The following is a 56,115-nucleotide window of genomic DNA, read 5'->3' as shown; positions in this document are numbered from 1 at the left end:
CACCGGGTGTGAAAAGCCCGGCGCGGGCGCTGCAAGCCTGTCACCATGTGTTTGTCGCCCATGCCAAAGCGGTGGCAGCATTCCGCACCAGCGGTATCGATGGCAAGATCGGCTTTGTGAACGTGCTGCAAACCCATACCCCGCTCAGCCAATCGGCGGACGATCTGGCCGCCTATCAGTTGGCAGAAGGCATTTTCACTCATTGGCTGTACGATCCGGTGCTGAAAGGGGAATACCCGGCGGAACTGCTGGCGCAAGCGCAGGCGGTGTGGGGCGTGCCACAGTTTGCCCCAGGCGATGAACAACTGCTGCGTGACAATATCTGTGACTTTATCGGCCTGAATTACTATAAGCGTGAAACCATCGCCGCCAATGAGCATGAGTCACACCTGACCATGAATACCTCCGGCGAGAAAGGCAAAGGCCATCAGCAAGGTAACGAGTTCGGTTTCAAAGGGCTGTTCAAATTTGTGCGTAACCCGACCGGGGTTTATACCGACTGGGACTGGGAGATTTACCCGCAGGGCCTGACCGAAGGCATCATGAACATCAAGGCGCGTTACGGCGATATTCCTATGTATATCACCGAGAATGGCCTGGGTGCCAAAGACCCGATTATCGATGGTGAAGTGGTGGATGACGATCGTATCGACTATCTGCGCCAACACATTGGGGCGATTGAAGATGCCATCAACCAAGGCGCGGACGTGCGCGGCTATTATCCATGGTCATTTATCGATTTACTGAGCTGGCTCAATGGCTTCCAGAAGCAGTACGGCTTTGTGTACGTTGATCACAACAAGGGTCTGGCGCGCCAACGCAAGAAGAGTTTCTTCTGGTATCAGAAACTGATCGGTAGCAATGGGGCGGAGCGGTAATTTCCCCAATGGGCGCAAGCTATTGCGCCCATTATCCATCTGATTGATATTGATGACGCACCAGCTATTACCCGTTAAGCTATGCGGCTTATTTATCATGTCTCTCAGGATACCGTTATGACTCAAGCTGAATACTCCCGCATCGGCGGTTGGCTGCTGGCCCCCATGGCCTATCTGATCGTCACTCTGCTTAGCGCCAGCCTGATGTTGATGCTGTACGGTATGGCAATCTTTATGCCGGAATCACGCGAATATCTGATCACCAACGCCCAGGCGTTTACCCTGCAGTGGTATTTCTCGGTGCTCACCGCGCTGGTGATGTGGTGCTTTACCCTGTATCTGCTGTGGCTGTTCTGCCAGCGCTCGCAGCGCTTCCCGAAACTGTTTCTGCTATGGTTGCTGATCACCGTACTGTTGGCGATCAAAGCCTTCGCTTTCTCCCCGGTATCGGATGAAATGGCGGTGCGCAGCCTCATGTGGCCGCTGCTGATGGCCGCGTTGCTGGTGCCCTATATCAAGCGTTCCAAACGCGTAAAAGGCACATTCACCGAGCAGTAAGTGCGAATTTTCATCAAAAGACACAAAAAAGCGCGATACCCCTGCGATTCATCGGTTGTCGTTAGGCCGCCAATTCCCGATAATAGGCGGCTTTTATTTTTTTAGGCATCGCAATGACCGAATACCTGCTTCTGTTTGTCGGCACCGTGCTGGTGAATAACTTTGTCCTGGTGAAGTTTCTGGGCCTATGCCCATTTATGGGCGTTTCCAAAAAACTGGAAAGCGCCATCGGCATGGGCATGGCCACCACTTTCGTGATGACCATGGCCTCTGTCTGCGCCTGGCTCATCAACAGCTTTATCCTGATCCCGTTGGATCTGGTGTATCTGCGCACGCTGTCTTTCATTCTGGTGATCGCCGTTGTGGTGCAATTTACAGAAATGGTGGTGCGCAAAACCAGCCCGGCGCTGTATCGCCTGTTGGGGATCTTCCTGCCGTTGATCACCACCAACTGCGCCGTGCTGGGTGTTGCGCTGCTTAACGTCAATCTGGGCTATAACTTTCTGCAGTCTGCGGTTTATGGCTTCAGCGCCGCCGCAGGCTTCTCGCTGGTGATGGTGCTGTTTGCCGCCATTCGTGAACGTTTGGCAGTCGCCGATGTACCGGCCCCCTTCCGTGGTTCTTCAATCGCGCTGATCACCGCCGGGTTGATGTCGCTGGCCTTTATGGGCTTTACCGGGTTGGTGAAATTCTAATGACCGCGTTGTGGATAGCGATTGCCGCATTAAGTGCATTAGGCCTGCTGTTCGGCGTGGTGCTGGGCTTTGCCGCGCGCCGTTTTGAAGTGGAAGAAGATCCGGTGGCCGAGCAGGTGGATGAGATCCTGCCGCAGAGCCAGTGTGGTCAATGTGGTTATCCCGGCTGCCGCCCGTATGCCGAAGCCGTCGCCAACGGCGAGATGATCAACAAATGTGCCCCCGGTGGCGAACAGGTAATGCTGAAGCTGGCCGAGTTGCTCAACGTTGAACCGCAACCACTGGATGGCGGCGCAGCGGTGGCCGAACCGGTGCGCAAAGTAGCGTTTATCGACGAAGCCAACTGCATCGGCTGCACCAAATGCATTCAAGCTTGCCCGGTTGACGCCATTGTTGGCGCGACGCGCGCCATGCATACGGTGATTACCGATCTCTGTACCGGCTGCGATCTGTGCGTCGCGCCCTGCCCAACCGATTGTATTGAAATGAAACCGGTCGCCACCACTACCGCCAGTTGGAAGTGGGATATGCAAACCATTCCGGTGCAAGTGATTCACGTGGAGCCACATGTTTAATCTGTTCACCGCCTTCAAAAAAGACCGGATTTGGGATTTCGACGGTGGAATTCATCCACCAGAAATGAAAACCCGATCCAGCGGTGTGCCGCTGCGCGTGGTTCCCCTGCCTGCCGTATTTATCATCCCGCTGCAACAGCATTTGGGGCCGGAAGGCGAGCTGTGCGTTAAGGCTGGTGATCGGGTTTTGAAAGGCCAAGCGCTGACCTTTGGCCGTGGCCGCACCTTGCCGGTGCACGCACCGACGTCGGGCACCATCCGCGCCATTGAACCCCACGTCACTGCCCACCCTTCAGGATTGGCAGAGCTGTGCGTGATCATCGAGCCGGACGGCGAAGACCGCTGGTGTGAACTGGCACCGGTGGCGGATTACCACCAATTGGATGCTGAAGAGCTGATCCAGCGTATCCACCAGGCCGGGATTGCGGGCTTGGGCGGCGCGGGCTTCCCCACCGCCAGTAAGTTACAGGGCGGCAGCCACCAGGTGGAAACGCTGATCCTGAATGCTGCCGAATGTGAACCCTACATTACCGCCGACGATCGTTTGATGCAGGAACATGCCGATCAGATCCTTGAAGGCACCCAGATCCTGCGCCATTTGCTGCAACCCAAGTTGACGCTGATCGGCATTGAAGACAACAAACCGCAGGCCATTGCCGCTCTAAAAACCGCATTACGCGCTCATCCCGACATCCAATTACGGGTGATCCCGACCAAATACCCTTCCGGCGGGGCCAAACAGTTAACCAAGATCCTGACCGGCAAAGAAGTGCCGCACGGTAAGCATTCATCCTCCATCGGCGTGCTGATGCAAAACGTCGGCACTGCGTTCGCCATCAAACGCGCGATTATCGATGGTGAACCACTGATTGAACGTGTGGTGACCCTGACGGGCGATGCGATGAGCCAACCCGGTAACGTCTGGGCGCGCCTCGGTACGCCGGTGCAACATCTGTTGGCGTTTGGCGGTTTCCAGCCACAACCACAGCAGATGGTGATTATGGGTGGTCCGTTGATGGGCTTTACCCTGCCTTCGTTAAACGTACCGGTGGTCAAAATCAGCAACTGCCTGCTGGCACCGGCGATCAACGAAATGGCCCCGCAGGAACAGGAGCAATCCTGCATCCGTTGCGGGCTGTGCGTCGATGCCTGCCCAGCCGGGCTGTTGCCGCAGCAGCTTTACTGGTTCAGCAAAGGTGACGAACACGAGAAAGCGCGCAACCATAATCTGTTCGACTGCATTGAATGCGGCGCATGTGCTTATGTTTGCCCGAGCAATATTCCACTGGTGCAGTATTACCGCCAGGAAAAGGCCGAGATCAAAGCGCTGGATCAGGAAGCGGCACGCGCCACAGAAGCCAAGGCGCGTTATGAAGCCAAACTGGCCCGATTAGAGCGTGACAAGCTGGCGCGGGAAGAACGCCATAAAAAATCCGCAGTGAAACTGACTGACAGCGATCAGGGTGCCGTAAGTGCCGCATTGGCACGCGTGCGTAGCAAAAACAGTGAAGCGGCGGGCATGATCATTACCGGGCTGGTGCCAGACAACAGTGCCGTCATTGCCGCTCGTGAAGCGCGTAAAGCGCAGGCCAGAGAACGCAAAGCTCAGTTAGCACAACCGGAAACCCCGGCAACTCCGGCGTTAACGGAAGAGATAGATCCACGTAAGGCTGCGGTTGCTGCCGCACTTGCCCGTGTAAAAGCCAAGAAAGCCGCTCAGCAGGAATCACCTACCGCAGCTATTGAACCTGCTGTGTCTGCCGCAGAGGAAGATCCACGCAAGGCCGCAGTGGCTGCCGCCATCGCTCGCGTAAAAGCCAAGAAAGCCGCCCAGCAGGAACCACCTACCGCAGCTATTGAACCTGCTGAGTCTGCCGCAGAGGAAGATCCGCGCAAGGCCGCAGTGGCTGCCGCCATCGCTCGCGTAAAAGCCAAGAAAGCCGCCCAGCAGGAATCACCCGCTGCCGCTATTGAACATGCTGAATCAGTCGCAGAAGAAGATCCGCGCAAGGCCGCAGTGGCTGCCGCCATTGCTCGCGTAAAAGCCAAGAAAGCCGCTCAGCAGGAATCATCTACCGCAGCTATTGAACCTGCTGAGTCTGCCGCAGAGGAAGATCCGCGCAAGGCCGCAGTGGCTGCCGCCATTGCTCGGGTAAAAGCCAAGAAAGCCGCCCAGCAACTCGCCACCGCAGATAAAGAGTCGTGAAAGGTGCCTTGCAGAACGCAAGGCACCGTTTAATCGATGGAAATCAGATAGGTGTAATTGATATCAATCTGGCGCAGTTTGGCATCCGGTTGCCACTCTTTGGCTTCGAGCATTTCCATCTCCACGCTGCCTTTTACCTCATTAAGCAACCCCGGCCTCACGTTGGCGATCAGGTAAGACACAAACTGACCGCACTCTTTCGCCGTTCCCTGATGGGTAATGGAAATATACTCCCGCCCTGGAACATGAATATTATCAATACGATGACCGGAAAGAATATCTTTCTTATGCTCTGGCTCTACCGCCATAACGTGCGTGGATAAACGCTCGTCATCACCAGATTCACGCGAAGAATGGATGCTGAAAACCTTGTGGCATTCCACATTCAAACCTCGGAAAAAATCTTTAAAAATCTCGGTCTTCATCGCTACACAGGAGGAAAACTCCATCTCTTCCGAAACTTCAAACTCCAGTTCACGTGTGAACCCCACCAGATGCATATCCGGCAGCGTCAGCCGTTTCAGTTCTGGGTAAAAATCCGCTTCATAGCATGCATCAAAGTTGAAGCGCGGCATCAGGTTTTTCACATCCCATTTATCCATGGTGCGGTAACGGTTTGGCGTGGTGCCGAATCGCTGTTTGAACATGCGGGTAAAGGTTTGCTGGGAGTCAAAACCCAGCTCATCTGAAATATCAATAATCGAACGGTTGGTGATGCGCAAGGCAACAGCGGCCCTAGTGAGAACGCGTGAGCGAATGTAGGTAGCAAGCTGGATGCCGGTAATACGCTTGAATTTGCGTTGCAGATGCCATTTGGAATAACCGGAAATCCGCGCGACCTCATCAAGATTGGGCCGCGTTTCCAGATGAATTTCTACCCACTCAATCAGTTCTTCAATAAAAAAAATGTCTTCGTTAGTCATTATTATTTGTTCGCCAACTTAATAATACCTGGGATAGTAACCGATCTGGATTATATAAAAGTTGCTATTTTGTGCGGATAATCGCCACTAAAATAACATGTTAGTCGTACCTGCACCGATCGTTATCGAACGTTTTATACGCGAAAACGCTCAATGTCAGATTAACCTAGCGCATGTTTATGGCGAAAAAAAAACCACTGTGCCATTGACGAGCGCTCTTCCTGGCAGCAAAGTCTTAAACCTGAATATCCTTATGATTAGCACGTATTACCCCAGGTATGAATGAGGTAGAATGCAGCGCTGTAATTTCCTCCGGTGCCCATAGCAAAGGGCGCTGTGAACGTGCTGATAACATGGCAAAGAAATGGTAGTGACTCTATGAAGTTCAGGCCGGTACAACAAACAGCCACCAAAGGCTTACACATCGCCAGTTCCCCGTTTACCCATAACCAGCAAAGCACCCGCCGGATCATGCTTTGGGTGATGCTGGCCTGTATTCCCGGTATGGCCGCGCAGGTGTGGTTCTTTGGTTATGGCAATCTGGTGCAAACGGCATTGGCGATGGTGACAGCATTGCTGGCAGAAGCCGCGGTTCTGGCGCTGCGTAAACAGCCGGTGCGCGCCCGGCTGGCGGATAACTCGGCCCTGCTCACCGCGCTGTTGCTGGGGATCAGCCTGCCACCGTTGGCCCCTTGGTGGATGATCGTGATCGGGACCTTGTTTGCGATCGTCATTGCCAAGCAACTCTACGGCGGCCTGGGGCAAAACCCGTTCAATCCGGCCATGGTCGGCTACGTGGTACTTCTGATCTCCTTCCCGGTGCAAATGACCAGTTGGCTGCCGCCGGATGAACTGCGTGCCACCGCGCTGTCGCTGCACGACACCCTGCTGAGTATTTTCACCGGCCACACCGCCCAAGGGGCAACCATCCATCAGCTACAGTTGGGGGTGGACGGTATCAGCCAGGCAACGCCGCTCGACGGGTTTAAAACCGGTCTGCGCAGCGGCCATTCTGTAGAGCAGGTGTTGCAGCAACCGCTGTTCGGCGGTGCGCTTGGCGGTATCGGCTGGCAATGGATTAACTTGGGCTTTCTGACCGGAGGCCTGTTTATGCTGGGCCGCAGGCTGATCCACTGGCAAATCCCCTTCAGTATGCTGGCCGCGATCGCACTGTGTTCGGGCTTGGCGTGGCTGCTGGAGCCCGCGCAACAGGCATCGCCGTTGATCCACCTGTTCTCGGGGGCCACCATGCTGGGTGCGTTCTTTATCGCCACCGATCCGGTCAGCGCGTCCACCACGCCAAAAGGACGGCTGATTTATGGTGCGCTGGTGGGTTTGCTGGTCTGGCTGATTCGCGTTTATGGCGGTTACCCAGACGGTGTGGCCTTCGCCGTGCTGCTGGCCAATATCACCGTGCCGTTAATCGATCACTACACGCAGCCGCGCGTGTATGGCCACCGCTGAGGAATCATCATGCTGAATTCAATGAGAAAGCATGGCATCACCCTGGCGGTGTTTGCTGCGGTGACCACCGGTTTAACCGCGATGGTCTACACCTTGACCAAGACCACCATTGCCCACCAGGCTGCTCTCCAGCAGAAAGCGTTGCTGGATCAGGTGGTGCCACCAGAACATTACGATAACGATATGCAAAGCGAATGCTTGTTGGTTAGCGATCCGGCCTTAGGCAGTGGCGCGCCGCATCGTTTGTATCTGGCGCGTAAAAATGGCCTGCCGGTGGCTGCGGCGCTGGAAACGACGGCTCCGGACGGCTATTCCGGCGCGATTAAATTATTGGTGGGAGCGGATTTCCACGGCACCGTGCTCGGTACCCGCGTGGTGGAACATCACGAAACACCGGGGCTTGGCGATAAAATTGAATTGCGTATCTCCGACTGGATCTCCTTCTTCAGCGGTAAAAAAATTGCAGGCCCCGATGATCAACGCTGGGCAGTGAAGAAAGACGGCGGTATGTTCGATCAGTTCACCGGTGCCACCATCACCCCACGTGCGGTGGTCAATGCCGTGCGCCGTACGGCGTTGTATATGGAAACGCTGCCATCTAAACTGGATACCTTACCCACCTGCGGAGCCAGCGAATGAGTGAAGTCAAAGAGTTAATCGTTCAGGGGTTGTGGAAAAACAACTCTGCGCTGGTGCAATTATTGGGTCTGTGCCCGCTGCTGGCGGTGACTTCAACCGCCACCAACGCGTTAGGGTTGGGGCTAGCCACTACGCTGGTGCTGACCATTACCAACGGCACCATCTCTGCCCTGCGCCGCTGGGTGCCCAGCGAAGTGCGTATTCCGATTTATGTGATGATCATCGCAGCAGCGGTGAGCGTCGTGCAGATGCTGATCAACGCCTACGCGTTCGGTCTTTATCAGTCTTTGGGGATTTTTATCCCGCTGATCGTCACCAACTGCATCGTGGTCGGCCGTGCTGAGGCCATCGCTGCGAGGAAACCGGTCGGTTTGGCCTTAGTCGACGGCATGGCTATTGGCCTGGGAGCCACCGGAGCCATGTTCGTGCTCGGTTCGCTGCGCGAATTGATTGGCAATGGCACCCTGTTCGATGGTGCCGATATGCTGCTGGGCAGTTGGGCCAAGGTGCTGCGTATTGAAGTGGTGCATTTCGACACGCCGTTCCTGCTGGCGATGCTGCCACCGGGGGCGTTTATCGGCCTGGGGCTGATGCTGGCCACCAAATATGTGATTGACGAAAAAATGAAGGCGCGCAAAGCCAAACTTTTGCTGGCTGAAAACCAAATGGAACAGGGACACGCAGAGAAAGCGTCATGAATAAAGAAAAACGCCTGGAAATTCTTACCCGTTTACGCGACAGCAACCCGCATCCGACCACGGAACTGGTTTACAGCACGCCCTTTGAGCTGTTGATTGCCGTGCTGCTTTCTGCACAGGCCACCGACGTCAGCGTCAACAAGGCCACCGCCAAGCTCTACCCGGTCGCCAATACCCCTGCTGCTATGTTGGCTCTGGGTGTCGATGGTGTAAAAGAGTACATCAAGACCATCGGCCTGTTTAACAGCAAGGCTGAGAACGTGATTAAGACCTGCCGTATCCTGCTGGAAAAGCACGATTCTGAAGTGCCGGAAGATCGCGCAGCGCTGGAAGCCCTGCCCGGCGTCGGCCGCAAAACCGCCAATGTGGTGCTCAACACCGCCTTTGGCTGGCCGACGATTGCCGTGGATACGCATATTTTCCGCGTCTGCAATCGCACGCATTTTGCGCCAGGGAAAAACGTCGAACAGGTGGAAGAAAAACTGCTGAAAGTGGTTCCTGCCGCCTTCAAAGTGGACTGCCACCACTGGCTGATCCTGCATGGGCGCTATACCTGCATTGCGCGTAAACCGCGCTGCGGTTCGTGCATGATTGAAGATCTGTGCGAATACGATGGCAAAACAGAGTTGTAATAACCCTCTCAAACATGCCTGAAGCTGGCCGGTCAGTTATGCAACTTTCTGCTTAACTGAACGGCATCATACCGACCCCTATTAGCCACGAATTTTTGCTGAAAAATGCATTGTTGCGTTATTTTTAAGAAAAAATGAGCCGGAAATTGCCAGCAACATCATGTTCTCACGATCACATCCTATTTACATACTTCCCTCAATTTTTCCAACTTTCTATAATTTTACAAAAGATGATTTATGCACAATGATCATTCAGGTTATTTCACTCATCTATTGATATGAACTTCGTAAATCACTAATAGCAGAAGATATCACTTTAAAAATAATCTCAAACCACAAATCAAAACAAAAGTTCGATAAATAGGAACAATGCAAACGTTAATACTGCATAAAATTTGTAACATAGTAGCATAGTGACATGAAGGTTATCTGTAACGGAATATGTCAAAAAGCTTGCCTCGTTGACAAAGATAGTGAACATTACCCGCCGTCATTGACTCCTATAACAAGCAAAGGATGCAGCCCTGCATCACTTTTGCTATTTCCCGTTTAATCATACGGGCAGTGAAAAACCAGAGGTCCTAGTGTCTACTGCAAACAACCAACAACCGGAAAGCATAAGTCTTAACGCTTTCAAACAGCCTAAAGCGTTCTACCTGATCTTTTCGATCGAACTCTGGGAACGTTTTGGTTACTACGGCCTGCAAGGCATCATGGCCGTTTATCTGGTCAAAATGCTGGGTCTGAGCGAAGCCGACTCTATTACCCTATTCTCTTCTTTCAGCGCCCTGGTGTATGGCTTCGTGGCCATCGGTGGCTGGCTGGGGGATAAGGTTCTCGGGTCAAAACGGGTGATCGTTCTGGGGGCGATGGTTCTGGCCGCCGGTTATGCCATGGTGGCGTATTCCGGCCACGATGTGTTCTGGGTTTATCTGGGTATGGCGACCATCGCCGTGGGTAGCGGTCTGTTCAAGGCCAACCCGTCTTCCCTGCTGTCTACCTGCTATGAGAAAGACGATCCGCGTTTGGATGGTGCATTCACCATGTACTATATGTCCGTCAATATCGGTTCGTTCTTCTCCATGCTGGCCACGCCTTGGCTGGCGGCAAAATATGGCTGGAGCGTTGCTTTCTCACTGAGCGTCGTCGGTATGCTGATCACGCTGGTCAACTTTATGCTGTGCCACGGCTGGGTTAAGCAGCACGGCTCAAAACCGGACTTTCAGCCGTTGCAGGTTCATAAACTGCTGATGGTGTTAGTCGGTGTCGTTGCGCTGATCGCGCTCTCCAGTTGGTTGCTGCACAACCAGACCATTGCGCGCTGGGCGCTGGCCATCATTTCTGTGGGGATCGTTATCGTGTTCGCCAAGGAAACCTTTGCGCTGCACGGTGCGGCACGCCGCAAGATGATCGTAGCCTTCCTGCTGATGCTGGAAGCGGTAGTCTTCTTCGTGCTGTACAGCCAGATGCCAACCTCACTGAACTTCTTCGCCATCCACAACGTTGAGCACAACATTCTGGGCATTGCCTTTGAACCCGAACAGTATCAGGCGTTAAATCCGTTCTGGATCATGCTGGCCAGCCCGATCCTGGCGGCGCTGTATAACAAGATGGGCGATCGCCTGCCAATGCCGCACAAGTTTGCCTTCGGCATGATCCTCTGCTCCGGTGCATTCCTGGTGCTGCCATGGGGTGCCAGCTTCGCTAACGATCAGGGCATCGTTTCGGTTAATTGGTTGATCCTGAGCTATGCCTTGCAAAGCATTGGTGAACTGATGATTTCCGGCTTAGGCCTGGCGATGGTGGCGCAGTTGGTACCGCAACGCCTGATGGGCTTTATCATGGGCTCCTGGTTCCTGACCACCGCAGCGGCAGCGCTGATTGCCGGTAAGGTCGCCGGGCTGACCGCGGTGCCTAGCGATATCAACGATGCGCATGCCTCACTGGCGATTTATAGCCACGTGTTTATGCAGATCGGTATCGCTACCGCCGTTATCGCCGTATTGATGATGCTGACGGCACCAAAGCTGTACCGCATGACCTTGGATACCGCAGAAGATACCGAAGCAAAAGCGCAGGCCGCTGCCGCTCACTGATTCCGGTCGCCATTGCAGGAAAAACGCCGGGGCTGATTACCCTAATGCCGGTCAGTTAAGCGCAAAGCTGCATAATTATGCAGCAGGTGCTAAAGGTGTGGCCTCCCTCTCCCCGAGGGAGAGGGAGAGGGAACTGGTTAGCCTTAACTGACAAGCATTAGGGCTGATTACCCTGGCGTTTTTTATGGGAGCTTCACTATTTTTTCTCGCTGCCACGGCACATAACCCCCTGAATCCGCATATAATAGAGCGCCGAATAACCAACCTGGACGATCCGCTATGTCATTCTCTCCCCTACGCCGCAAATTGCTTTTGGCTGCGGCTGCTATTCCTGCCATCAGCGCGCTCAATCCCTTGCTGGCGTATGCCGCCGATAGCGCATTACAACAGCTCGCAGCGCTGGAAAAAGCCTCCGGCGGCCGCTTGGGGGTGGTTGCCATCAATACCGCCGATGGCAAAACGCTGCAACTGAACGGCGAACAGCGCTTTCCGTTCTGTAGCACCTTCAAAGTGATGGCGGCCAGCGCCATTTTGCAGCACAGCCTGAGCAATAGCGGTTTTATGCAGCAGCGTATCCGCTACCAGAAAAGCGATCTGGTGGCCTATTCGCCGATCACTGAAAAACATCTCGATAGCGGTATGACCGTGAACGAACTGTGCGCTGCCGCGCTCCAGTACAGCGATAACACCGCCGCCAATCTGCTGATGAAACAGCTCGGCGGGCCTGCGGCCATTACCGCCTATGCGCGCAGCATTGGTGATACCACCTTCCGGCTGGATCGCTGGGAAACCGAACTCAACAGCGCCATTCCAGGTGATGAACGCGATACCACCACGCCAGTTGCCATGGCGGCCAGCTTGCAGAAGTTAACCTTGGGCAGTGCGTTGCCGCAGGCACAGCGCGAGCAACTGGTAGCCTGGATGAAAGGCAATACCACCGGAGATAAGCGCATCCGTGCGGGCGTGCCAGCCGGTGCGACCGTGGCGGATAAAACCGGGGGTGGCGACTACGGTACCACTAACGATATTGGGATCGTTTGGCGAGAGAAACGTGCTCCGCTGGTGATCGCCCTGTACTTTACTCAGCCACAGCAGGATGCCAAAGCCAACAATGAGGTGATCGCCTCTGCGGCGCGGATTGTCAGCCAGGCGTTTGCTTAAGCCATACCTTTATTCAAAGACGCCCAATCATGGCAGGATAAGCCCCGGATCGCCTTGCGGCAGCGCGATGCCCAACGCACGCGCTGCCAGCTCAGCCACGCGAAAGTCGATATCAGCCTCTTCTCCATCTTCCAGAAACCAGGCGGCGGAAAGCCCGGCCCAGGCCAGGATCCATTGCAACAAGCGGCTGCGTTCCAGCCCGGCCAATGCACAAACCTGCTCAACGCGACGGTGAAAAATATCAGGATCGGTGGCAACACCGTAATTGGGATTGCAGAAGATGTTGGCATAATCAAACCCGCGTTCGCCATACAGGCGTTTAGGATCGATCACCAGCCAGCCGCGCTCGGCAAAATCCAGCACGTTGTCATGATGAATATCGCCGTGCAGCACGCTTTGTTCTCGTGGGCTGGTCAGCAGTTCGGCCGCTGCCGTGGCGCTCAGGCGCAACATGCCTCCGTGGGCCTGTGCTGCGGGCCACAAAGCGTTAAACCATTGGTGCAGCGGGATCAGATCGGGAAAGGGTTCAGCGCGTGGCGCGTGCAACCGGGCGATCGCCTGGCACAGAATTTCGGTGGCCCGCGCATCCTCGCCGCCGCGCACCATCTGCGCCAATGATCCGCCGCCCATCGCCCGCTCCAACAAGATACCGTCATCGTGCCAGGCCAGAACTCGCGCAGCACCTTCGCCTTGCCACCAACACATCAGCAGGCCGCCGAACTTTTCTTCCTGTTCACGAGCAATCTTCAGCATGGCTGGCAAGCCTTGATAACGTACCGGCATCAGCAAGCTGCTGTGCGTTTCGAACGCTGTTCCATCTGGCTCAAGTTGCCAACGTTGCAGATAAGGAATAAATGCCTGGTTCATCCCCTTGGTGCATCCTTATTGCGTGAACGACTTGCTGGGATGATAGTATTGCTTGGCAATAGACTGCAAAACTTTTGTCAGCACGGTATACCCTACAAGCTCTCTGGGTATAGTGCGGTTGTTTTTTGAAAGATCTTGTGGGGTTTATCATGTCGCTAATAAAACGCACCAATTATCCACAATTGCCCAAGCCAGGCGGGCCTTACGTGCATGCAGTCCGGCATGCAGACACGTTATACGTCTCGGGATTAACCGCATTCGCTACCGAAGCTCAGGGGCATAAAGCCTCACACCAGGCGCGCGCCATACTCGAACAGTTGGCTACCATCGCCGCCAGCGAGGGAACTAACCTCAAGTCGCTGGTCAAAATCAGCGTATTTCTGACCGATATCGCCGATCTGGCGGCGATCCGCGAAGTGCTGTTCGATTATCTGGATGGTGCTCTGCCAGCGTGCTCATTGATGGCCGTCAGCGCCCTGTTTTCACCCCAACTTAACGTTGAGATCGAAGCGATCCTCGCCTTATAAATCTGGGGCGCTAGCCTGCGCCCTTAAAGCGCACTGACTTCATCCACCTGATGATGAAAAACGTAAGGATCGGAAATCAGGGCAAAAGCGTCATCATCCGGGTAAGTGACCGCCACGTGATAATCGTCACCAGCGAAGCATTTGATGGCCTGCCATGATTCCCAATAGGTGGCCAGAAAAAAGTGGGCATACTCGCCCTGAACTTCCTGTCTGACAAAAGCACCACAATTACCCGCGACAGATTCAGCATGCTGTACACCGGTGATGGCCAAATGGTCGGCAAACCCTTGCCGATACGCTACAGGCACACAACCGTGCCAGGTTCTGACGATCATAATCCACCTATTGAATAAAAAACCGAGAGTAATGAATAAATAACCTATCATTTTTTTAGCCAATCTCAATGTCTCATTGCGTGGCTTTTGTACCAAGACAGAAAAACTGCTGTACCAGCAAATAACCGCTCTGCCGCCGCCCGAAATATTCTGGTAATTTACGCATGAGATACTGATCACGAGTGGATGACTATGCAGCAAAAACCGATTCTGCACGAAGCCAGACAATTGAAACGCCTTAACGCAGCCACACGGCGACAATCACACGTCTACAAGTGGATTGCCTTGGTCGCTGGATTGGATGCACTGTTGGTGTTCTGGTATGACCGGGATATGCGCAATGTCTCTTTTTCCACCGCGGTGGCGTTAGTCTGCGGTTATTTATGGATCCGCGATCGCAATAAAGCGCGCAGTTACCGGCGTGAGTACGATCGTAAATATGGACAACATCATGACGGTTAGCCCCATGAATAAAGAATTATCCGTGCTTGCATCAGCACTGCCCCTGGAACTGCTGCAACCTTTTCACCCCTACCAAGAATTAGCCCAGAAACTGTTACCACTGACGCTCGATGGCGATGATGGTTCTCACGATGTCGCCCATCTGCATCGCGTGTGGAAAAACGTCCGTCAGCTCAGCCGTGCTGAAGGGGGCGAACTGCGCATTCTTTGTGCTGCGGTTCTGTTACATGACTGTGTTGCGGTAGAAAAAAACTCGCCGCAGCGTCACTTGGCTTCACGTATGGCAGCAGAAAAGGCGGCCACCACGCTGGCTGCGCTCGATTGGTCTGCTACTGACATCGAAAAAGCGGCACATGCGATCGAGGCACACAGTTTTTCTGCTGCCATTCTTCCACAAACGCTAGAGGCAAAAATCCTGCAGGATGCCGACCGGCTCGATGCTATTGGCATGATTGGTGTTGCCCGTTGCTTTTATATCGGTGGCCGCATGCGTAGCGCACTTTACGATGCCGCCGATCCGCTGGCACAGCGACGTCAGTACGATGACAAGCGTTTTACCCTGGATCATTTCGAAACCAAGCTGTTCAAACTGCAAGATGGGTTCCAGACGTCGACTGGCCGGATCATGGCCGAGCAACGGACCGAGCGTATGCGCCATTTCCTCAGCGAACTTCAAGAAGAAGTTTGATAACTGCGCTGCAATATTTATGACGTAAATCCTGTACACTGAAAGTCAACTTCACAAGACAGGTGACGATAATGAAGAAACTGACGCTGAAAGACATGACGGAAAGCGAACAACGTGAAGTAAAAACCGAACTGGACAGAGCACGAAAAAACCACGGTCGTCCGTTGACCAACGCCGAACAGAACAAAGTAAAAGACGAGGCCATTGAACGCATCATGGCCGCACGTGAAAAAATTGCCAAAGCCACCCGGGCAGAGCGCAAAGCCAATCGCGTGCAACCCACGAGCGCGACGTTTAGCTGGACAGCCTCCATCAGCACCCGCCCACATCGTTGAACAAGATCCCCGCTCCGGCGGGGTTTTACTGATTAGCCAAACTCATCAGCACCCTACGATTATGAATAACCATGTTATCAACCTGTTATAAATTGACAGTCTAATGAGAAATACTCATCATCGTCCCACCCCCTATTTTTACGAGATCGCCATGACCCACGTAGCTCAACAGATCGCATCGCAATTCTCAGCGTTGAGCGTTGGCGGGTTCATCGCGGTTAAATCGAAGAAACAGTCGCTCATTTGACCGGGGCGTACTGTCCCGTCAGATGAGCTGACAGGGCGGTGTGCAACGCGTTCCCTCTCTTGTTCCCTCTCATCTGGCTTCTCTGTCGGTCACGCAGAAGGAATGTTATATGGCTTCATTTTCCGGCATTTGGGTTGCGCTGGTGACTCCGTTCAAAGATAACAACGTCGATTTACCCGCGCTGAAAAAACTGGCGCAGCACCTGATCGCCTCTGGCATCTCTGGGTTGGTGGTGTGCGGTTCTACCGGTGAGGCAGCAGCCCTGAGTAAAGAGGAACAACTGGCCGTGCTGGATACCGTATTAGACGTGGTGCCAGCCAACCAGGTAGTGATGGGGCTTTCAGGTAATAATCTGGTCAATACGTTGCAAATGCAGCAGGCTATTCAGCAGCGTGATATTGCTGGTGTGCTGATTCCGGCACCTTATTATATTCGCCCATCACAGGCTGGCCTGGTCGAGTATTTTACTCGTCTTGCCGATGCCTCCTGCGTTCCGGTGATCCTCTACAACGTGCCTTATCGCACCGGCGTTGGATGTGAACTGGAAACCCTGCGCCAGCTTGCCCATCACCCGCAAATCAAGGCTATTAAGGACTGCGGAGGTAATCCTGATGCGACGATGACGCTGATTAACGACGGTGAAATTGACGTGCTGACCGGCGAGGACAATCTGATCCTAACCACGCTGTGCCTGGGTGGCAGTGGAGCCATCTGCGCGTCGGCCCATATTTACCCGGAGCGTTTTGTTGAGTTGGTGAAGCAAGTGGCACAAGGCGATCTGGCAGCAGCACGCAGCAACTTTTATACATTGCTGCCGATGATCCAGCAAATGTTTAGCTTCCCTAGCCCGGCACCGGTGAAGGCCGCGTTGGCCCAGCAGGGTTTCATTCACAACGAATTGCGCTCACCGATGCAAACCGCACCTCAATCCTTGCAACGGCAGATCGCGTGCACGTTGGAACACCTACAGTGGGAATAATCGCCGCAGTAATTAAATTTTCTTGGCAAAAGCGCTGTAATTTTAGTGCCAGAGAACTAGGATGAGAGGTTAGACATGCCTGTCACTCGTCACTATCAAGGAGTTTTCGATGAAATTGTTCTATAAAGCTGGCGCCTGTTCCTTATCACCGCACATCATTCTGCGCGAAGCCGGGTTAGACTTTACGGCAGAAAAAGTCGATTTGGCACAGAAGAAAACGGAAAGCGGTGCCGACTATCTGGCAATCAATCCAAAGGGGCAAGTCCCGGCATTGGTGCTTGACGACGGAAGCCTGCTGACCGAAGGCGTCGCCATTGTGCAATATCTGGCAGATCGTGTACCGGATCGTAATCTGATCCCAGCAGCAGGAACGCTTTCCCGCTACCATGCGATCGAATGGCTGAACTACGTGGCAACCGAGCTGCACAAAGGTTTCAGCCCGCTGTTTAACCCGCAAACACCGGACGAATACAAAGTCATGGTACGGGCAAAGCTGGAGAGTCAGTTCAGCTATCTGGATTCGGTGCTAGAGAAGCAGCATTATCTGCTGGGTAACCGCTTCAGCGTGGCGGATGCTTATCTGTTTACCGTTCTGGGTTGGGCATTCCATATGCAGTTCGACCTGAAAAAGCACCCTCATCTTGCAGCCTATTATGAACGTGTCGCGGCTCGCCCTGCGGTAGAAGCCACGTTACGTGCTGAAGGCCTGAAGTAATCATTCATCCCCCGGCCTTGCCGTAATACTTGTCAGTTAAGGCTAACCAGTTCCCTCTCCCTCGGGGAGAGGGTTAGGGTGAGGGGAAGATCACTGAACTAAAGCCCCTCTCCCACAGGGAGAGGGAGGCCACACCTTTAGCACCTGCTGCATAATTATGCAGCTTTGCGCTTAACTGACCGGCATTACGGCCTTGCCGGGGGATTTTCACTACAGCTTTACCGCCTTAAAGCTGCAATCCGGCGTGACGATACGATCCTGCGCCGCTACGACCTGTAATTCGTACTCACCCATGGCCTGCGTTATCAGCATCACTTCATAGACTGCCGCAGTGACGTGCTCCAGCGCTTTATCCAACGCCACCCCTTGCAGCAGATTCACCAGTAACAAACCGCTGGTCAGATCGCCCACGCCTACCGGCTGACGCGCACCAAAATCCACCAACGGGCGGCTGATATGCCAGGCTTCATCGGCTGTCACCAGTAACATTTCAAAACAGTCGGTGTGGTAACCGGCGCGGCTAAGGTGTTTCACCAACACCACTTTCGGGCCTTTGGCTATCAGTTCACGGGCAGCATTCACCGCCTGCTCCACGCTGCTAATCTCCTGCCCACTCAGCAGTTCCAGCTCCAGCAGGTTTGGTGCCACCATGTCGCTGCACGAAAGCGCCTGTTGGCACAGAAACTCGGCAACGCCCGGGGCCACAATACAGCCCTTTTCCGGGTGCCCCATGACCGGATCGCAAAAATACCAGGCATCGGGATTGGCTTGTTTTACCTGCCGTACAATCTCCAGAATGTGGCTGCCCTGTTCCGGTGAACCGATATAGCCACTCAGCACCGCATCACACTCTTTCAGCTTATCAATGGCAGCAATACCCTGCGCAATTTCGGTCAGATGGCTGGCTGGCATCACACAACCGGTCCACTGGCCGTATTGCGTGTGATTGGAAAACTGCACGGTGTTCAACGGCCAGACGTTGACTCCCATCCGGCGCATAGGAAACTCTGCTGCGCTGTTACCTGCGTGCCCGAACACTACATGCGATTGTATAGAAAGAATATTTTTCATCAAAACGACCTGACCCTAGACACCACCACAGGAGCAACTGCCCCTGAACCCGTCAAAATAAAGGGGCCTTGAAGGCCCCTTGGTACTTATAGCGTATTACTTCCAATCAACCAGGCAGTAGTGTTTTTTACCGCGACGCAGCAGCGTGTAGCGGCCAAACAGGCGATCGGCCTCGGTGAACTGGTATTCTGGATTGGATTGTTTCTCACCGTTGATGGTCACCGCATTGGAGCCGATCATGGTACGAGCCTGCCCGCGCGACGGCACCAGCTCCGCATTCACCAGCGCCTGCTGTAGATCGGCATCGCTTTCCAGTTTGATGGTCGGCATGCCATCCTGTGCCAATTGCGCAAAGTCTGCCTCGGTCATTTCGTGCAGCGCACCGGAGAACAGGCTCTGGGTAATGCGCTTCGCCGCCGCCAGCCCTTCAGCACCATGTACCATTCCGGTCACTTCTTCCGCCAGCACGTACTGGGCGCGCGGTGCCTTGCCGCTGTTCTTGTCTTCTTCTTCCAGTGCGTTGATCTCTTCCAGGCTCAGGAAGGTGAAGAATTTCAGGAAACGATAAACGTCAGCATCCGCAGTGTTGATCCAGAACTGGTAGAACTTGTACGGGCTGGTTTTTTCCGGTGCCAGCCAGATTGCGCCACCTTCGGTTTTACCGAATTTGGTACCATCTGACTTGGTGATCAGAGGAACCGTCAGGCCAAACACCTGTTTCTGATGCATGCGGCGGGTCAGATCGATCCCCGAGGTGATGTTACCCCACTGGTCAGAACCACCAATCTGCAATTCCACCTGATGGCGCTTGTACAGTTCGGCAAAGTCAAAACCCTGTAGCAGGTTATAAGAGAACTCGGTGAAGGAGATACCTGAATCATCGCGGTTCAAGCGCTGTTTCACCGCTTCCTTGTTGATCATCTGGTTAACCGAGAAATGTTTACCGATATCACGCAGGAAGGCCAGCACGTTCATGCCGCCGAACCAGTCATAGTTGTTCGCCGCGATCGCGCTGTTGCTGCCGCAATCAAAATCGAGGAAAGGGGAAACCTGTCTACGGATTTTTTCGACCCATTCGTTGACCGTTTCCGTGGTATTCAGCTTGCGTTCAGCGGCTTTAAAGCTGGGGTCGCCGATCATACCGGTGGCGCCACCGACCAGCGCGACCGGCTTGTGCCCGGCCAGTTGGAAACGCTTCAGGCACAGCAGAGGCACCAGATGGCCCAAATGCAAGCTATCAGCGGTGGGATCAAAGCCGCAATACAGGGCGATTGGCCCTTGCGCCAGCCGCTCTGCTAACGCTTCCTTGTCCGTCACCTGGGCTATCAGGCCCCGCTCTTGCAGTTGTTGAATCAGGTTGATGCTAGCCATCAATTTCTCCATGTATAAACGAATGCACCTTTGCCGGTACACGGCCTTCGCCCGTTGGCGAAAATAGCAAAATTCGGGGTAGCGCATAGAATAAAGCGCCAGCGGCATCAGTGCCAGCGCTTAAGGGGGATTTTCCGTCTGTCAGGGTGCCAGTCGGTCAATTTTCCAGTCATTTCCGTCCCGCTGATACAGAAAGCGGTCATGGAGACGGTGTTCGCCGCCCTGCCAGAATTCGACAGAGTCAAATTTGACGCGAAAACCGCCCCAGAAACTGGGTAATGGCACTTCGCCCTGCTGGAATTTTTGCTTCAACTCGAGGAATTTGCTTTCCAATACGCCACGCGCGGAAATGCGTGATGACTGCTGTGAAACCCAGGCACCAATCTGGCTGTCTTTGGGGCGGCTGCTGAAATATTTCATCACCTCCAGCGTCGACAAACGCTCGGCCTGGCCGAGAAAGATCACTTGCCGATCGAGCATATGCCACGGGAACAGCAGGCTGATGTGCGGGTTTTTCGCCAGTTGCTGCGCCTTGCGGCTCCCCAGGTTGGTATAGAACACCAAGCCTTTATCGTCGACATGTTTGAGCAGCACGATGCGCTGAAAAGGTTGGCCCTGCTCATCCACCGTGGCGACACACATGGCGGTAGGATCGGCCAGACGCGCCTCACAGGCCTGTTTCAACCAGCGTTCGAACAGCTCAAGAGGATCCGCGGTCAGATCGCTACGGCGCAGGCCACCACGCGTGTATTCGCGGCGCAGGTCCGCAACATCAAACTCATTATTATCAGTCATCTGGGATATCAACCCACCGGTGAATTCGTCGTTACATTCTGCGCCTGCGGCACCAGAATCACAATCAGTCTGACGCCAGCACGCAGTCATTCATGATCACTTTACCGTTGCGTTCGACCACGGCATTTGGCCCTTTCGACCAGAAAGTGTATTTGCCGTCGCTGTATTGGGCACCAGATACCCGCTTCAATTTCAACTGTTCGCCATCCAGCAGAAAGCTGGCGGTGCTTTCTTCATCGTTCAGCGCCACGGTCAGCGGTGTGGTGCCGCATTGATAATGCAACGTCTGACTCTTCTTCTGTGGTGCCATATGGCTACAGCCCGCCAACAGCAGAACCACAGCGGCAATAAGGATTTTTTTCACGGTGTTACTCCTTGGGATCTTCAACCTGTGCTCATCCTAACAAAGCTACTGGTGCCCCAATGGCAAAATCGGATAAATCCCACCCAACAGCGTTTCGCAACGGGCTCCGGTCACCGAAGGCAGATTGCCGGGCTGCCCGGAAAGCGTTCTGAAAGCCAGCCAGGCAAAGGCCAGCGCTTCCATCGCGTCGCCGCTGACGCCGAAGCTGTCGGTAGAGGCAACCTCAATACCTGGCAACAGGGCAGACATCCTCGCCATCAGCAATGGATTGCGCGCACCACCGCCACACACCAGTAACCGCTCACAGCCGCCCGCCAGCAACACCTGCTCGCAGATGCTGGTCGCCGTCAGTTCCACCAGCGTTGCCATCACGTCCACCGGGCTGACGCCTGGCATCGTAATCAGTTGCTGCTCCAGCCAGCTGATGTTGAAGTATTCCCGCCCGGTGCTTTTTGGTGCAGGCAAAGCAAAATAAGGATCGGCCAGCATCTGCTGCAACAGTGGCAGGCAAACGTGCCCTTCCAGCGCCCAGAGGCCGCCTTGATCATAAGGTTGCGCACGATGCCGCCATACCCAGGCATCCATCAGCATATTACCCGGCCCGGTATCAAAGCCGCGCACCGGAGCCCCAGGCAACAGCAACGAAAGATTGGCGATGCCACCAATATTCAGCACCATGCGCCGCTCCAGAGGGTGTGCCAGCAGCGCCTGATGAAACGCCGGAACCAATGGCGCACCCTGCCCGCCATAGGCCATATCCCGCCGCCGGAAATCCCCCACGGTAGTGATATTGGTCAGCGCGGCCACGCGGTTGTTGTCACCCAGTTGCATGGAAAAGCGCATTTCGCCTTCCGGCTCATGCCATACCGTCTGCCCATGGCAGCCAATGGCGGTGATTTCCCGCGCCGGTATACCGGCTTGCTTCAGCAGGCCCAGCACCGCTTCGCCAAACAGAGTACCCAGTTGCGCATCCAACCGGCCGACGGCCGAAAGCGTGGTCTGCTGCCCCTGGCACATCCCCAGAATATCTTTCTTCAGTTGAATCGGCATCGGGTGGCTGTAACTGGCCTGCTGAGCCACCATGCGTTCGTCAATGGCGGCAAGAACCACATCAACACCATCCAGACTGGTACCCGACATAACACCGATATAGCGGCCTGACTTCATAGCAATATCCTTTTACCTTTACGAGGCTGAAACCTTCTACCTCATTAAATAAACCAGAGTTACACCATTAACGCCATGAATTATGATGCATTTGCTACACACTGTGAACGACGCGCTGATTTTATCCTGACAACGGACAACATCATAAGCGCAACAAAAAATTACGCTTATTTTTCCCCTGCTCTGTTATAAAGCTAAACCACCGTTTATTATTGGTTGAACAGAGAAAAGTTAAGCTGCATGCAGTGGCGAATCATGGTGATAGCGCGCGCGTTCAGCCATACTTGTTGAAACATTTTCATTAAGCCTGATTTGGGCAGGTTTTCCAGATCGGGGTTACTAACCGCAGGAGTTTTATATGATCAAGCGTTTTCTCGTCGTTGCTCTCGCCGGAATCACGCTGGCGGGATGTGCAGACCCTACAACGTCCGGTGATGTTTATTCAGCCTCTCAGGCCAAGCAAGTACAGACCGTCACCTTCGGTACCTTAGTCTCTGTACGCCCGGTACAAATTCAGGGCAGTGAAAATGCAAACACGTTCGGCGCTATCGGTGGTGCTGTGCTAGGCGGCCTGTTGGGTAATGCCGTTGGCGGAGGTACTGGCCGCACGCTGGCCACAGCAGCAGGCGCGGTAGCCGGTGGCGTGGTAGGTAACAGCGTAGGGAGTGTTGCTGCCCGTAGTAATGGTGTCGAATTGGAAATCAGAACCGATAACAAAGAAAACATCGTTGTGGTCCAGAGAACGGGCTCCACTCAATTCAGCCCAGGCCAACGTGTCCGTATGGCACAAAACGGTAGCACCGTGACCGTTTCCCCACTGTAATTGCGGAATATTTTCCTGAACGTAAAACCGGAGGCACTGGCCCTCCGGTTTTAGTATTGATGCTGTGAAAAACGTTCAAAGAAGTCGCTGAATTTATTATTTTTCTTGCAGCTCAATGATGTTTTGTTCAAGTTTGTCAATCAAGGTTACCAAAAGCTTTACTTCATCTGCCGAGATACCGCTGAGTATTTCACCTCTTGTCAAGGTAATCACACTATCCACTTCCCGGATAATCGGCTCTGCGGCCTCAGTCAGCTTGATACGTTTTGCACGTCGGTCATTTGCACAGGTATGACGGGTAATCAGCCCCTTTTCTTCCAGTTGATCCAGCGTTCGAACCAAAGACGGTTGTTCAATACCGATCGCTTTTGCGAGTTGGATCTGCGATTGCTCAGGCGGTAACCGATTGATATTGTGCAAGGTCACCCAATGTGTTTGAGTCAGTTCCAGCGGCTTGAGCCGATGGTCGATAAGCGCACGCCAGACACGAACCAATCGTGCTAAATCTGAACCTAATGTTGACTCCACTTCCCCCTCCTTATAATTAGCATGCTAATATTACACCCCAGAGTGTAGACTATTTTGGGTAAGTCATATTAAAAACACAAATGTATATAATCGATATTGTAAAAATAGCCACTCAATTTATCAGTTATTGGCTATCCTCTAGGCAAATATTTATCCTATTCACTCATAGGGATTGTTAATGTGAATGCATCCTGGCTCCCTGCTACATCGCCCCTACCCGATTTGGTGCTCGATGCCTCGCTTTATTTCCCCCCGATATTTAAAGCATTTCTGCTCGGGTTGGTATTTTGGCTGCTGGTTCACCACCTGTTGCGGGACTGGCTCTATTCTGGCGAAATCTGGCACCCTATGTTGATGGATCTGTCCATTTTCGTCATTGCCATCAGTGGTTCTCTGTGGATATTAGCGAGTTGGTAACTCATGAAGCATAAGACATTAAAATATTTTTCGACGGTTATTATCTGTGCCATTGCCCTTTGCGCTGGCTGTTGGCTATGGAATTACTACATGCAATCCCCCTGGACGCGTGATGGGAAAGTGCGCGCCGAGCTGGTTAATATCACCCCTGAGGTTTCTGGCCGGTTAGAAAAAATCAATGTTCATGATAATCAGTTCATCGCCGCGGGAAGCCTGATCTTCAGCATCGATCCTGTCCCTTATCAACTCGCCTTGGACAACGCCGAAGCCGCGCTGGCAAAAGCACAGTCGGACCTGGCCAAGGCCGATCACGAGGCCGCGCGTCGCCGTAATCTGCCGCATAACGTTATTTCCTCTGAGGATTTGGATGAATCTAACTTAGCCGCTGAGGCCATGAAAGCCGCGTATAAAGCTGCGCAGGCCAACCTGGAACAGGCCAAATGGAATTTAAGCAAAACCAGAATTTATGCACCGACCGACGGCTATATCACCAATCTACAGGCACGCGTTGGTAACTACGCCACCGCAGGCACTCCGCTGGTGGCGCTAGTGGATATTCACTCATTCTATGTGCTCGGTTATTTTGAAGAAACCAAGCTGCGGCATATCAAAGAAGGCCGCAGGGCGGATATTGTTTTATATAACGGCAATATTCCCCTGCAAGGTAAAGTAGAGAGCATTGGCCGGGCGATTTACGATCAGAATATTGAAAATAACAATAATAACAACAGCTTGTTAGTTGACGTCAAACCCAACGTACCTTGGGTACGTCTGGCTCAACGGGTGCCGGTGCGGATAAAACTGCTCAATGTCCCAGACGATGTCACTTTGGTGGCGGGCACCACCTGTACTATTTCGATCCACACCCGGGATTGATCGGTGAATCTGCCTTTTTTTGTATGGAGCCGCACGCCTTGGGGCAAGGCCACCGGTGGGCAATGGCGTTATGCGTTGCGTAATTCGCTGGCCATGTGTCTGGCGCTGTGGATCGCCTTTGTTTTGCAGCTCGACGAACCTTATTGGGCCCTGACCTCTGCCGCCGTGGTCAGTTTCCCTACGGTGGGTGGCGTCATCAGCAAGAGTATCGGGCGGATTTTTGGCAGCCTGATGGGAGCAATGGCGTCGTTGATGATTGCCGGTCATTGTCTGAACGATCCTTGGCTGTTCACGCTGTCGATTGCCACTTGGCTGGGGTTTTGCACCTACATTTCCAACCACTACCAGAACAACGTTTCCTACGCCTTTGCGCTGGCCGGATATACCGCAGCGATCATCGCCTTCAGCACGGTTGACGTTACCGATACGCTGGAAATTTTTGACATCGCCCAAGCGCGAGTCTGTGAGGTGATCACCGGTATTTTGTGCGGTGGCTTGATGATGATGATCCTGCCCAGCACCTCGGATGGCGAAGCCCTGCTGATCTCGCTGCGGCGGATGCATTTACGGCTGTTGGAACATGCCGCCATGCTGTGGCAACCGGAAATCAGCCTGCGGATGCGCACTTCGCACGAAGGGGTGATTGGCCAGATCCTGACGATGAATGTCTTGCGCATCCAGGCCTTCTGGAGCCATTACCGGCTGCGCAGGCAGAACAATATCCTCAACTATATGCTGCATCAGCAGTTGCGCATTACCAGCGTGATTTCCAGCCTGCGGCGCATGTTGCTGAACTGGCCGGATCAGCCAGCCAATCTGGCAGCGGTGCTGGAGCAACTCCTGAAAGAACTGCACAATCCCGACACCGATAAATACCGTTTGGCGCATATCCTGCAACTTATTGCCCCACAAGATCCGGCCGATTATCGTCACCGTGCATTTTTCCTGCGCTTGCGGCATTTCTGCTGGCTTTATCTGCGTTGCAGCCGCTGGTTACAACGGTTGGAAAGTGCGACACCGGCCAGTGAGATCAAGCCACCGCGCGTCACCGCGCTGGCTCGCCATACCGACAGCTATGAAGCCGCCTATAACGGATTGCGTACCTTTCTGTGTATTCTGATCGGTTGTGCTTTCTGGATCAGCACTCAATGGGACTCTGGCAGTTCGGCTCTGACCATGACCGCTATCAGCTGTGTACTCTACTCATCCACGCCTTCACCGACCAAATCCGTCGCCAATCTGCTGAAAGCCGTTTCCCTGCTTTTCGTTTTTTGCTTTTTGATCAAATTCGGCCTGATGATTCAGATCGACGATTTCTGGCAATTATGCGCCTTCCTGTTCCCGGTGCTGGTGACAATGCAGATGATGAAACTACAGCATCCCCCTTACGCACCGCTGTGGGGCCAGTTGATCGTGTTTATGGGATCGTTTCTCGCCGTCACCAATCCCCCCAGCTACGACTACCAATTGTTTATGAACGATAGCATCAGCAAGATTGTCGGGGTATTGCTGGCCGGGTTGGCATTCCAGATCCTGCGCCCCAGTTCAGACAAACGTAAAAGTCGACGTATTATTCGCGCATTGCGCCGTGATTTTATCGATCAGTTAAGTCGCAAGCCTCAGCAAAACGAGAGTCAGTTTGAGTCCCGAATCTATCACCGTATCAGTCAGTTGAATCAAAGCCAGGATCAAGAAGCCCGCACTTGGCTGCTCCGTTGGGGCGTGGTGCTACTGAACTGTAGCCACATCGTTTGGCAACTGCGCGAATGGCAAACCCGTTCGGACCCGCTTTCTGCCGTACGTGACGTCTGCATTCATTGTTTGAAAGGCATTATGACGGAAAAAGGGGTACACCACAGTTCACTGGACGCTACGCTACAAGAGCTGCAACGCATGAGTAACGTGCTGGCGCATCACCCGGAACAGGCCGCGCGCGATTTGGCAGGGTTGATTTGGCGGTTATATTGCTCGCTGCAACAGCTAAAGCAGGCGATCTCACCGCCAGAGGCAACAATAGTTGCGCCCGCGACATCTTAACGCGGGCGACCTACTTACTTAATTACACCACAGGCAAACCGATCGCCTCCGCCACCCAACGGCTTCGGATGGTCTGAATGGTTATCACCGCCTGCGTGAACCATCAGGGCTTTACCCTCGATTTCACTGATTTTCTTCAGGCGTGGTGCCAAGACCTGATCGCTAGCCATGCCATCATTCGTTACATAGATGGCGGGCAGATCGCCCAGATGCCCATCGGCGTAAGGCCCGAGGTGTTTACCGGTCTTTTGTGGGTCAAAATGGCCCCCCGCCGCCAAAGCAGCCACCGCTTTACCCTCTTTCATCCCCGGTTCACAACTGCCCTTTTCGTGCACATGAAAACCATGTACTCCACCCGGCAACGCCTTAAGCTGCGGCGTAAACAACAGGCCGTAAGGTGTTTCACTGATAGTGACTTTGCCAATGTCCTGACCAATTCCCTGGGCAGTCACCAGATTCATTTCAACATCAACCGTAGCAGCTTGTGCAACACCACAGGCCATCAGGCCCAAGGCCGCATACCAATAACGTTTCATCAATCAACCTCCATGCGATAGTTGTAACAGAGCCCTCAGTATAGAGGGTATATGAAATTATTCAATTTCCTTAAAATTCAAACAACTAAGGATGAGCACTGAAACTTGACCGAGCAACGCTGCATTGCCCGGCTAATAAAAAAGCTTATGGTACGTCGTAACCCAAGGCTGCTTTGCGGATACGGAACCACTGCTGGCGGTTCATTTCCAACTCGCATGCCTTAATGGCTGAACGCACGCGCTCGATTTTGCCAGAGCCGATAATCGGCAATGGCGTAGAGGGTAAGCGCATGATCCAGGCATAAACCACCTGTTCAATGGTTTCAGCGCCAATTTCCTGTGCCACGGATTGCAGTTCATCACGCAGCGGTTGGAATTCTGCATCGCTGAACAGGCGGCCACCGCCCAGGCAAGACCAGGCCATTGGCTTGATGCGCAGTTGCTGGCTCTGATCCAAGGTTCCATCCAGGCTCGCCGGTTGATGAATAGGCGAGATTTCCACCTGATTGGTCACCAGCGAGAACGGCAGGCGCGACTGCAACAGCGTAAACTGCGCCGGGGTAAAGTTGGAAACACCGAAATGGCGCACCTTGCCCGCTTTATGCAGTGCGACAAAGGCTTCAGCCACTTCGTCAGCATTCATCAACGGATCGGGGCGATGGATCAACAGCAAGTCCAGATAGTCGGTATGCAGATGGGTCAACGACTGTTCAGCACTGTGGACAATATGCTCGCGATCGGTAATGTAATGTCCTATCGGGTTACCCGGTTTGGCGGTGGTGGCGATACCGCACTTTGAGACCAGTTCCATTCCTTGGCGCAGCGAAGGTTTCAGCTTCATCGCTTCGCCAAACGCGTGCTCACAGGCATAACCGCCATAAATATCGGCATGATCGGCCGTCGTCACGCCCAACTCAAGATGCTGTTCAATAAACGTCAGCAGTTGCTGAGGGGACATCCCCCATTCCATTAGACGCCAATAGCCACAAATCATCTGTGAAAATTCAGGCCCCTGCGGCGCAAGCGTAATACGATTCATCATCTTTAAAACTCCATAAGATTATTTTGCGCCAGCATACACAAGCGCCCATAAGGTAGGAAGCCGCAAAACGGCGTTAACCTGCGTCAGATCGGGAAATAACTAAAAAAGCGAAGGCTGTTCCGGCGGAATTTCATCAGAGGGTTTACTGACGCGCTGCATACGCAGATAACGTTGGCGGCATAAGCGCAAAACATCACGTTTTTGCGCGTCGTTCATTTGCATCCAGCCAAAACGCTCCTCGCGGCTGCGCAGGCAGCCACGGCAGAAACCGCGCTCATCCGTCTGGCAAATGCCACGGCACGGACTGGGGATGTCAAAAAACTCAAGTTGCTGCGCCACACGACCCTCCTGCGTTTAGGCAGTGTTCCACACGGCCTTACCTAATTGAAGACGTCATCAGCGCCGATGGCAAGTGGCTTTTCACCATGACGACGAAAATAGTCACGCAGATAATGCAGCGCCTGACGGGTTTTCTCCGGCAGCACTCGTTCTAGGGTTAAAGCATGCAGGCGAAATGGCGCAGGTCGCCACTCCGGCAACAGAGCAATCAATTCACCTCGACGCAATTCATCGCCGATCTCGTAGAGCGGCTGACCGGAAATCCCCAACCCTATACGGGTAAAAGCGCGCATCACATTCATGCTGCCGCTGACAATCTGCCCGGTGGCCAACCGTAGCTTGAAATTTTCACCGGACTGATGATGTAAATCGAGCTGAAAACCCTGGCTACTGCCGGTGATCCAGCGGTGCTGAACCAGATCCTGCGGTGTTTCGGGTACGCCATGCTGACTCAGATAACGAGGTGCCGCGCACAGTACCATCGGCCACGCACTCAGGTGATGAGCAATCAAACTGGTATCTGCCAGTTGCAAATTCACCCGCAGCGAGATATCTACGCGTTGCTCAATCATATCCACCACCTGATCGTCCGCCAGAATACGCAGCGTCAGTTTAGGGTGCGCCAGCAACAGCGGCGCCAGCGCTTCTGCCAATGGCCCACCGCCGATACCGACGGTAGTGGCAATGCGCAGTTCCCCCACCAGCGTATCCCGTAGCTCCGCAAGCCGCTGTTCTGCACGCTGCGCCTCCTGCAACATGGCTTCGCAGCCTGGATAGAAGGCCGCTCCGGCCTCCGTCAGCGCCAGACGGCGAGTTGAACGGTGCAGCAAGGGCACGCCAAGCGCCTTTTCCAACGAACGCATATGCTGGCTGATGGCCGAAGGCGTCATCCCCAATCTACGAGCCGCTCCGGCAAAAGAACCCTCTGCCACCACGGTGGCAAATACCGCCATTCGATTGAGTTTATCCATTATTATGAAGTTTTACTTAATCAAGAAAGCACAAATATGACACTAATCAGCTCCATTGTTAAGTATTACAGTATCTCCAACGCGCCGAAGCCGAATGGTTCGGCAAACACACTAAATCGTATTGATAGGAGATATCAGATGAAAGTCGTCATTATTGGAGCAACCGGTTTTGTTGGCCGCCGCGTGGTGGATGAAGCTCTGGCCCGTGGCTTACAGGTTAAGGCTATCGCCCGCCAGAAAAAGGATCTGCCCGATCATGCTAATCTGACCGTCGCCCTGGGCGATGTGGCCGACACCGAATGGCTGACAAAGCAATTAACCGCTCAGGATGCCGCGATCAGCACTTACAACCCCGGTTGGGCAGAAGATAATCTCTATGAGAAAACCGCCAAAGGCGCGCAACAGATCCTGAATGCGCTGCAAAAAGCCGGGGTGAAACGCCTGCTGTTTGTTGGCGGTGCTGGCAGCCTGGAAGTGGCTCCGGGTGTTGAACTGGTTGATACCCCGCAATTCCCAGAAAGCATCCGCCCAGGCGCTCAGGCGGTACGCGATTTGCGCAATAAGTTGAAAAATGAAACCCAACTGGATTGGACCTATCTTTCCCCTGCCGCCTTGCTGGAACCGGGCAAACGCACCGGGCAATTCCGCCTGGGAACCACCCAACTGCTGATGAATGGCCAGGTTCCGGCCAGTATTTCTGTGGAAGATCTGGCCGTCGCCATCCTCGACGAAATTGAAAAACCGCAATTCATCCAGGCACAGTTTACTGCCGCCTATTGATAAGCGAGCGACTGCTGCTTCTGCCCTGTAGCGCGCTGAATCTCTAAGGTTATCTTAAGTTTCATCTGGTAGATTTCAGCGCATTACACAATGGCAGGATTCAGATTTGGCAATGCAGTTACGTCGATTACTACAGTGCAATAGCTTGGGGTTTATCCTTTCCAGCGCACTCTTTTTTACCCTATTTCACAACGCGTTATTTCTCTATACCGCCTGGTCGTATATCAACTTCGATAGCGTCCATAGCGTCATTTTTGCTGCCACTATGCCGGTGGTGATTTTTTGTGCGCTAAATATCATTTTTAGCGTGCTGACAATACCGCTCCTGCGCAAACCACTGATTATCCTTCTGCTGCTCGGCAGTGCGGCTACCAATTACTTTATGTTCAGTTACGGTACCGTGATCGACGGAAATATGATGCAGAGCGCCTTCGAGACCAACTCGCAGGAAGCCGCCGCTTTGTTGACGCCACGTATGGGGCTGTGGGTACTGCTGCTGGGTATTCTTCCTTCGGTGGCGGTCTGTTGGGTGCAAATCCATAAAACTCGCCCCTGGTGGTACATGCTTGGCTTGCGTGCTGCAAACGTCATGCTTTCTGTTGTGGTGATCTTGCTGGTCGCAGCCTTGTTTTACAAGGATTATGCCTCGCTGATCCGCAACAATAAGAGCGTGGTGAAAATGCTCACGCCTTCCAACTTTGTTGCTGGCACGATCAAATTTGCCGAACATCGCTATTTCAGCCGCAATCTGCCGCTAGTCAAGATTGGCGAGGATGCCCAGCTAGGCCCGACCATCCTTAGCCAAGAAAAAAAGACGCTGGTGATCCTGGTGGTGGGCGAAACCGCGCGGGCGGAAAATTTCTCGCTTGGTGGTTACCCACGCGAAACCAATCCGCGCCTGAAACAGGACAACGTGGTGTATTTCAGGAATGCCAGCTCTTGCGGTACCGAAACGGCAATCTCCGTCCCTTGTATGTTCTCCAACATGCCGCGCAGCGATTACGATGCCAAATTAGCCGCTCATCAAGAAGGCCTAATGGATGTTCTGGCTCATGCTGGAGTCAACATGCTGTGGCGTGACAATGATGGCGGCTGCAAAGGTGCCTGCGACCGTATCCCGCATATCGACATGACCAAATTGCAGTTACCGCAGTACTGTGAGGGTGATGTCTGTATGGACAATGTGCTGCTGCACCAACTGGATGACTACATCAACGGTCTGAAAGGCAACGGCGTTATCGTGCTGCACCAGATGGGCAGCCATGGGCCAGCGTACTATCGCCGCAGCACGCCTGAATTCCGCCAATTTACACCGACCTGCGACAGCAACCAGATCCAGGACTGTACGCACGCGCAATTGGTGAACACCTACGACAATTCGTTGCTGTACACCGACGCCATGCTGGATAACACCATCAAGCTGTTGCAGCAACACGGTGACAAATTCAATACGGCAATGGTTTACCTTTCTGACCATGGCGAGTCGCTGGGGGAAAACGGTATTTACCTGCACGGCACGCCTTATCTCTTTGCGCCTTCTCAGCAAACCCACGTGCCTTTCCTGATGTGGATGTCGGCAGAGTATGAACGCAATTTTGCTATCGACCGCCAATGCCTGAATAGCCTGGCTGAAGACAATGAGGTTTCGCAGGACAACCTGTTCCACACCCTGTTGGGTATGCTCAACGTGCAGACACATGAATATCAGCCCCATCAGGATATTCTGCAAAACTGCCGCAGGCACGCCCAAGGCAAGGCTTAACTTTTACGCTCTCCTAAGGCACAATAAGCACAAACTCAAGCCGGTATTACTCACCGGCTTTTTATTTCTCTTGACCTTAGACCAATCGGTCTATTACGCTCAGCCTCATTATGACAATACCTGTGCATTGCAACGTGGATACACGTGAACATCTGCTCGTTACTGGCGAAACCCTCAGCCTGCGCCTCGGCTTTGCCGGTATGGGCCTGAGCCAATTGCTTGCGACGGCTGGCGTGCCTAAAGGCTCGTTCTACCACTATTTTCGCTCGAAGGAAGCTTTTGGCGAAGCGATGCTGCAACGCTATTTTGAACACTATGATGCTGATATGCAGACGTTGTTTGGCGACGTCAAACGCGATGCACGCCATCAGTTATTAAGTTATTACGCACAAGCCATCAGCCATCACTGCCTCAGCGAATGCCATAACGCCTGCTTGGCGGTGAAACTTTCTGCCGAGGTCAGCGATCTGTCGGAACCGATGCGTCATGCGCTGGAAACCGGCACCGCGCGCATTGTTGGTCATCTGCAAGAGGCGCTTGAGCGAGGGATACGTGAAGGTTCGCTGGTCATCGCCATGAGCCCATCGGCAACGGCGGAAACGCTCTACTCGTTATGGCTGGGAGCTTCGCTACGCGCCAAAATCCGCCGTTCGGTGGCACCACTGACCAGCGCGCTGGAAACTATCGAATTACTGTTGCGCCCTGCGCAGCCTTAGTCCCTGTGATTTACCCTGAAAGTGCCATTGCTGAAATACGTTTTAACACCAACTAGTCGACCGGTCTATTAAATAGGATGCATTATGAAGATTGAAAAGTTGTTCTCCCCCCTGAAAGTTGGCTCTGCAACACTGCCCAATCGTGTATTCATGGCCCCGCTGACTCGTTTACGCAGCATTGAACCCGGTGATATTCCAACCCCATTGATGGCGGAACACTATGCACAGCGCGCCAGTTCCGGCCTGATCGTTACCGAAGCGACACAGATTTCTTTCCAGGCGAAGGGTTATGCCGGTGCTCCAGGGTTGCACACCCCAGAGCAGATTGCCGCATGGAAAAAAATCACTCAGGCCGTTCATGAGAAGAAAGGGCATATCGCCGTGCAACTTTGGCACGTTGGCCGCATTTCTCACAACAGCCTGCAACCGGGCCAGCAAGCACCGGTCGCCCCTTCCGCAATCAATGCCGAAACCCGCACCACGGTACGTGATGAAACCGGTGCCTGGGTACGTGTACCAACCTCCACCCCGCGCGCACTGGAAACCGCAGAAATCGCCGGGATCGTCAACGATTTCCGCCAGGCAGCCGCCAATTCACGTGAAGCGGGTTTCGATTACATTGAATTACACGCTGCGCACGGCTACCTGCTGCACCAGTTCATGTCTCCGGCCTCTAACCAGCGTACCGATCGGTATGGTGGCAGTATTGAAAATCGTACCCGCCTGACGTTGGAAGTGGTCGATGCCAGCATCGCCGAAATTGGTGCCGACCGCGTTGGTATCCGTATTTCACCGCTTGGCCCATTCAATGGTCTGGATAACGGTGAAGATCAGGAAGAAGCGGCGCTGTATCTGATCGAAGAACTGAATAAACGTGGCATCGCCTATCTGCACATCTCTGAACCCGACTGGGCCGGTGGCAAGCCTTATTCAGCCGCATTCCGTGATGCCATTCGCGCGCATTTCAGCGGGGTGATTGTGGGTGCGGGTGCCTACACTGCTGAGAAAGCCGAAGAGCTGATCGAGAAGGGCTTCATTGATGCCGTTGCCTTTGGCCGCAGCTATATCGCCAACCCGGATCTGTTGGAACGCTTCAAGCAGAAAGCGCCGCTGAATGAACCTCATGCTGACACCTTCTACGGTGGTGGCGCAGCGGGTTATACCGACTATCCGACCCTGTAAGTGATGTTTATCTGATCCCCAGCCGACCCAAAGTCGGCTGAATTTATTAGTGACAATGTCACGCAAACCCCTTATACACCAGATGCGTTGAATTGCCTTATATGACAAGGCTATACTGACCTCCGCTTCAATCTACCTGCCGCTCACTGCGGCACATCCAATCAGAGGAAATTATGCGCCTACTCCATACCATGATCCGTGTCGGTGATCTGCAACGCTCCATCGATTTCTATACCAAGGTATTAGGCATGCGCCTGCTGCGCACCAGCGAGAACACCGAGTACAAATACTCGCTGGCGTTCGTTGGCTATACCGATGAAAGCGAAGGTTCCGTGATTGAACTCACCTATAACTGGGGCGTTGACAGCTACGAGCTGGGTTCTGCATTTGGCCACCTGGCGCTGGGCGTCGATAATGTGGCGGCCACCTGCGATAACATTCGCCATGCTGGCGGCAACGTGACCCGTGAAGCAGGCCCGGTCAAAGGCGGCACCTCGATTATCGCCTTCGTTGAAGATCCCGATGGTTACAAGATCGAACTGATCGAGAACAAACATGCTGGCCAAGGCCTCGGCAACTGACGTTTCCCCAGGGCGCAGTACAGCGCCCTTCTTTTATCTCCGCTGCATCAAGGCAAGAAATTTGTCATAATGCCCGCTGTATTCGATGAAGATAAGAAACTGATGGCCGAAAAAAGTGATCTTAACGCCCTGAGTGGCCGTTTTCGTGGGTTTTATCCCGTTGTTATTGATGTAGAAACCGCAGGTTTTCATGCCAAGACCGATGCGCTGCTGGAAATTGCCGCCGTCACGCTGAAAATGGATGGCAACGGCTGGTTACAGCAGGATGAAACCCTGCATTTTCACGTAGAACCCTTTGAAGGGGCTAATCTGCAACCCGAAGCGCTGGCCTTCAACGGTATCGATCCGCATAACCCACTGCGCGGTGCGGTGAGTGAGCATGATGCGCTGCACGCCATTTTCAAAGCCGTGCGCAAAGGCATCAAAGATCAGGGGTGTAACCGAGCGATTATCGTGGCGCACAATGCCAACTTTGATCACAGCTTCCTGATGGCGGCCGCTGAGCGAGCCAGCCTGAAACGCAATCCATTTCATCCGTTTGCCACCTTCGATACCGCCGCATTAAGCGGGTTGGTTCTGGGCCAGACCGTGTTGGCCAAAGCCTGCATCGCCGCCGGTATGCCATTCGACAGCAGCCAGGCGCATTCTGCCCTGTACGATACCGAACAAACCGCTCTGCTGTTTTGTGAGTTGGTGAATCGTTGGAAACGTCTTGGCGGTTGGCCGCTCGGCAACAACCACGCTGAGTAAACGCCATAAACAACTCGGGCGGCACCTGTAACAGGTGCCGCCCGAGCTTTTCAGTAAAACCTTTCGCCCTTAAGGCTGCTGATCATCCTGCTGCTTGTATTTCTCGGCCGTCTCTTTGAGTAACGGCTGCAATTCACCACGCTGATACATCTCCATAATGATATCGCAACCACCCACCAGTTCCCCATCAACCCACAGCTGCGGGAAGGTTGGCCAATTGGCGTATTTTGGCAGTTCGGCACGGATATCCGGGTTTTGCAGAATATCAACATAGGCGAAACGCTCACCACAGGCGGAAAGCGCCTGAACGGCTTGCGCAGAGAAACCGCAGTTTGGTAATTTCGGTGAACCTTTCATGTACAGCAAAATAGGGTTAGCAGAAATCTGCTGCTGAATTTTTTCAATCGTCGTCATTATTGCTTCCTCAAGCCACATCTTAGCTACAACATCGCACCGGCTATTGTAGCGGCAGGAACAGTATCAAGAAAACGCCATCTTTTGCAGGGACATTTCCGCTTGCCGGACGAGCTGTGAAAACCGCACCATTCCGGTTAAAACATACTCAAAGAATAACATTTTTAATCCGACTATTTCACTATTATATTTTCGCAATTGGCGCGTGATGAATAATAAGTCACGCCCTGATTTCTGATGTTTTTTTATACATCAACTGACTGATTTTACATCGTAAAAAATGTCATTAACGTTTTCTCACAATATGGATTACTATTTATGAGTTCTACGCTGTTTTATATGGCGAATTTCGGGAATACTGTAGCCCATTAGATATCTTTTTTGAGGCCAAGGTTGGTAACATTGACATGCGTTTAATTATTACGCTTTTCATGCTGTTGTTCTCACAGCTATTCTTCAATCTGGCGCACGCTGCGCCAAAGGCACATGTTTCCGCCGAGCAGCGTAAGGGGCACGTTAATGAGGCCCGGCCTGACGATCGCAAGAAAAAGAAAGCGGATAAGGCCAGCAAGAAAGCGAAAGCCGTCGCCCCTCAGAAAACAGCGAAAAAAATAAAGCCACAGGCAGATAAAAAAACCACTCAGGTTAAAGCAAAGAGTAAATCTACCCACACTGCCAGCATCAAAGTCACTCCGCCGAAAAAGGGTTACAAGAAGGGTTATGGTCGCCATCGTGAGCCGGATATGGCTACCGCGAAACTGGCAAAGCATGAAAAACCGCTGAAACTCAGCCCTGCACACAAGAAACGTTACCAGCATGCCAAGCAAACGGCCATGGCCAAACTCATGAGCCAGATGGGCAAACCTTACCAATGGGGCGGTTCTTCACCACACACCGGGTTTGACTGTAGCGGCCTGATTTATTACGCCTATAAAGACGTGGTGAAAATCAAAATGCCACGTACCGCCAATGAGATGTATCACCTGCGTGATGCTGCGCCGATCAAAAAAAGCGAGTTAGAAACCGGCGATCTGGTGTTCTTCCGCATCAATAACCGTGGTACTGCCGATCACGTTGGCGTTTATCTTGGTAACGGCAAGTTTATCCAGTCCCCGCGTACCGGCGAAGAAATCCGCGTCAGCCAGTTGGATAACGATTACTGGCAAAACCATTACATCGGCGCGCGCCGTGTCGTCACGCCAAAAACTATCCGTTGATTTATTGCGGCTGAGCCAGAGACTCAGCCGCCCTTTCCTGCCGATGCTTTAATCAATCAGCCGCTTAACCTGCTTTAAACCTTTTTTTCACCCGGAAAGTTGCTAAGATTATTGTCCATAAAAAAAACACAACAATTCTGTTTTCCACCTTCAACCAGCGGGTTGGAGGGTACCGGAATAATAGTGCTGTATATAAAAAGGAGAAAGCAATGTCGTTTGAATTACCTGCATTACCGTATGAAAAAAACGCTCTCGAGCCGCACATTTCTGCAGAAACCCTGGAATACCACTATGGTAAGCACCATAACACCTACGTGGTTAACCTGAACAATCTGGTGAAAGGCAGCGAGTTCGAAGGCAAAACCCTGGAAGAGATTGTTAAAACCTCTACCGGTGGCGTGTTCAACAACGCCGCACAGGTGTGGAACCACACCTTCTACTGGCACTGCCTGTCACCACAGGGCGGCAACGAACCAACGGGTGCAGTAGCTGCTGCGATCGCCAAATCCTTCGGTTCTTTTGCTGCTTTTAAAGAGCAGTTCACCGATGCCGCAGTGAAAAACTTCGGCGCGGGTTGGACCTGGCTGGTGAAAAAGGCGGATGGTACGCTGGCGATCGTTAGCACCTCAAATGCGGCAACCCCGCTGACCGGTGAAGACAAACCGCTGCTGACCGTTGACGTGTGGGAACATGCCTATTACATCGACTACCGCAATGCGCGTCCGAAATACCTGGAGAACTTCTGGGCATTGGTGAACTGGGCGTTTGTGGAAAAGAATCTGGCGTAATCGCTGGGCTCTGATAACAAGGCGCAGCATGCTGCGCCTTCAGATTGATGACAAAGTCCTGGCCGTGAGGCCAGGACTTTGATCTAGGCTGTGTCCCTCAATTACATATTCGTCGTAAAAACAGCCGAATACAGCCCAGTTGAACCATCGACAGGTAGTTCCTCGCCGTCTTTTCATAACGTGTCGCTATGCGGCGGTTTTCTTTCAGCAAACCAAAGCTTCTTTCTACAACATTGCGCCTACGATAAATCTCTTTATCAAATCGGGTTCGTCCATCTGTACTGGCCTTCTCATTCGACTTATGCGGAATAACGACCTTGATACCACTCCGCTTTAAGTCACTACGTAATGCCTTGTTTGAATAGGCTTTATCAGCGAGAACGGCCTTGCCTCGACGCTTCATAAAACCATTTTTTCTTAGAACGCCGATGCCATCTAATAACCGTAGCGCAAACTGACTTTCATGAGCTTGACCCGCACTCAGCACGATATTTAAAGGGAGCCCGTTTCCGTCTGTTGCCAGATGGATTTTGGTGCCATAACCGCCTCGTGAGCGACCCAGGCCATGATCACTGGCGATATCGGGATGTTTTTTTGGGCACCGGCAGCACAACGCATTGCACGAATATTGCTACCATCCAGAGAGATAGCCGACCAGTCGAGCAGCTTATGCTCATCAAGAATGGACAGTAACTTATTGAATATAGAGTTAATGATGCCTTTTTTTGCCCACCGGTTGAAACGGTTGTAGACGGTTTTCCATGACCCATAGCGTTCGGGTAAATCACGCCAGGGAGCCCCAGAGCACAGCACCCAAAACATGCCATTGATGACTTTACGGTGTTCACTATAGGGATGCCCAGGGCGCTGAGAGCGTTCTGGAGGTAATAATGGCAGGATGAGTGCCCATGCAGCATCAGGAAGATCGTAGCGAGCCATAGCGATAACTGTTTGAAAATTAGGTGATCAGTATACCATTTTTAATTGAGGGACACAGCCTAATAAGGTCAGTGCAAAAAATGGACTGACTGCCATGCTCAAAACACCCTCTCCCCAGCAATATCAGTTTGAAACCATCACCCTGGATGAGTTGGTCCCCGAAGACCATCTGGTTCGCCAAATCGATGCCGCCATCGATTTTGAATTTATCCGCGACGCCGTTGCTCATCTCTATTGTCCTGATAACGGCAGACCCGCTATTGACCCCGTTCGCCTGATTAAAATGATGCTGCTGGGTTATCTCTTCGGTATCCCCAGTGAGCGCCGTCTGGTCAAGGAAATACAGGTCAATGTCGCTTATCGCTGGTTCCTGCGTATGGCCCTCACCGAAAAAGTCCCTGACGCCTCGACCCTGAGCCAGAACCGCCTCCGCCGCTTCAACCACAGCGACGTCTTCCAGCAGATTTTTGACCACATCGTGGAACAGGCTCTCAGCCGCGGCATGGCCAACGGGCGTGTTCTTTACACCGACAGTACCCACCTGAAAGCTGACGCCAACCCTCGCAAGGCAGTGAATGAAGAACGTCCGGTGGGCGTCAGTGAATATCTGGAGCAGCTTGATGCTGCCGTGGAGGCCGACAGGAGGAAGCACGAAAAAAAGCCGCTGCCCGCCGTAAAAAAGACGCCAGAAAGCGTCGCCGTTAAGAACACCAAAGTCAGCACCACCGACCCGGAAAGCGGCTTTATGCACCGGGATAACAAACCGAAGGGCTTCTTCTATCTGGACCACCGCACGGTGGACGGGAAGCACGGCATCATCCTGGATACGCATGTGACACCGGGCAATGTCCATGATAGCCAGCCCTTTATCGGGCGACTTGAGCGGCAGGTAGAGCGCTTCGGTCTGGAGCCGGTGGCGGTGGGTGTGGACGCGGGTTACTTCACCGCCGCGGTGTGCCATCTGACACAGGAAATGGGTATCGCGCTGGTTCCCGGCTATCGGCGGCCGCACAAAGGTCAGAATGAGTTCCAGAAAAAGCACTTCAGGTATGATGAGGCACGGGAAGTGTATGTGTGCCCGGCAGGCGAATTGCTGATATATAGCACGACAGACCGTAACGGTTATCAGCATTACCGTTCAGACCCGGCAGTGTGCCAGCGCTGTGAGCAGAGGCAGCAATGTACGCAGAACAGCAAGGCACAGAAAACGATAACGCGGCATGTGTGGGAAGAGGCGAAAGAGGAAGCCAACAGGTTACGGCTGACGAAATGGGGCAAGAAAATCTACGCGCGGCGCAAAGAGACGGTGGAGAGAAGCTTCGCGGATGCGAAACAGCACCATGGCCATCGGTATGCGCGGTTCCGTGGACTGTCAAAAGTGCAGATGCAGTGCCTGCTGGCGGCCACAGCGCAGAATATGAAAAAGATGGCGCTGCTGGCGCTTCTTTATTGTCTTTACCGGTGGTGGAAAGCGTCTTGGGAAGGCCAGAAAGGTGCCTTGGGCGAACAGAAGTCGCCAATGACGGGGTTATGGAAAAATATCGCGATCGCGACCTGCGGTCGCTAAAAAAGAAGAACCCCACCTGAAGAAGTGGGGTTAGTCAGCAGTCTGAAGGCGCAGCATGCTGCGCCTTTATTATTTCTTGGTATGAATCAGTTCAATGCGGCGATAAAACCGAAAACAATAATCATTGCCAAAGCACAAACGGTGGTAATCAATGACATCTTCAAATCGGTATCCATAACGACTCCCTATCAGATTGGCTTCACTAAGCATAAAATCCACATGATTAATGCGTCAAATCATTTTCACACAGTTCGTGACTAAAATCTTGTTATCATTTCCCTCGTTATAATGCCGAATAGATCTTCCACTTTGCGTCGATATGGGACAGAATCCGCAGTTCACAACTGCGTACCGGCAAAATGCCCCTCCTGTTTAAGCGGCTTACGAACTCAGCACTAAAAACTCAGCTTCCGCTTATCTGGAGAGAGATCTACGCAGGCAAACGATTAACATCATACTCACATACCATAACCTGTGGGTTCAGGAGTCATTCTTTAGATGGCAACGATTAAAGATGTAGCCAAACGCGCTGGCGTTTCCACTACCACCGTTTCGCACGTCATCAATAAAACGCGTTTCGTCGCCGAAGAAACAAAAGAGGCCGTTCGGGCTGCGATCAAAGATCTGCACTACTCCCCGAGCGCCGTCGCACGCAGCCTCAAGGTTAACCACACCAAATCGATCGGCTTGCTCGCGACCTCGAGTGAAGCGCCCTACTTTGCTGAAGTAATCGAAGCGGTAGAGAACAGTTGCTACAGCAAAGGCTATACCCTGATCCTCTGTAACTCACACAATAATCTCGACAAGCAGCAGGCCTATCTGGCGATGCTGGCGCAAAAGCGTGTTGATGGCCTGCTGGTGATGTGCTCGGAATACCCAGATCAGTTACTGGGCATGCTGGAGGATTATCGCAATATCCCAATGGTGGTGATGGATTGGGGTGCTGCACGCGGTGATTTTACCGACACCATTATCGATAACGCCTTTGAGGGCGGTTATCTGGCTGGTCGTTATCTGCTGGAGCGTGGCCACCGTGATATCGGCGCTATTCCAGGGCAACTGTCACGCAACACCGGCGGCGGCCGCCATCAGGGGTTCCTGAAGGCGCTGCAAGAGGCCAATGTTGAGGTGCGTGAAGAGTGGATCGTCCAAGGGGATTTTGAACCCGATTCGGGTTACAAGGCCATGCACCAGATCCTGTCGCAGAAGCACCGTCCTACTGCGGTATTCTGCGGGGGCGATATTATGGCAATGGGGGCGATTTGTGCCGCCGACGAACTGGGGCTGCGCGTCCCGCAGGATATTTCGGTGATCGGTTACGATAACGTGCGTAACGCGCGCTATTTCACCCCGGCGCTAACCACCATCCACCAGCCGAAAGAGCGCCTGGGGGAAATGGCTTTCACCATGCTGCTGGATCGCATTATCAGCAAGCGTGAAGAGTCCCAAGTGATTGAAGTGCATCCAAAACTGATCGAGCGCCGTTCCGTGGCCGATGGCCCGTTCATCGATTATCGCCGCTAGTCTCTTCGCTCAGCCACTCCTGGTTGAGCGTTTCACTGTCCCCCAAATACTCCAGTAGCCAAGCCATCGCCGGTGATTGTGCGTTCTGCTGCCAGGTCAGGCAGCAGGCACTGGCGGGAAACGGCTCCTGCAATTGCAAGGCTACCAGTTCCCCGCTTTGCACTAACGGCAGCACGCGATGCGCTGGTACCATGCCAACACACAACCCGCTGCGCAAGCAGTCTACGGCGGAAACCCAATCGGGCACGGTAAGCCGCCGCTGATTATCCAATGACCAAGTCACTCGCTTGGGCAAGTTGCGCGAAGTATCTTCCAACAACAGAGAGGGATAAGGCCGCAGTTGATCGTTGCGCAGCAAACCGCTCAGGCTGGCCAACGGATGTGACGCGCTAACCACACATAGCCAGTTCATAAAGCCCATATCGCGAAAGGCAAAACCACCGCCCACCGGCACCGCGCGCGTGGCCCCGATAGCCATCTCAGCCCGGCCATCCACCAGCGCGTCCCACACGCCGTTAAACACTTCCGGTTGCACCATCAGTTCCACATCGGGGAAGTGGCGATAAAAATCCACTACCAGTTGGCGGCTGCGCTGCGGCTTAACAATAATATCCACTGCGATTTTTAGCTGCCCGCGCCAGCCATTAGCCACCTGCTGACATTGACGGCGTGTATCAAGCATTTTTTTGATAACAGTACGCGCTTCTTTTACAAACAGCGCCCCGGCAGGCGTCAATTCCACATCACGATGACGGCGTTCAAACAGCGGCACCGCCAACCATTGCTCCAATTGTCGCACGGTATAACTCACCGCAGACGGCACACGGTGCAACTCCTGTGCTGCCGCACTGAAACTGCCGGTGCGCGCTACCGCATCAACCACATCGAGTGAATATTCAGACCACATCTCTTTTTGCCTTCAATTTTTTTAATAGCACTTAGCAAATATTACCGTTTCACAAGCAGAGATCCAGCCGGATACACTGGCCGGCGCTAAAAAACCTGCAATAAGAAATATTAATGAGAAATACCATGCAAAATTTTGGATTTATGTTTTATCTCGCTGGCCTGAGTATGCTGGGTTATCTGGCCACCGATATGTATCTGCCCGCCTTTGGTGCCATGCAACAGGATTTGCAAATCTCCGCCAGTGCCATCAGCGCCAGCCTGAGTATCTTTCTGGCTGGTTTCGCCTTTGCCCAACTGGTGTGGGGGCCGCTTTCCGATAAGCTGGGCCGCAAGCCAGTTCTGTTGTTTGGCCTGGCGTTGTTTGCTTTCGGCTGCCTGGGGATGCTATGGGTGCAAAATGCCGTTCAATTGTGGTCATTGCGTTTCATCCAGGCAATTGGAGTCTGCTCTGCCGCCGTAACCTGGCAGGCCATCGTGGTGGATCGCTATCGCGATGGCAAAGTTAACCGTATTTTCGCCACTATCATGCCATTGGTTGCACTTTCCCCAGCATTGGCCCCGCTGATCGGTGCCTGGCTGCTGAATCACCTGGGTTGGCGAGCGATCTTTGCGGTGCTGCTGGGTATCGCTGCCTTGTTGTTCGTCCCAACCCTGCTGCTGAAAGAGACGGCCAGAATCGTACCTTCTGCCGATAAAAAGCCCGGCCTCAGTTTCCTGCAAATCCTGAAGTCTCGGGTTTTCAGCGGCAACGTGATGATCTTTGCTGCCTGCTCTGCCAGCTTCTTTGCCTGGCTGACCGGTTCGCCGTTTATTCTCGGCAATATGGGATACAGCCCGAATGACATTGGCCTGAGTTATGTTCCACAGACGTTGGCCTTTTTATTCGGCGGCTACGGTTGTCGTACTGCGTTAAACCGCATTTCTGGCAAAACCTTGCTGCCGTGGCTGCTGGTAGCTTATGGAGTCAGCATGGTGGCGCTATATCTGGTCGCCACCTTGAGTCAACCGACATTAACTCGTCTGCTGATCCCATTCTGCTTTATGGCTTTGGTTAACGGTGCCAGCTACCCGATTCTGGTGGCCAATGCGCTGATGCCGTTCCCTGATAACAGTGGTAAAGCCGCAGCCTTGCAGAATACGTTGCAATTGGGGCTCTGTTTTATCGCCAGTATGTTGGTTTCGGCATTTATCACCCAACCGCTGTTAGCCACGGTTACCGTGATGGTCGCCACGGTGGTTTTGGCTGCCTTGGGGTACATGATTCAGCGTGGGAAAGAAGAGGTTGATGGGCAAGTCATCTGCCAGAAACATGCTGACTCCGCATCATAATTGCCTTGAGAAATAGTCACTTAATGAAAATTCTAGCCGAGCGCGATTTACTGTTGAGTCTGCGTCTCGGCAAGCCTATACTCGAAATAACCTTTTAAAATAACACCTATATAGAACTTTTATCGCAGTAACTCTTGTGTCCGCGGATGGCGTCACACTTTATTTAAGGAATCATTTTCCCGTGCCTTTAATTGCGCTGGGAGTCTCTTAAATTTCCTCTGTTCATAGTCGGTATCAGACACCACGGCGAAATTTTACCGTAGCTAAACGTATGCCTTATTAGAAATTGTCTACGCTATTTTCTTATGGGTCATAAGTCAGAAGAAGGTGATGGAGAAACTATGAGTTCATCGTGTATAGAAGATCTGAGCATTCAGGATAACCAATGGTATCGTATCGCGCATGAAATGCTCGGCATGGCCGGTATTGAGATCAACGGTTCACGTCCTTTCGATATTCAGATTAAAAATCCCAACTTCTTTAAACGCGTTCTGCAGGAAGGCTCTTTGGGATTGGGCGAAAGCTATATGGATGGTTGGTGGGAGTGTGAACGGCTGGACATTTTTTTTCAGCGCGTTGTCGCTGCCGGTCTTGAGAAAAAACTCCCCCGCAAACTGAAAGATACCCTGCGCATTGCCGCTGCCCGTCTGGGCAATCTGCAATCCAAGAAACGTGCCTGGATCGTCGGCAAAGAACATTACGATCTAGTCAACGACCTGTTTACCCTGATGCTTGATCCTTATATGCAATATTCCTGCGGCTACTGGAAAGAAGCCACCACGCTGGAAGAAGCGCAAGAAGCCAAACTGCGTATGATCTGCGAAAAGCTGCATCTGCAACCCGGCATGCGCTTGTTGGATATCGGCTGTGGTTGGGGTGGGCTTTCGGCCTATGCAGCTAAGCACTACGGCGTTTCGGTGGTTGGCGTGACTATTTCAGCGGAACAACAGAAGCTGGCTCAAGATCGCTGCGCTGGCCTGGATGTAGAGATTTTGCTGAAGGATTACCGCGATCTTCACCAGCAGTTTGACCGCATTGTTTCTGTCGGGATGTTCGAACACGTCGGCCCGAAAAATTACCGGACCTATTTCAAGGTGGTCGCACGTAATTTAAAACCTGACGGGATTTTCCTGCTGCATACCATCGGCTCAAATCAGACAGATATGAGTGTCGATCCGTGGATCAATAAATATATCTTTCCAAATGGTTGCCTGCCTTCACTCAAACATATCGCCAAAGCCAGTGAGGGCCGCTTCGTGATGGAGGATTGGCATAATATCGGCGCAGATTACGATCGCACCTTGATGGCCTGGTATGAACGTTTTCAACAGGCGTGGCCACAGCTGGCTTTGAACTATTCCGAACGCTTTGAACGTATGTTCAGCTATTATCTGAACGCCTGCGCTGGGGCATTTCGCGCCCGCGACATTCAACTGTGGCAAGTGGTATTCAGCCCGAAAGGCGTCGAAGGCGGGTTACGCGTTCCGCGCTAAGAACAACACACTGGCACCCCCAGCAGTACCGGGGGTGTTTTTAGCACGAGCAATCATTCAAACTTTTGGCACTACTAGCGCATTTGCCGCTTCGATCGCTGCTTCGCGGCTGGCCAGCACGCGCTCAACGGTATCGACTACCGCCTGAGTCTGCGGGTCAATTTCGATATTCACTTTATCCCCCAAACGCCGTTTGCCCAACGTGGTGCGTTCAAGCGTTTCCGGGATCAGATGCACACAGAAGCGGTTATTGATCACTTCACCAATAGTGAGGCTAATACCGTCGATGCCAATGAAACCTTTATGCAGCACATATTTCATCAGATCGGCACTCGGCATGCGCAGCCAGATCTGGCGGTTATTTTCTGAGGTATAGATCTTGGCAATTTCAGCGGTGCAAATAATATGGCCGGACATCAGGTGCCCGCCAATTTCATCATTAAATTTGGCCGCTCTTTCAATGTTGACCACATCTCCCTGTTTCAATTCACCAAGATTGGTCAAACGCAGGGTTTCTTTGATCAGATCAAAACTGACCTGGTTGCCTTTAATCGCGGTTACCGTCAGGCAGCAACCGTTATGGGCGACCGAGGCACCCAGCGCCAACCCCGGCAGCAGTTCACTGGGCATTTCAACAATATGAGTACGAAAATTGGGTTTTTCATCAACGGCAACCAACCGGGCGGTGCCTTGTACAATACCGGTAAACATGTTGGCCTCTTTTTCTGAATGTGTTCAAAGCGCTACCCGCAGTTTGCCCCAGTTAAAGCAGAAAACCAAATTCACGGCGGCAAAAAAACTGCACTTGCGCATTTAATAACTATTTTGTCACAAGATTTGCTTAAGTACGCCGAGCAGGTACAATCTTTTCGACAAAATTCCGCTATTTTTTAATTGTTGCCCGCTGATGGTAACCCTCTCTTTTCATCATAAATAATAAAAAGGTGTATGCGTGCAGAAGTACTTCATTGAAGCGCGTAGTTTATTGGCCCTGGCGATCCCGGTAATCATCGCGCAAATATCGCAAACGGCCATGGGCGTGGTCGATACCATTATGGCTGGTGCTTACAGCGCCACGGATATGGCCGCCGTGGCCGTTGGCACCTCTATCTGGTTACCGGCCATTCTGTTTGGTCACGGCCTGCTGTTGGCCCTGACCCCGGTGATTGCCCAACTGAACGGCGCAGGCCGCCGCGATCGCATCGCCCATCAGGTGCGCCAAGGCTTCTGGCTGGCGTCAGGGGTTTCGGTGTTGATTATCGTCGCCATCTACAACAGTAAATTGGTCATCGACATGATGCACGGCATCGATCCGCAGTTGGCAGACAAAGCGATCGGTTATCTGCACGCCATTATGTGGGGAGCTCCCGGTTATCTGTTCTTCCAGGTAGTGCGTAATCAATGCGAAGGCTTGTCAAAAACCAAGCCCGGCATGGTGATCGGCTTTATCGGCCTGCTGGTCAATATTCCCATTAACTACATTTTCATTTACGGCAAATTCGGCATGCCTGAACTGGGCGGGGTCGGTTGCGGCGTCGCCACCGGTAGCGTGTATTGGATCATGTTCCTGATGATGCGCTGGTATGCCAAGCGCGCACCGTCACAGCGTGATATCAAGCTGGCAGCAGGCCAGCGTCGCGGCCCTGATTGGTCATCCCTGAAGCGCCTGATCGGTCTTGGCATGCCGGTCGCTCTGGCCCTGTTTTTTGAAGTGACGCTGTTTGCGGTCGTGGCGCTGCTGGTGTCACCACTGGGTATCGTTTCTGTTGCCGGGCACCAGATTGCCCTGAACTTCAGCGCACTGATGTTTGTACTGCCGCTGTCGCTCGGCGTCGGCGCGACCATTCGCGTTGGGCACCGTTTAGGTGAAGGGTCGGTGGAAGGCGCTCGGGTTGCGGCTTACTCAGCGATTGGCGTTGGTATTGCCATGGCGTGCTGTACCGCGCTGTTCACCACGGTTTTCCGTGAGCATATTGCTCTACTGTACAACGACAGCCCGGCGGTGGTGGCCATGGCGTCACACCTGATGCTGCTGGCGGCCATTTACCAGATTTCCGACTCGGTACAGGTGATCGGCAGCGGTATTCTGCGTGGCTACAAAGATACCCGCTCGATTTTCTACATCACCTTTGTCGCCTATTGGATCCTCGGGCTGCCCAGTGGTTATCTGCTGGCGCTGACGGACTATGTGGTTCCGGCCATGGGGCCAAGCGGTTTCTGGATTGGCTTTATCATCGGCCTGACCTTTGCCGCCATCATGATGGCATGGCGCATGCGCTGGCTACAGCGGCAACCTGCCGCCTTGATCCTGCAACGCTCCACCCGTTAAGGCTACTCGCCGGTCTGTGATGAGCAGACCGGCGAGTTCCCCATCAATCTTTGCAGAAAAAACCGCCGCGCTGCGCATAAGCTCAGCAATCGCGTGAAATACCGAATAAAATTGTGCTTTTCCCCTTGCCAGCAAGCAGGTAGCTCGTTAATATTCGTCCCCGCTGTCAGCCATGACAGACAGGAAAAGATGCGTCCGTAGCTCAGTTGGTTAGAGCACCACCTTGACATGGTGGGGGTCGATGGTTCGAGTCCATTCGGACGCACCAAATTCCTGTAGCAACTCAGTGCGTCCGTAGCTCAGTTGGTTAGAGCACCACCTTGACATGGTGGGGGTCGATGGTTCGAGTCCATTCGGACGCACCAATTCTTTTCAGGTTCCCTCCCTTCTCTAGCCAAATTTCATTATCAGCAACCGTATTACAGCGATACTTCATCGGGTATCATCAGCGCAATAGCGTGTTAAAGGTCGTTTTTCTTATGTTGATATTTAAAGCTGAGACGCCATTCGAGTGTCTCGACAATGGCCTCGCCCGCCGTACAGGGCGAATGAGTGATCAAACGCCAGCAACGGAAGTGAAATTTACTGCCGGTGCGTTTGGCCAATTGCAAAAGCGGCCGTACCCACAGCAGATCCAAATCCTTTCTGGCGAATTTGAATTTACCGTTGGTAATGACATTCATACTGTTTTTGCTGGGGAAACGCTGCTGATCCCTGCTGCAACCTTATTTGGCTGCTTTTGCCTTGTTGCGGGTAGCCTGCTGGAAATTCCACAGCAGGCTTAAATGACGCGGACCACAGATAACACCGTGATTTACCCATCAGTTTCCCTTCTGGCGTTCGTCCAAATTGTTTACAGTCAGGTTATTTGCGCAACAAACCGCTACTGCTGATTTGCATTTGCGCCACATTTGCCCCTGTTTTGACTAAACCTACTCTATGCATCGGTTTTTTGTTTTGTTTCCCTCCACAGTGCCCTTATAATGCGCAACGTCTTTCAGTTGAATGGTTTCAGCCCTTGATCTGCGAAAACGCAATAACGACAATTTCTCATCCCATCATTATGCGCAGCATACCCGCGCCTCAGCAGCGGCTGAATTTTTCCACATCATTTCTACTGTGGTCACCTATTCTTAACTATGTTTTGCACTACCAGGCACGCTTCAAATCCCTTACCGATGGCCTGGCCGTCGGTATCGTTCGTTTTATCATCCATCACAACTTGTAGAAAAAATCGTCATGAAAAAGACCAAAATTGTTTGTACCATCGGCCCAAAAACCGAATCGGAAGAAATGCTGACCAGCCTGCTGAGCGCAGGTATGAACGTAATGCGCCTTAACTTCTCTCACGGCGATTACGAAGAACATGGCAACCGCATCAAGAACCTGCGCGCCGTATTGGCGAAAACCGGTAAAACCGCCGGTATCCTGCTGGATACCAAAGGCCCGGAAATCCGCACCATGAAATTGGCAGGCGGCACTGACGCCGCTCTGGTGGCTGGCCAGACTTTCACCTTTACCACCGATCAAAGCGTCATCGGCAATAAAGAACGCGTCGCAGTCACCTACCCGGGTTTTACTGCCGATCTGAAAGTGGGTAATACCGTGCTGGTGGATGATGGCCTGATCGGGATGGAAGTCACCGCCGTTACTGATAAAGAAGTGGTCTGTAAAGTGCTGAACAACGGCGATCTGGGCGAAAACAAAGGCGTTAACCTGCCAGGCGTTTCTATCCAACTGCCAGCACTGGCAGAAAAAGACAAACTCGACCTGATCTTTGGTTGCGAGCAAGGCGTAGACTTCGTTGCCGCTTCGTTCATCCGTAAACGCTCCGACGTGCTGGAAATCCGTGAACACCTGAAAGCACACGGCGGCGAGAACATCCAGATCATCTCTAAAATTGAAAACCAGGAAGGCCTGAATAACTTCGACGAAATCCTCGAGGCTTCTGACGGCATCATGGTTGCTCGTGGTGACTTGGGTGTCGAGATCCCGGTTGAGGAAGTGATCTTCGCGCAGAAGATGATGATCGAAAAATGTAATCGTGCGCGCAAAGTGGTGATCACCGCCACCCAGATGCTGGATTCGATGATCAAAAACCCGCGCCCTACCCGTGCGGAAGCCGGTGACGTAGCCAACGCCATTCTGGATGGTACAGATGCCGTGATGCTGTCCGGCGAAAGCGCCAAGGGCAAATATCCGCTGGAAGCCGTGACCATTATGGCGACCATCTGCGAACGTACCGATCGCGTGATGCCAAGCCGTATTGACACCCTGAACGACAACCGCAAGCTGCGCATCACCGAAGCCGTCTGCCGTGGTGCCGTCGAAACGGCCGAAAAGCTGGATGCGCCATTGATCGTAGTGGCCACCAGCGGTGGTAAATCAGCCAAATCAGTGCGCAAATACTTCCCTAACGCCGTCATTCTGGCGCTGACCACCAATGAAATCACTGCACGCCAGTTGATCCTGAGCAAGGGCATCGTGACCCAGATGGTGAAAGAAATCGCCTCTACCGATGATTTCTACCGCATCGGCAAAGAAGCCGCGCTGGCCAGTGGCTTGGCACAAAAAGGCGACGTTGTGGTGATGGTTTCCGGTGCCCTAGTACCGAGTGGCACCACCAATACGGCATCGGTTCACGTACTGTAATTAATAAACGTGACAATAAATGCTCTGACTAAAACGCCGCTTTGCGGCGTTTTTTTATCCTTCACCAACTGTTTTCTAAAAAACGCAACCACTAACTGCTCATTATTTAGCTAATTTCAATTAAGATGAGTCCCGTGGAATGGGGCTGTTTTCCTTCGTTTTTTTAACTATTTTGTAAAACAAGATGTAAGTTTGAGCGAACGATCAAAATAAAGGGCCCTAATACAAAAAAATTATTCTCTTTCGAAAAAAGTTTGTGTAATACTTGTAACGCTACATGGAGATTAACTCAATCTAGAGGGTGTTATAATGAATCGTACTAAACTGGTACTGGGCGCGGTAATCCTGGCTTCTACTATGCTGGCTGGTTGCTCTAGCAATGCTAAAATCGATCAACTGTCTTCTGACGTTCAGACTCTGAACGCTAAAGTTGATCAGCTGAGCAACGACGTGAACGCAATCCGTTCTGACGTTCAAGCAGCTAAAGACGACGCAGCGCGCGCTAACCAGCGTCTGGACAACCAAGCTCACGCTTACAAAAAGTAAGTTAGCTTCGGTAATTAAAAACGGTGCACATTGTGCGCCGTTTTTTTTACCCACTCAAAACCCCTCTTTCTCATCTCACCCACTCTCTTGATGCCTTTTTATGGGCAAAAAAAGAGGCCCAGCATGCTGGACCTCACTCTTCTCTAAAACCGACTCAATTGACTGAGCTGATAGGAGCACCTGCTGGAGCCGCGGTATTTTCGCTCTCAGGCGCCGCTGGCGCTAAAGAAACCTCAGAAGGGTCCTGACCTACACTCACCAGCACCGGCATGCCAGAACGCCGTACAACCGCGCTGTCGAACATGGCCTTGTCGGTCTGCTCATCGCTCACAAAGGCTTTCTGGTTTTTAGAAAGTGGAATTGGCATGGTCTGCGGATTGTCACTGGCCACTTTCGACAACGGCTGGTGTACTTCCACATAGCGTTTACCGTCAGGCTCAGCGGAAACCTTCACCGGCTCATTGACGATCTGCACCCGCGTACCTTGAGGGATCATATTGAACAACGCTTCGATATCCGTTGGGCGCAAGCGGATGCAGCCGGAACTGACGCGCATGCCGATGCCAAAGTTGGCGTTAGTGCCATGGATCAGATATTGGCCATGCCCCATCGACAGACGCAGGGCAAACAGCCCCATCGGGTTCTCTGGCCCGGCCGGGATCACCGCCGGTAACGTTTCGCCCTGCGCCGCGTAGCGTTTGCGGATGTTGGCGGTTGGCGTCCAGGTTGGATTCGGGATCTTCTGGCTGATTGAAGTCACTTGCAGCGGCGTATTCATCCCGGTCTGACCAATGCCGATAGGATAGACGATAACCTTATCTTCGCCTTTCGGATAATAATACAGACGCAATTCTGCCAGATTAACCACAATCCCTTCGCGCGGCGTATCAGGCAGCAACATCTGCGTCGGGATCGTCAATGCAGAACCCGGCGTTGGCAGATAAGGGTCGGTACCTGGGTTAGCTTCCAGCATCCCCAACAGGCCAATCTTGTAATCAGCAGCAATGGCCTCGAGCGAGCGCCCATCGTTCGGCACATTGTAGATAATGTTTTCACCAATCAGGCGGCTACCCGGTGGCGGCAATGGATATTCATTCGCACTGGCGGTTTGGATGCCCGCCAGCGCGGTGGCAAACAGCATGCCTATTAGAGTCAACGTACGTTTCATTCTCATCCCTATTCTTAATCACACCCTTCAGGCTTGATGCCGCAGCACCAAAGGCTTTGGGTATACAGTTCAATCACAAGACTATCTGGCGCTTGCCGGTGGGTAAATCAGATAAATACTCGAACAATACTAACAACAACCGGGCCAAAGGCAATAAGTTGTCTAAAAATCAACATGTTATAACATAATCAATGCATCAGATTGTCAACGGAACGTCAATGACTAACATGCTGAAATACCACTGATTTAGCCGGAGCAGGCGAAGGATTTACGAGGATTGTAAAGGCTTATTGACATTCATTCAGTGTCAATAAGCCTGAATTTACTGAAGACTCAGACCAACTGCGCGGCTTTACTGCGAATAGCGCGGATCATCGCCTCAAGCCCCTGAGAGCGGGAAGGTGTCAAATGCTGGCTGAGCGCCAGTTCAGCGAAGAATGGCCGCACATCCAGCTCGATAATGTGTTGTGGCGTGAGTTGGTGATAGAGAATAAACACCACCGCCAGCAAGCCTTTCACGATAGCGGCATCGCTATCGCCGTGGAACGCAATCGCCCCTCCGGCCTGCTTGCGCAGCACCATCCATACCTGGCTCTGGCAGCCAGCGATCAGATTCCCCGTTTGCCGATCGGCTTCTGCCAACGGCGGCAATTGGCTACCCAGTTCGATCACGTACAGGTACTTCTCTTCCCAATTCAGGCAGCGGGAAAAGTTACGCACCAGTTTGTCTTTGTCCGGCAAGTTTGCCATGAGTCTCCCTTCTGTGATGAAAGGTATTATCCAAGTAACCGCTGGATCCGCTGTAACCCAGCCACTAACCGATCCACTTCTTCCCGCGTATTGTACAACGCCAGTGAGGCACGGCACATACTCGGCACGGCATAGAAGGCCATCAGCGGCATCGCACAATGATGCCCGGTGCGAATCGCAATACCGTACTGATCCAGAAAGCTACCAACGTCATAAGCATGATGCTCACCCAGGTTGAAGGCAATCACACCTGAACGCTCTGCCGGGCCATAAATCCTCAGCGTCGGCACCTGTTTCAGCGCCTCCAGCGCATAGTGCATCAACGACTGCTCGTAATCGTGGATCGCGTCCAGCCCCAGTTCTTCCACGTAGTCGATCGCAGCACCCAATCCCATAATGCCAGCGCTGTTTGGCGAACCCGCTTCAAAACGCCACGGCGGTGCGGCAAAGGTGGTGCCTGCCGTCAGGCTGACCTGCTGGATCATCGCGCCACCCCCTTCCCATGGCGGCATCTTTTCCAGCAACGACTGTTTGCCGTACAGAATACCGATGCCAGAAGGCCCATAGAGCTTATGGCCGGAGAACACGTAGAAGTCACAATCCAGCGCCTGCACATCAACCCGTTGATGCATTACCGCCTGCGCGCCATCCACCAGCACCTTCAGCCCAGCAGCTTTGGCCACAGGAATGATGTCACTCAGCGGATTAACCGTACCCAACACATTGGAAACCTGAGTGATTGCCAGCAAGCGGGTAGATGAGTCGATCAAGCCCAGCAACTGTGCCAGATCCAAGGTTCCATCCGGCTGTAATGGCCAGATGCGCAGCTCGATCCCCCGCTCCTGCGCTAACATCTGCCAAGGCACTATATTGGCGTGATGCTCCATCTCGGTGATGATGATACTGTCGCCCGCTGCCAATAAATGGCGGCCAAAGCTGTTAGCCACCAGATTAATGCCTTCGGTGGTGCCTTTCACAAACACAATCTCTTCTGCCGACGCCGCATTAATAAACGCGGCTACCTGCGCACGCACCGCTTCCATCTGCTGCGTCGCTTCTGCGCTCAACGTATGTATTCCACGGTGCACGGCGGCGTAGCCGTGGCGATAAAAATCCAGTTCGCGGTTAATCACCCTCTGCGGTTTCTGCGCGCTGGCGGCGCTGTCCAGATAGGCCAGCGGTTGCCCGTTCACTTCGCGTGCCAGCAAGGGGAAATCGCTACGCACCCGTTCCAGGGGATAACTCATGCAGCCTCCTTCGGCAAACGTTCAGCAATGCGAGCCAACACCTGTGCGCGAATGGTGGGATTGGCGATCCCTTCCGTCAGTTCGGCGGCAAAAGCAAAAATGATCATCCGCTGTGCCGCCGGTTTATCAATCCCGCGTGATTGCAGGTAGAACAGTTGCTCGGCATCGATGCGCCCTACGGTGGCACCATGGCTGCACTTGACGTCATCAGCGTAAATTTCCAACTGCGGTTTGGTGTCCACCTCCGCCACTTTCCCCAACAGCAGGTTATGGTTGGTCATCTGGCCATCCGTTTTAATCGCGTGCTGTGCGACTTTGATCATGCCGTTGAACACCGCCTTGGCGCGATCGCTGACCACCGTTTTGTGTAACTGGCGGCTTTCGCCATAGCCTCGGTTATGCTCCAGATAGGTTCGGGTATCGCACACCTCTTTGCCCACCGGCAGCACCAGGCTGTTGATCACCAGATTGGCCCCTTCTCCGTTCAACTGCGCGCTGGTGTTATGGCGAGTCAGCCGCGCGCCAAGCAAGAAACTGTCGCTTTTTACCCGTGCGTCACGGCCAACCACCAGATCGTTGTGCGCAAAGTGGTAACTGGCCTGGTTTTCAAACGCCAGTTTGCAGTGGCGCAATGCAGCATTATCACCAATCGCCACGGTCAGGCGTGCGCCGGTAAAATGCACCGCTGAGCCAAGGCTGACATAGTGCTCAATCACGTCCGCTTCTGCACCACAACCAATGTCCAAATGGTGCCGATGATGCACGGTATTCACTTCCCCGTCATCGTCACGTCCACTGCTGATATGCAGTAGATAGAGCGGTTTTCCGGGCGCTTTACCGGCTGGCAGATGGATCACGCGGGTTTCCTGCGCCAAACTTTCGGTCAAGTGCAGAAAAATCTCCGGCTGAATCGGCTCCGGCAGCGTTGGTGGGGCGTTCTCTAGCTGATAGTCACCCAAGTCCTTGTCGCTTAACTGCGGGCAGAAACGCCCGTCGATAAACACCAGACGATAGGCATCGATCTTCAGCGCCAGAGCATCGCGCTGGGCAGCACTGAACGTTTTCCCCAGGGGTTCCACAAACTGTTGCTCCAGCAGAGCGTCCAGCGGGGTATATTTCCAGTTTTCCTGCTTGCGGGTTGGCCAACCAAGGCGCAAAGCCTGCTGCCAATGCGCCAGAGCATGAGGTGAAGACTCGCCGCCACGGGCTGCGAACAAGTTGGACATCTGTTGTAGCACCGGCGAATTATTGTTGGTCGGAAAGCCAGCCATAGCCCTGCTCCTCCAACTGTTTCACCAAAGAAAAATCGCCGGATTTGACGATGCGCCCTTGGGAAAGAACATGCACATGATCTGGTTGGATATAGTCTAGAATGCGCTGGTAGTGGGTGACGATAATAAAGGCACGTTTGCCGTCACGCAGCGAGTTAACGCCGTTCGCCACAATCTTCAACGC

At 53.0% G+C, this 56,115-nt stretch carries 60 protein-coding genes and 2 tRNA genes (2 of these 62 only partly in view); 39 read left to right on the top strand and 23 right to left on the bottom strand.

Annotated elements, in window-relative coordinates:
* The 5 genes from ACX9GT_RS12640 to rsxC form a co-directional block, all read left to right on the top strand.
* Positions 1–878, top strand: partial view of a glycoside hydrolase family 1 protein gene (locus ACX9GT_RS12640; protein WP_473191375.1) — the 3' portion only. 535 nt of this gene lie to the left of the window's left edge; 878 of the gene's 1,413 nt are visible here — the last part of the coding sequence; its start codon lies off the left edge, out of view; the stop codon is at positions 876–878.
* A 117-nt stretch (positions 879–995) separates the two neighbouring features.
* Positions 996–1,436, top strand: a complete 441-nt coding sequence (locus ACX9GT_RS12635; protein ID WP_473191374.1) for a DUF2569 domain-containing protein — start codon at positions 996–998, stop codon at positions 1,434–1,436.
* Between the two features lie 113 nt (positions 1,437–1,549).
* Positions 1,550–2,131 carry an electron transport complex subunit RsxA gene (gene rsxA / locus ACX9GT_RS12630; RefSeq protein WP_037399631.1) on the top strand — a complete coding sequence of 194 codons (582 nt, stop codon included), beginning with the start codon at positions 1,550–1,552 and terminating at the stop codon, positions 2,129–2,131.
* Positions 2,131–2,706 (top strand): electron transport complex subunit RsxB, encoded by a 576-nt coding sequence (gene rsxB / locus ACX9GT_RS12625; protein WP_473191373.1) that lies wholly within the window; start codon positions 2,131–2,133, stop codon positions 2,704–2,706. Before rsxA ends, rsxB begins: the two co-directional genes overlap by 1 nt.
* The gene (gene rsxC / locus ACX9GT_RS12620; RefSeq protein ID WP_473191372.1) at positions 2,699–4,912 is read left to right on the top strand and encodes an electron transport complex subunit RsxC; all 2,214 of its coding nucleotides are present in this window, start codon (positions 2,699–2,701) and stop codon (positions 4,910–4,912) included. Before rsxB ends, rsxC begins: the two co-directional genes overlap by 8 nt.
* 29 nt (positions 4,913–4,941) lie before the next feature.
* On the opposite strand, the gene ACX9GT_RS12615 is transcribed toward rsxC, so the two are convergent.
* Complete coding sequence (locus ACX9GT_RS12615; RefSeq protein ID WP_473191371.1) at positions 4,942–5,835, bottom strand: helix-turn-helix domain-containing protein; 894 nt, start codon at positions 5,833–5,835, stop codon at positions 4,942–4,944.
* Between the two features lie 378 nt (positions 5,836–6,213).
* Here ACX9GT_RS12615 and rsxD point away from each other — a divergent pair, with 378 nt between their 5' ends.
* The 6 genes from rsxD to bla all read left to right on the top strand — a co-directional run bounded on the left by rsxD (position 6,214) and on the right by bla (position 12,525).
* Entirely contained in the window at positions 6,214–7,299 is a 1,086-nt protein-coding gene (gene rsxD, locus ACX9GT_RS12610) for an electron transport complex subunit RsxD (RefSeq protein ID WP_473191370.1), read from the top strand.
* A 9-nt stretch (positions 7,300–7,308) separates the two neighbouring features.
* Positions 7,309–7,938 (top strand): electron transport complex subunit RsxG, encoded by a 630-nt coding sequence (gene rsxG / locus ACX9GT_RS12605; protein ID WP_473191369.1) that lies wholly within the window; start codon positions 7,309–7,311, stop codon positions 7,936–7,938.
* On the top strand, positions 7,935–8,636 hold the full coding sequence (locus ACX9GT_RS12600; RefSeq protein ID WP_473191368.1) for an electron transport complex subunit E: 702 nt from the start codon (positions 7,935–7,937) through the stop codon (positions 8,634–8,636). Before rsxG ends, ACX9GT_RS12600 begins: the two co-directional genes overlap by 4 nt.
* Entirely contained in the window at positions 8,633–9,268 is a 636-nt protein-coding gene (nth, locus tag ACX9GT_RS12595) for an endonuclease III (RefSeq protein ID WP_473191367.1), read from the top strand. Before ACX9GT_RS12600 ends, nth begins: the two co-directional genes overlap by 4 nt.
* Positions 9,269–9,852: 584 nt before the next feature.
* On the top strand, positions 9,853–11,364 hold the full coding sequence (gene dtpA, locus ACX9GT_RS12590; RefSeq protein ID WP_473191366.1) for a dipeptide/tripeptide permease DtpA: 1,512 nt from the start codon (positions 9,853–9,855) through the stop codon (positions 11,362–11,364).
* Between the two features lie 279 nt (positions 11,365–11,643).
* Positions 11,644–12,525 (top strand): class A beta-lactamase, encoded by an 882-nt coding sequence (gene bla, locus ACX9GT_RS12585; RefSeq protein ID WP_473191365.1) that lies wholly within the window; start codon positions 11,644–11,646, stop codon positions 12,523–12,525.
* Positions 12,526–12,552: 27 nt separating this feature from the next.
* Here the strand turns inward: bla and ACX9GT_RS12580 are convergent, their stop codons facing one another.
* A complete protein-coding gene (locus tag ACX9GT_RS12580; RefSeq protein ID WP_473191364.1) occupies positions 12,553–13,392 on the bottom strand; it encodes an aminoglycoside phosphotransferase family protein in 840 nt (279 codons plus the stop codon).
* Between the two features lie 149 nt (positions 13,393–13,541).
* Here ACX9GT_RS12580 and ACX9GT_RS12575 point away from each other — a divergent pair, with 149 nt between their 5' ends.
* Positions 13,542–13,919, top strand: a complete 378-nt coding sequence (locus tag ACX9GT_RS12575; protein ID WP_473191363.1) for a RidA family protein — start codon at positions 13,542–13,544, stop codon at positions 13,917–13,919.
* A 23-nt stretch (positions 13,920–13,942) separates the two neighbouring features.
* Here the strand turns inward: ACX9GT_RS12575 and ACX9GT_RS12570 are convergent, their stop codons facing one another.
* On the bottom strand, positions 13,943–14,254 hold the full coding sequence (locus ACX9GT_RS12570; protein ID WP_473191362.1) for a hypothetical protein: 312 nt from the start codon (positions 14,252–14,254) through the stop codon (positions 13,943–13,945).
* Between the two features lie 192 nt (positions 14,255–14,446).
* On the opposite strand from ACX9GT_RS12570, the gene ACX9GT_RS12565 reads away from it, so the two are divergent.
* The 5 genes from ACX9GT_RS12565 to gstA all read left to right on the top strand — a co-directional run bounded on the left by ACX9GT_RS12565 (position 14,447) and on the right by gstA (position 17,680).
* The gene (locus ACX9GT_RS12565) at positions 14,447–14,716 is read left to right on the top strand and encodes a hypothetical protein (RefSeq protein WP_473191361.1); all 270 of its coding nucleotides are present in this window, start codon (positions 14,447–14,449) and stop codon (positions 14,714–14,716) included.
* Positions 14,706–15,404, top strand: a complete 699-nt coding sequence (locus tag ACX9GT_RS12560) for an HD domain-containing protein (RefSeq protein ID WP_473191360.1) — start codon at positions 14,706–14,708, stop codon at positions 15,402–15,404. Before ACX9GT_RS12565 ends, ACX9GT_RS12560 begins: the two co-directional genes overlap by 11 nt.
* 71 nt (positions 15,405–15,475) lie before the next feature.
* Entirely contained in the window at positions 15,476–15,739 is a 264-nt protein-coding gene (locus tag ACX9GT_RS12555; protein WP_473191359.1) for a YjbD family protein, read from the top strand.
* A gap of 356 nt (positions 15,740–16,095) precedes the next feature.
* Complete coding sequence (dapA, locus tag ACX9GT_RS12550) at positions 16,096–16,965, top strand: 4-hydroxy-tetrahydrodipicolinate synthase (RefSeq protein WP_473191358.1); 870 nt, start codon at positions 16,096–16,098, stop codon at positions 16,963–16,965.
* Positions 16,966–17,074: 109 nt separating this feature from the next.
* A complete protein-coding gene (gene gstA / locus ACX9GT_RS12545) occupies positions 17,075–17,680 on the top strand; it encodes a glutathione transferase GstA (protein WP_473191357.1) in 606 nt (201 codons plus the stop codon).
* 210 nt (positions 17,681–17,890) lie between these two features.
* Here the strand turns inward: gstA and pdxY are convergent, their stop codons facing one another.
* The 5 genes from pdxY to anmK form a co-directional block, all read right to left on the bottom strand.
* Positions 17,891–18,751, bottom strand: a complete 861-nt coding sequence (pdxY, locus tag ACX9GT_RS12540; RefSeq protein WP_473191356.1) for a pyridoxal kinase PdxY — start codon at positions 18,749–18,751, stop codon at positions 17,891–17,893.
* A gap of 96 nt (positions 18,752–18,847) precedes the next feature.
* On the bottom strand, positions 18,848–20,122 hold the full coding sequence (gene tyrS / locus ACX9GT_RS12535; RefSeq protein ID WP_473191355.1) for a tyrosine--tRNA ligase: 1,275 nt from the start codon (positions 20,120–20,122) through the stop codon (positions 18,848–18,850).
* Between the two features lie 141 nt (positions 20,123–20,263).
* Entirely contained in the window at positions 20,264–20,917 is a 654-nt protein-coding gene (pdxH, locus tag ACX9GT_RS12530; RefSeq protein ID WP_473191575.1) for a pyridoxamine 5'-phosphate oxidase, read from the bottom strand.
* Between the two features lie 64 nt (positions 20,918–20,981).
* Positions 20,982–21,281, bottom strand: coding sequence for an MliC family protein (locus ACX9GT_RS12525; protein WP_473191354.1), 300 nt, complete (start codon positions 21,279–21,281; stop codon positions 20,982–20,984).
* Positions 21,282–21,326: 45 nt separating this feature from the next.
* Positions 21,327–22,448: an anhydro-N-acetylmuramic acid kinase gene (anmK, locus tag ACX9GT_RS12520; RefSeq protein ID WP_473191353.1), complete on the bottom strand. Its 1,122-nt coding sequence runs from the start codon at positions 22,446–22,448 to the stop codon at positions 21,327–21,329.
* A gap of 358 nt (positions 22,449–22,806) precedes the next feature.
* Here anmK and ACX9GT_RS12515 point away from each other — a divergent pair, with 358 nt between their 5' ends.
* A complete protein-coding gene (locus ACX9GT_RS12515; RefSeq protein ID WP_473191352.1) occupies positions 22,807–23,271 on the top strand; it encodes an outer membrane lipoprotein in 465 nt (154 codons plus the stop codon).
* Positions 23,272–23,367: 96 nt separating this feature from the next.
* On the opposite strand, the gene slyA is transcribed toward ACX9GT_RS12515, so the two are convergent.
* Complete coding sequence (slyA, locus tag ACX9GT_RS12510; RefSeq protein WP_473191351.1) at positions 23,368–23,799, bottom strand: transcriptional regulator SlyA; 432 nt, start codon at positions 23,797–23,799, stop codon at positions 23,368–23,370.
* A gap of 180 nt (positions 23,800–23,979) precedes the next feature.
* Here slyA and ACX9GT_RS12505 point away from each other — a divergent pair, with 180 nt between their 5' ends.
* From ACX9GT_RS12505 to ACX9GT_RS12495, 3 genes are read left to right on the top strand one after another with little or no spacing between them, the layout of a single operon-like run.
* Positions 23,980–24,216: a DUF1656 domain-containing protein gene (locus ACX9GT_RS12505; RefSeq protein WP_473191350.1), complete on the top strand. Its 237-nt coding sequence runs from the start codon at positions 23,980–23,982 to the stop codon at positions 24,214–24,216.
* Between the two features lie 3 nt (positions 24,217–24,219).
* Positions 24,220–25,092: an efflux RND transporter periplasmic adaptor subunit gene (locus ACX9GT_RS12500; protein WP_473191349.1), complete on the top strand. Its 873-nt coding sequence runs from the start codon at positions 24,220–24,222 to the stop codon at positions 25,090–25,092.
* A gap of 3 nt (positions 25,093–25,095) precedes the next feature.
* Positions 25,096–27,129: an FUSC family protein gene (locus ACX9GT_RS12495; RefSeq protein ID WP_473191348.1), complete on the top strand. Its 2,034-nt coding sequence runs from the start codon at positions 25,096–25,098 to the stop codon at positions 27,127–27,129.
* 14 nt (positions 27,130–27,143) lie between these two features.
* Here ACX9GT_RS12495 and sodC read toward each other — a convergent pair whose 3' ends face one another.
* The 4 genes from sodC to ACX9GT_RS12475 all read right to left on the bottom strand — a co-directional run bounded on the left by sodC (position 27,144) and on the right by ACX9GT_RS12475 (position 30,017).
* Positions 27,144–27,665, bottom strand: a complete 522-nt coding sequence (gene sodC / locus ACX9GT_RS12490; protein WP_473191347.1) for a superoxide dismutase [Cu-Zn] SodC — start codon at positions 27,663–27,665, stop codon at positions 27,144–27,146.
* A 145-nt stretch (positions 27,666–27,810) separates the two neighbouring features.
* Positions 27,811–28,707, bottom strand: a complete 897-nt coding sequence (locus ACX9GT_RS12485) for an aldo/keto reductase (protein ID WP_473191346.1) — start codon at positions 28,705–28,707, stop codon at positions 27,811–27,813.
* Between the two features lie 99 nt (positions 28,708–28,806).
* Positions 28,807–29,046: a DUF1289 domain-containing protein gene (locus ACX9GT_RS12480; RefSeq protein WP_459398594.1), complete on the bottom strand. Its 240-nt coding sequence runs from the start codon at positions 29,044–29,046 to the stop codon at positions 28,807–28,809.
* 41 nt (positions 29,047–29,087) lie between these two features.
* Positions 29,088–30,017: a LysR substrate-binding domain-containing protein gene (locus ACX9GT_RS12475; protein WP_473191345.1), complete on the bottom strand. Its 930-nt coding sequence runs from the start codon at positions 30,015–30,017 to the stop codon at positions 29,088–29,090.
* Between the two features lie 138 nt (positions 30,018–30,155).
* Here ACX9GT_RS12475 and ACX9GT_RS12470 point away from each other — a divergent pair, with 138 nt between their 5' ends.
* From ACX9GT_RS12470 to rnt, 6 genes are all read left to right on the top strand, one after another.
* The gene (locus ACX9GT_RS12470; protein ID WP_473191344.1) at positions 30,156–30,797 is read left to right on the top strand and encodes an NAD(P)-dependent oxidoreductase; all 642 of its coding nucleotides are present in this window, start codon (positions 30,156–30,158) and stop codon (positions 30,795–30,797) included.
* A 112-nt stretch (positions 30,798–30,909) separates the two neighbouring features.
* Complete coding sequence (gene eptA, locus ACX9GT_RS12465) at positions 30,910–32,559, top strand: phosphoethanolamine transferase EptA (protein WP_473191343.1); 1,650 nt, start codon at positions 30,910–30,912, stop codon at positions 32,557–32,559.
* Between the two features lie 110 nt (positions 32,560–32,669).
* The gene (locus ACX9GT_RS12460; RefSeq protein ID WP_473191342.1) at positions 32,670–33,275 is read left to right on the top strand and encodes a TetR/AcrR family transcriptional regulator; all 606 of its coding nucleotides are present in this window, start codon (positions 32,670–32,672) and stop codon (positions 33,273–33,275) included.
* A gap of 84 nt (positions 33,276–33,359) precedes the next feature.
* Positions 33,360–34,457: an N-ethylmaleimide reductase gene (nemA, locus tag ACX9GT_RS12455; RefSeq protein WP_473191341.1), complete on the top strand. Its 1,098-nt coding sequence runs from the start codon at positions 33,360–33,362 to the stop codon at positions 34,455–34,457.
* A 173-nt stretch (positions 34,458–34,630) separates the two neighbouring features.
* Positions 34,631–35,038 (top strand): lactoylglutathione lyase, encoded by a 408-nt coding sequence (gene gloA / locus ACX9GT_RS12450; protein WP_473191340.1) that lies wholly within the window; start codon positions 34,631–34,633, stop codon positions 35,036–35,038.
* A 69-nt stretch (positions 35,039–35,107) separates the two neighbouring features.
* Complete coding sequence (gene rnt / locus ACX9GT_RS12445; protein WP_473191339.1) at positions 35,108–35,788, top strand: ribonuclease T; 681 nt, start codon at positions 35,108–35,110, stop codon at positions 35,786–35,788.
* A gap of 69 nt (positions 35,789–35,857) precedes the next feature.
* Here rnt and ACX9GT_RS12440 read toward each other — a convergent pair whose 3' ends face one another.
* A complete protein-coding gene (locus ACX9GT_RS12440) occupies positions 35,858–36,202 on the bottom strand; it encodes a Grx4 family monothiol glutaredoxin (RefSeq protein ID WP_473191338.1) in 345 nt (114 codons plus the stop codon).
* Between the two features lie 407 nt (positions 36,203–36,609).
* Between ACX9GT_RS12440 and ACX9GT_RS12435 the strand changes: the two genes are divergently transcribed.
* Positions 36,610–37,419, top strand: a complete 810-nt coding sequence (locus tag ACX9GT_RS12435) for a C40 family peptidase (protein ID WP_473191337.1) — start codon at positions 36,610–36,612, stop codon at positions 37,417–37,419.
* Between the two features lie 209 nt (positions 37,420–37,628).
* Complete coding sequence (gene sodB, locus ACX9GT_RS12430) at positions 37,629–38,207, top strand: superoxide dismutase [Fe] (RefSeq protein ID WP_473191336.1); 579 nt, start codon at positions 37,629–37,631, stop codon at positions 38,205–38,207.
* Positions 38,208–38,304: 97 nt separating this feature from the next.
* Here sodB and ACX9GT_RS12425 read toward each other — a convergent pair.
* Positions 38,305–39,146, bottom strand: a protein-coding gene (locus ACX9GT_RS12425) for an IS5 family transposase (RefSeq protein ID WP_473188083.1) whose coding sequence is annotated in 2 segments (ribosomal slippage) — positions 38,305–38,804 and positions 38,804–39,146 — 843 coding nt in all. Because the reading frame shifts where the segments join, the coding sequence is not laid out codon by codon here.
* 94 nt (positions 39,147–39,240) lie between these two features.
* On the opposite strand from ACX9GT_RS12425, the gene ACX9GT_RS12420 reads away from it, so the two are divergent.
* Entirely contained in the window at positions 39,241–40,713 is a 1,473-nt protein-coding gene (locus ACX9GT_RS12420) for an IS1182 family transposase (RefSeq protein WP_473191335.1), read from the top strand.
* A gap of 86 nt (positions 40,714–40,799) precedes the next feature.
* Here ACX9GT_RS12420 and cydH read toward each other — a convergent pair whose 3' ends face one another.
* The gene (gene cydH, locus ACX9GT_RS12415; RefSeq protein WP_337262416.1) at positions 40,800–40,889 is read right to left on the bottom strand and encodes a cytochrome bd-I oxidase subunit CydH; all 90 of its coding nucleotides are present in this window, start codon (positions 40,887–40,889) and stop codon (positions 40,800–40,802) included.
* Positions 40,890–41,211: 322 nt separating this feature from the next.
* On the opposite strand from cydH, the gene purR reads away from it, so the two are divergent.
* On the top strand, positions 41,212–42,237 hold the full coding sequence (gene purR, locus ACX9GT_RS12410; RefSeq protein ID WP_473191334.1) for an HTH-type transcriptional repressor PurR: 1,026 nt from the start codon (positions 41,212–41,214) through the stop codon (positions 42,235–42,237).
* On the opposite strand, the gene punR is transcribed toward purR, so the two are convergent.
* On the bottom strand, positions 42,218–43,144 hold the full coding sequence (punR, locus tag ACX9GT_RS12405) for a DNA-binding transcriptional activator PunR (protein WP_473191333.1): 927 nt from the start codon (positions 43,142–43,144) through the stop codon (positions 42,218–42,220). The two genes, purR and punR, sit on opposite strands and share 20 nt — an antisense overlap.
* A gap of 113 nt (positions 43,145–43,257) precedes the next feature.
* Here punR and punC point away from each other — a divergent pair, with 113 nt between their 5' ends.
* Positions 43,258–44,475 (top strand): purine nucleoside transporter PunC, encoded by a 1,218-nt coding sequence (gene punC / locus ACX9GT_RS12400; RefSeq protein ID WP_473191332.1) that lies wholly within the window; start codon positions 43,258–43,260, stop codon positions 44,473–44,475.
* A gap of 341 nt (positions 44,476–44,816) precedes the next feature.
* Positions 44,817–45,968 carry a cyclopropane fatty acyl phospholipid synthase gene (cfa, locus tag ACX9GT_RS12395; protein ID WP_473191331.1) on the top strand — a complete coding sequence of 384 codons (1,152 nt, stop codon included), beginning with the start codon at positions 44,817–44,819 and terminating at the stop codon, positions 45,966–45,968.
* Positions 45,969–46,025: 57 nt separating this feature from the next.
* Here cfa and ACX9GT_RS12390 read toward each other — a convergent pair whose 3' ends face one another.
* Complete coding sequence (locus ACX9GT_RS12390; protein WP_473191330.1) at positions 46,026–46,679, bottom strand: riboflavin synthase subunit alpha; 654 nt, start codon at positions 46,677–46,679, stop codon at positions 46,026–46,028.
* Positions 46,680–46,920: 241 nt separating this feature from the next.
* Here ACX9GT_RS12390 and ACX9GT_RS12385 point away from each other — a divergent pair, with 241 nt between their 5' ends.
* From ACX9GT_RS12385 to ACX9GT_RS12360, 6 genes are all read left to right on the top strand, one after another.
* Complete coding sequence (locus ACX9GT_RS12385) at positions 46,921–48,297, top strand: MATE family efflux transporter (RefSeq protein ID WP_473191329.1); 1,377 nt, start codon at positions 46,921–46,923, stop codon at positions 48,295–48,297.
* Positions 48,298–48,488: 191 nt separating this feature from the next.
* Positions 48,489–48,565: transfer RNA gene (locus ACX9GT_RS12380), tRNA-Val, on the top strand.
* Between the two features lie 20 nt (positions 48,566–48,585).
* Positions 48,586–48,662, top strand: a tRNA-Val gene (locus ACX9GT_RS12375).
* Between the two features lie 114 nt (positions 48,663–48,776).
* The gene (locus ACX9GT_RS12370; protein WP_473191574.1) at positions 48,777–49,082 is read left to right on the top strand and encodes a cupin domain-containing protein; all 306 of its coding nucleotides are present in this window, start codon (positions 48,777–48,779) and stop codon (positions 49,080–49,082) included.
* Between the two features lie 454 nt (positions 49,083–49,536).
* Positions 49,537–50,949 (top strand): pyruvate kinase PykF, encoded by a 1,413-nt coding sequence (pykF, locus tag ACX9GT_RS12365; RefSeq protein WP_473191328.1) that lies wholly within the window; start codon positions 49,537–49,539, stop codon positions 50,947–50,949.
* Between the two features lie 309 nt (positions 50,950–51,258).
* Positions 51,259–51,495 carry a major outer membrane lipoprotein gene (locus tag ACX9GT_RS12360; RefSeq protein ID WP_005165631.1) on the top strand — a complete coding sequence of 79 codons (237 nt, stop codon included), beginning with the start codon at positions 51,259–51,261 and terminating at the stop codon, positions 51,493–51,495.
* A 154-nt stretch (positions 51,496–51,649) separates the two neighbouring features.
* On the opposite strand, the gene ACX9GT_RS12355 is transcribed toward ACX9GT_RS12360, so the two are convergent.
* The 5 genes from ACX9GT_RS12355 to sufC all read right to left on the bottom strand — a co-directional run.
* Entirely contained in the window at positions 51,650–52,663 is a 1,014-nt protein-coding gene (locus ACX9GT_RS12355) for a L,D-transpeptidase family protein (protein WP_473191327.1), read from the bottom strand.
* A gap of 333 nt (positions 52,664–52,996) precedes the next feature.
* A complete protein-coding gene (gene sufE / locus ACX9GT_RS12350; RefSeq protein ID WP_473191326.1) occupies positions 52,997–53,413 on the bottom strand; it encodes a cysteine desulfuration protein SufE in 417 nt (138 codons plus the stop codon).
* Between the two features lie 26 nt (positions 53,414–53,439).
* A complete protein-coding gene (gene sufS, locus ACX9GT_RS12345) occupies positions 53,440–54,660 on the bottom strand; it encodes a cysteine desulfurase SufS (RefSeq protein WP_473191325.1) in 1,221 nt (406 codons plus the stop codon).
* Positions 54,657–55,931 carry a Fe-S cluster assembly protein SufD gene (gene sufD / locus ACX9GT_RS12340; protein WP_473191324.1) on the bottom strand — a complete coding sequence of 425 codons (1,275 nt, stop codon included), beginning with the start codon at positions 55,929–55,931 and terminating at the stop codon, positions 54,657–54,659. The genes sufS and sufD overlap by 4 nt, the downstream gene beginning before the upstream one ends.
* Positions 55,906–56,115: the final stretch of a Fe-S cluster assembly ATPase SufC gene (gene sufC / locus ACX9GT_RS12335; protein ID WP_473191323.1), read on the bottom strand. The gene runs 537 nt beyond the window's last position; the window shows 210 of its 747 coding nt (coding positions 538–747); its start codon lies off the right edge, out of view; it ends in the stop codon at positions 55,906–55,908. The genes sufD and sufC overlap by 26 nt, the downstream gene beginning before the upstream one ends.

It is taken from the genome of Serratia sp. YWN4 (assembly GCF_055790845.1).
Note: the sequence above shows the minus strand (reverse complement) of the source record. Positions and strands in the feature narration are given on the sequence as shown.

Bases quoted from the DNA above. Each gene is read 5' to 3' on its own strand.
- ACX9GT_RS12635 (WP_473191374.1), top strand. From the start codon at position 996: ATGACTCAAGCTGAATACTCCCGCATCGGCGGTTGGCTGCTGGCCCCC.
- rsxA (WP_037399631.1), top strand. From the start codon at position 1,550: ATGACCGAATACCTGCTTCTGTTTGTCGGCACCGTGCTGGTGAATAAC.
- rsxB (WP_473191373.1), top strand. From the start codon at position 2,131: ATGACCGCGTTGTGGATAGCGATTGCCGCATTAAGTGCATTAGGCCTG.
- rsxC (WP_473191372.1), top strand. From the start codon at position 2,699: ATGTTTAATCTGTTCACCGCCTTCAAAAAAGACCGGATTTGGGATTTC.
- ACX9GT_RS12615 (WP_473191371.1), bottom strand. From the start codon at position 5,835: ATGACTAACGAAGACATTTTTTTTATTGAAGAACTGATTGAGTGGGTA.
- rsxD (WP_473191370.1), top strand. From the start codon at position 6,214: ATGAAGTTCAGGCCGGTACAACAAACAGCCACCAAAGGCTTACACATC.
- rsxG (WP_473191369.1), top strand. From the start codon at position 7,309: ATGCTGAATTCAATGAGAAAGCATGGCATCACCCTGGCGGTGTTTGCT.
- ACX9GT_RS12600 (WP_473191368.1), top strand. From the start codon at position 7,935: ATGAGTGAAGTCAAAGAGTTAATCGTTCAGGGGTTGTGGAAAAACAAC.
- nth (WP_473191367.1), top strand. From the start codon at position 8,633: ATGAATAAAGAAAAACGCCTGGAAATTCTTACCCGTTTACGCGACAGC.
- bla (WP_473191365.1), top strand. From the start codon at position 11,644: ATGTCATTCTCTCCCCTACGCCGCAAATTGCTTTTGGCTGCGGCTGCT.
- ACX9GT_RS12580 (WP_473191364.1), bottom strand. From the start codon at position 13,392: ATGAACCAGGCATTTATTCCTTATCTGCAACGTTGGCAACTTGAGCCA.
- ACX9GT_RS12575 (WP_473191363.1), top strand. From the start codon at position 13,542: ATGTCGCTAATAAAACGCACCAATTATCCACAATTGCCCAAGCCAGGC.
- ACX9GT_RS12570 (WP_473191362.1), bottom strand. From the start codon at position 14,254: ATGATCGTCAGAACCTGGCACGGTTGTGTGCCTGTAGCGTATCGGCAA.
- ACX9GT_RS12565 (WP_473191361.1), top strand. From the start codon at position 14,447: ATGCAGCAAAAACCGATTCTGCACGAAGCCAGACAATTGAAACGCCTT.
- ACX9GT_RS12560 (WP_473191360.1), top strand. From the start codon at position 14,706: ATGACGGTTAGCCCCATGAATAAAGAATTATCCGTGCTTGCATCAGCA.
- ACX9GT_RS12555 (WP_473191359.1), top strand. From the start codon at position 15,476: ATGAAGAAACTGACGCTGAAAGACATGACGGAAAGCGAACAACGTGAA.
- dapA (WP_473191358.1), top strand. From the start codon at position 16,096: ATGGCTTCATTTTCCGGCATTTGGGTTGCGCTGGTGACTCCGTTCAAA.
- gstA (WP_473191357.1), top strand. From the start codon at position 17,075: ATGAAATTGTTCTATAAAGCTGGCGCCTGTTCCTTATCACCGCACATC.
- pdxY (WP_473191356.1), bottom strand. From the start codon at position 18,751: ATGAAAAATATTCTTTCTATACAATCGCATGTAGTGTTCGGGCACGCA.
- tyrS (WP_473191355.1), bottom strand. From the start codon at position 20,122: ATGGCTAGCATCAACCTGATTCAACAACTGCAAGAGCGGGGCCTGATA.
- pdxH (WP_473191575.1), bottom strand. From the start codon at position 20,917: ATGACTGATAATAATGAGTTTGATGTTGCGGACCTGCGCCGCGAATAC.
- anmK (WP_473191353.1), bottom strand. From the start codon at position 22,448: ATGAAGTCAGGCCGCTATATCGGTGTTATGTCGGGTACCAGTCTGGAT.
- ACX9GT_RS12515 (WP_473191352.1), top strand. From the start codon at position 22,807: ATGATCAAGCGTTTTCTCGTCGTTGCTCTCGCCGGAATCACGCTGGCG.
- ACX9GT_RS12500 (WP_473191349.1), top strand. From the start codon at position 24,220: ATGAAGCATAAGACATTAAAATATTTTTCGACGGTTATTATCTGTGCC.
- sodC (WP_473191347.1), bottom strand. From the start codon at position 27,665: ATGAAACGTTATTGGTATGCGGCCTTGGGCCTGATGGCCTGTGGTGTT.
- ACX9GT_RS12485 (WP_473191346.1), bottom strand. From the start codon at position 28,707: ATGATGAATCGTATTACGCTTGCGCCGCAGGGGCCTGAATTTTCACAG.
- ACX9GT_RS12475 (WP_473191345.1), bottom strand. From the start codon at position 30,017: ATGGATAAACTCAATCGAATGGCGGTATTTGCCACCGTGGTGGCAGAG.
- ACX9GT_RS12470 (WP_473191344.1), top strand. From the start codon at position 30,156: ATGAAAGTCGTCATTATTGGAGCAACCGGTTTTGTTGGCCGCCGCGTG.
- eptA (WP_473191343.1), top strand. From the start codon at position 30,910: ATGCAGTTACGTCGATTACTACAGTGCAATAGCTTGGGGTTTATCCTT.
- ACX9GT_RS12460 (WP_473191342.1), top strand. From the start codon at position 32,670: ATGACAATACCTGTGCATTGCAACGTGGATACACGTGAACATCTGCTC.
- nemA (WP_473191341.1), top strand. From the start codon at position 33,360: ATGAAGATTGAAAAGTTGTTCTCCCCCCTGAAAGTTGGCTCTGCAACA.
- gloA (WP_473191340.1), top strand. From the start codon at position 34,631: ATGCGCCTACTCCATACCATGATCCGTGTCGGTGATCTGCAACGCTCC.
- rnt (WP_473191339.1), top strand. From the start codon at position 35,108: ATGCCCGCTGTATTCGATGAAGATAAGAAACTGATGGCCGAAAAAAGT.
- ACX9GT_RS12440 (WP_473191338.1), bottom strand. From the start codon at position 36,202: ATGACGACGATTGAAAAAATTCAGCAGCAGATTTCTGCTAACCCTATT.
- ACX9GT_RS12435 (WP_473191337.1), top strand. From the start codon at position 36,610: ATGCGTTTAATTATTACGCTTTTCATGCTGTTGTTCTCACAGCTATTC.
- sodB (WP_473191336.1), top strand. From the start codon at position 37,629: ATGTCGTTTGAATTACCTGCATTACCGTATGAAAAAAACGCTCTCGAG.
- ACX9GT_RS12420 (WP_473191335.1), top strand. From the start codon at position 39,241: ATGCTCAAAACACCCTCTCCCCAGCAATATCAGTTTGAAACCATCACC.
- cydH (WP_337262416.1), bottom strand. From the start codon at position 40,889: ATGGATACCGATTTGAAGATGTCATTGATTACCACCGTTTGTGCTTTG.
- purR (WP_473191334.1), top strand. From the start codon at position 41,212: ATGGCAACGATTAAAGATGTAGCCAAACGCGCTGGCGTTTCCACTACC.
- punR (WP_473191333.1), bottom strand. From the start codon at position 43,144: ATGTGGTCTGAATATTCACTCGATGTGGTTGATGCGGTAGCGCGCACC.
- punC (WP_473191332.1), top strand. From the start codon at position 43,258: ATGAGAAATACCATGCAAAATTTTGGATTTATGTTTTATCTCGCTGGC.
- cfa (WP_473191331.1), top strand. From the start codon at position 44,817: ATGAGTTCATCGTGTATAGAAGATCTGAGCATTCAGGATAACCAATGG.
- ACX9GT_RS12390 (WP_473191330.1), bottom strand. From the start codon at position 46,679: ATGTTTACCGGTATTGTACAAGGCACCGCCCGGTTGGTTGCCGTTGAT.
- ACX9GT_RS12370 (WP_473191574.1), top strand. From the start codon at position 48,777: ATGTTGATATTTAAAGCTGAGACGCCATTCGAGTGTCTCGACAATGGC.
- pykF (WP_473191328.1), top strand. From the start codon at position 49,537: ATGAAAAAGACCAAAATTGTTTGTACCATCGGCCCAAAAACCGAATCG.
- ACX9GT_RS12360 (WP_005165631.1), top strand. From the start codon at position 51,259: ATGAATCGTACTAAACTGGTACTGGGCGCGGTAATCCTGGCTTCTACT.
- ACX9GT_RS12355 (WP_473191327.1), bottom strand. From the start codon at position 52,663: ATGAAACGTACGTTGACTCTAATAGGCATGCTGTTTGCCACCGCGCTG.
- sufE (WP_473191326.1), bottom strand. From the start codon at position 53,413: ATGGCAAACTTGCCGGACAAAGACAAACTGGTGCGTAACTTTTCCCGC.
- sufS (WP_473191325.1), bottom strand. From the start codon at position 54,660: ATGAGTTATCCCCTGGAACGGGTGCGTAGCGATTTCCCCTTGCTGGCA.
- sufD (WP_473191324.1), bottom strand. From the start codon at position 55,931: ATGGCTGGCTTTCCGACCAACAATAATTCGCCGGTGCTACAACAGATG.